The 57,251-nt window shown below is 59.6% G+C and carries 50 protein-coding genes, 1 tRNA gene and 1 pseudogene; 31 read left to right on the forward strand and 21 right to left on the reverse strand.

Annotated elements, in window-relative coordinates; translation table 11 throughout:
• Positions 1-21 precede the first annotated feature (21 nt).
• The 7 genes and pseudogenes from ACQRCJ_RS04330 (at position 22) to ACQRCJ_RS04360 (ending at position 6,604) form a co-directional block, all read left to right on the forward strand.
• Positions 22-1,605 (forward strand): FAD-dependent oxidoreductase, encoded by a 1,584-nt coding sequence (locus ACQRCJ_RS04330; RefSeq protein WP_427799396.1) that lies wholly within the window; start codon positions 22-24, stop codon positions 1,603-1,605.
• Positions 1,606-1,659: 54 nt separating this feature from the next.
• Complete coding sequence (locus ACQRCJ_RS04335; RefSeq protein ID WP_168936336.1) at positions 1,660-2,622, forward strand: tripartite tricarboxylate transporter substrate binding protein; 963 nt, start codon at positions 1,660-1,662, stop codon at positions 2,620-2,622.
• A 51-nt stretch (positions 2,623-2,673) separates the two neighbouring features.
• Positions 2,674-3,123, forward strand: coding sequence for a tripartite tricarboxylate transporter TctB family protein (locus ACQRCJ_RS04340; RefSeq protein ID WP_168936335.1), 450 nt, complete (start codon positions 2,674-2,676; stop codon positions 3,121-3,123).
• A gap of 24 nt (positions 3,124-3,147) precedes the next feature.
• Positions 3,148-3,525, forward strand: a complete 378-nt coding sequence (locus ACQRCJ_RS04345; protein ID WP_427799397.1) for a tripartite tricarboxylate transporter permease — start codon at positions 3,148-3,150, stop codon at positions 3,523-3,525.
• A pseudogene (locus tag ACQRCJ_RS04350) lies at positions 3,414-4,639 on the forward strand (tripartite tricarboxylate transporter permease). The gene ACQRCJ_RS04345 and the pseudogene ACQRCJ_RS04350 overlap by 112 nt, the downstream one beginning before the upstream one ends.
• 208 nt (positions 4,640-4,847) lie before the next feature.
• Positions 4,848-6,266 (forward strand): dihydrolipoyl dehydrogenase, encoded by a 1,419-nt coding sequence (gene lpdA / locus ACQRCJ_RS04355; protein ID WP_320861628.1) that lies wholly within the window; start codon positions 4,848-4,850, stop codon positions 6,264-6,266.
• 8 nt (positions 6,267-6,274) lie between these two features.
• Positions 6,275-6,604, forward strand: a complete 330-nt coding sequence (locus ACQRCJ_RS04360) for a DMT family transporter (protein ID WP_204625804.1) — start codon at positions 6,275-6,277, stop codon at positions 6,602-6,604.
• Positions 6,605-6,723: 119 nt separating this feature from the next.
• Here ACQRCJ_RS04360 and ACQRCJ_RS04365 read toward each other — a convergent pair whose 3' ends face one another.
• From ACQRCJ_RS04365 to ychF, 5 genes are all read right to left on the reverse strand, one after another.
• Positions 6,724-7,200, reverse strand: coding sequence for a flavodoxin (locus tag ACQRCJ_RS04365; RefSeq protein WP_427799398.1), 477 nt, complete (start codon positions 7,198-7,200; stop codon positions 6,724-6,726).
• A 134-nt stretch (positions 7,201-7,334) separates the two neighbouring features.
• Entirely contained in the window at positions 7,335-7,832 is a 498-nt protein-coding gene (locus tag ACQRCJ_RS04370; protein WP_240937739.1) for a (R)-mandelonitrile lyase, read from the reverse strand.
• Between the two features lie 14 nt (positions 7,833-7,846).
• Positions 7,847-8,803 carry a DUF362 domain-containing protein gene (locus ACQRCJ_RS04375; protein WP_168936330.1) on the reverse strand — a complete coding sequence of 319 codons (957 nt, stop codon included), beginning with the start codon at positions 8,801-8,803 and terminating at the stop codon, positions 7,847-7,849.
• 29 nt (positions 8,804-8,832) lie between these two features.
• Positions 8,833-9,552 carry a carboxymuconolactone decarboxylase family protein gene (locus tag ACQRCJ_RS04380; protein WP_304014831.1) on the reverse strand — a complete coding sequence of 240 codons (720 nt, stop codon included), beginning with the start codon at positions 9,550-9,552 and terminating at the stop codon, positions 8,833-8,835.
• 241 nt (positions 9,553-9,793) lie between these two features.
• Positions 9,794-10,894: a redox-regulated ATPase YchF gene (gene ychF, locus ACQRCJ_RS04385; protein ID WP_006005438.1), complete on the reverse strand. Its 1,101-nt coding sequence runs from the start codon at positions 10,892-10,894 to the stop codon at positions 9,794-9,796.
• 325 nt (positions 10,895-11,219) lie between these two features.
• On the opposite strand from ychF, the gene ispG reads away from it, so the two are divergent.
• From ispG to dxs, 7 genes are read left to right on the forward strand one after another with little or no spacing between them, the layout of a single operon-like run.
• Positions 11,220-12,296, forward strand: coding sequence for a flavodoxin-dependent (E)-4-hydroxy-3-methylbut-2-enyl-diphosphate synthase (gene ispG, locus ACQRCJ_RS04390; protein WP_297139360.1), 1,077 nt, complete (start codon positions 11,220-11,222; stop codon positions 12,294-12,296).
• On the forward strand, positions 12,296-14,026 hold the full coding sequence (locus ACQRCJ_RS04395; RefSeq protein WP_168935709.1) for a proline--tRNA ligase: 1,731 nt from the start codon (positions 12,296-12,298) through the stop codon (positions 14,024-14,026). The genes ispG and ACQRCJ_RS04395 overlap by 1 nt, the downstream gene beginning before the upstream one ends.
• 24 nt (positions 14,027-14,050) lie before the next feature.
• Positions 14,051-15,544, forward strand: a complete 1,494-nt coding sequence (xseA, locus tag ACQRCJ_RS04400) for an exodeoxyribonuclease VII large subunit (protein WP_168935708.1) — start codon at positions 14,051-14,053, stop codon at positions 15,542-15,544.
• Positions 15,537-16,430, forward strand: coding sequence for a M23 family metallopeptidase (locus ACQRCJ_RS04405; protein WP_427799399.1), 894 nt, complete (start codon positions 15,537-15,539; stop codon positions 16,428-16,430). Before xseA ends, ACQRCJ_RS04405 begins: the two co-directional genes overlap by 8 nt.
• 6 nt (positions 16,431-16,436) lie before the next feature.
• A complete protein-coding gene (gene xseB / locus ACQRCJ_RS04410) occupies positions 16,437-16,706 on the forward strand; it encodes an exodeoxyribonuclease VII small subunit (protein WP_297139368.1) in 270 nt (89 codons plus the stop codon).
• Positions 16,706-17,599 carry a polyprenyl synthetase family protein gene (locus tag ACQRCJ_RS04415; RefSeq protein WP_427799412.1) on the forward strand — a complete coding sequence of 298 codons (894 nt, stop codon included), beginning with the start codon at positions 16,706-16,708 and terminating at the stop codon, positions 17,597-17,599. Before xseB ends, ACQRCJ_RS04415 begins: the two co-directional genes overlap by 1 nt.
• A gap of 3 nt (positions 17,600-17,602) precedes the next feature.
• On the forward strand, positions 17,603-19,507 hold the full coding sequence (dxs, locus tag ACQRCJ_RS04420) for a 1-deoxy-D-xylulose-5-phosphate synthase (RefSeq protein WP_303931691.1): 1,905 nt from the start codon (positions 17,603-17,605) through the stop codon (positions 19,505-19,507).
• 248 nt (positions 19,508-19,755) lie between these two features.
• Here the strand turns inward: dxs and tilS are convergent, their stop codons facing one another.
• The 6 genes from tilS to ACQRCJ_RS04450 form a co-directional block, all read right to left on the reverse strand.
• Positions 19,756-20,811 carry a tRNA lysidine(34) synthetase TilS gene (gene tilS / locus ACQRCJ_RS04425; protein ID WP_321031007.1) on the reverse strand — a complete coding sequence of 352 codons (1,056 nt, stop codon included), beginning with the start codon at positions 20,809-20,811 and terminating at the stop codon, positions 19,756-19,758.
• 17 nt (positions 20,812-20,828) lie between these two features.
• Entirely contained in the window at positions 20,829-21,164 is a 336-nt protein-coding gene (locus tag ACQRCJ_RS04430) for a hypothetical protein (protein ID WP_168935703.1), read from the reverse strand.
• The gene (gene hemA / locus ACQRCJ_RS04435; RefSeq protein ID WP_168935702.1) at positions 21,164-22,468 is read right to left on the reverse strand and encodes a glutamyl-tRNA reductase; all 1,305 of its coding nucleotides are present in this window, start codon (positions 22,466-22,468) and stop codon (positions 21,164-21,166) included. The genes ACQRCJ_RS04430 and hemA overlap by 1 nt, the downstream gene beginning before the upstream one ends.
• Positions 22,469-22,483: 15 nt before the next feature.
• On the reverse strand, positions 22,484-23,311 hold the full coding sequence (locus ACQRCJ_RS04440) for a cytochrome C assembly family protein (protein WP_006005466.1): 828 nt from the start codon (positions 23,309-23,311) through the stop codon (positions 22,484-22,486).
• A complete protein-coding gene (locus ACQRCJ_RS04445; protein WP_297158912.1) occupies positions 23,298-23,993 on the reverse strand; it encodes a precorrin-2 dehydrogenase/sirohydrochlorin ferrochelatase family protein in 696 nt (231 codons plus the stop codon). Before ACQRCJ_RS04445 ends, ACQRCJ_RS04440 begins: the two co-directional genes overlap by 14 nt.
• Before the next feature lie 82 nt (positions 23,994-24,075).
• On the reverse strand, positions 24,076-25,035 hold the full coding sequence (locus ACQRCJ_RS04450) for a hypothetical protein (RefSeq protein ID WP_168935699.1): 960 nt from the start codon (positions 25,033-25,035) through the stop codon (positions 24,076-24,078).
• Between the two features lie 659 nt (positions 25,036-25,694).
• Here ACQRCJ_RS04450 and ybgF point away from each other — a divergent pair.
• From ybgF to ACQRCJ_RS04470, 4 genes are all read left to right on the forward strand, one after another.
• A complete protein-coding gene (ybgF, locus tag ACQRCJ_RS04455) occupies positions 25,695-26,219 on the forward strand; it encodes a tol-pal system protein YbgF (protein ID WP_303955898.1) in 525 nt (174 codons plus the stop codon).
• The gene (gene dprA, locus ACQRCJ_RS04460; RefSeq protein WP_168935697.1) at positions 26,216-27,520 is read left to right on the forward strand and encodes a DNA-processing protein DprA; all 1,305 of its coding nucleotides are present in this window, start codon (positions 26,216-26,218) and stop codon (positions 27,518-27,520) included. Before ybgF ends, dprA begins: the two co-directional genes overlap by 4 nt.
• Positions 27,521-28,504 (forward strand): tyrosine recombinase XerC, encoded by a 984-nt coding sequence (locus tag ACQRCJ_RS04465; RefSeq protein WP_303996103.1) that lies wholly within the window; start codon positions 27,521-27,523, stop codon positions 28,502-28,504.
• A gap of 193 nt (positions 28,505-28,697) precedes the next feature.
• Positions 28,698-29,615, forward strand: coding sequence for a manganese-dependent inorganic pyrophosphatase (locus ACQRCJ_RS04470; RefSeq protein ID WP_040369259.1), 918 nt, complete (start codon positions 28,698-28,700; stop codon positions 29,613-29,615).
• 641 nt (positions 29,616-30,256) lie between these two features.
• On the opposite strand, the gene ACQRCJ_RS04475 is transcribed toward ACQRCJ_RS04470, so the two are convergent.
• The 5 genes from ACQRCJ_RS04475 to ACQRCJ_RS04495 form a co-directional block, all read right to left on the reverse strand.
• On the reverse strand, positions 30,257-30,760 hold the full coding sequence (locus tag ACQRCJ_RS04475) for a flavodoxin family protein (protein WP_168935695.1): 504 nt from the start codon (positions 30,758-30,760) through the stop codon (positions 30,257-30,259).
• Between the two features lie 48 nt (positions 30,761-30,808).
• Positions 30,809-32,110 carry a TRAP transporter large permease gene (locus ACQRCJ_RS04480; RefSeq protein ID WP_427799400.1) on the reverse strand — a complete coding sequence of 434 codons (1,302 nt, stop codon included), beginning with the start codon at positions 32,108-32,110 and terminating at the stop codon, positions 30,809-30,811.
• A gap of 9 nt (positions 32,111-32,119) precedes the next feature.
• Positions 32,120-32,590: a TRAP transporter small permease gene (locus ACQRCJ_RS04485; protein WP_168935694.1), complete on the reverse strand. Its 471-nt coding sequence runs from the start codon at positions 32,588-32,590 to the stop codon at positions 32,120-32,122.
• A gap of 93 nt (positions 32,591-32,683) precedes the next feature.
• Positions 32,684-33,760 carry a TRAP transporter substrate-binding protein DctP gene (dctP, locus tag ACQRCJ_RS04490; protein ID WP_168935693.1) on the reverse strand — a complete coding sequence of 359 codons (1,077 nt, stop codon included), beginning with the start codon at positions 33,758-33,760 and terminating at the stop codon, positions 32,684-32,686.
• A 66-nt stretch (positions 33,761-33,826) separates the two neighbouring features.
• Complete coding sequence (locus ACQRCJ_RS04495; protein ID WP_168935692.1) at positions 33,827-34,777, reverse strand: AEC family transporter; 951 nt, start codon at positions 34,775-34,777, stop codon at positions 33,827-33,829.
• 259 nt (positions 34,778-35,036) lie between these two features.
• Between ACQRCJ_RS04495 and ACQRCJ_RS04500 the strand changes: the two genes are divergently transcribed.
• Entirely contained in the window at positions 35,037-35,336 is a 300-nt protein-coding gene (locus ACQRCJ_RS04500; RefSeq protein ID WP_168935691.1) for a hypothetical protein, read from the forward strand.
• A gap of 354 nt (positions 35,337-35,690) precedes the next feature.
• On the opposite strand, the gene ACQRCJ_RS04505 is transcribed toward ACQRCJ_RS04500, so the two are convergent.
• The 5 genes from ACQRCJ_RS04505 to ACQRCJ_RS04525 all read right to left on the reverse strand — a co-directional run bounded on the left by ACQRCJ_RS04505 (position 35,691) and on the right by ACQRCJ_RS04525 (position 40,438).
• Positions 35,691-36,545, reverse strand: coding sequence for a formate/nitrite transporter family protein (locus ACQRCJ_RS04505; RefSeq protein ID WP_168935690.1), 855 nt, complete (start codon positions 36,543-36,545; stop codon positions 35,691-35,693).
• 122 nt (positions 36,546-36,667) lie between these two features.
• A complete protein-coding gene (locus tag ACQRCJ_RS04510; RefSeq protein ID WP_168935689.1) occupies positions 36,668-37,807 on the reverse strand; it encodes a UDP-N-acetylglucosamine 2-epimerase in 1,140 nt (379 codons plus the stop codon).
• Positions 37,808-37,823: 16 nt separating this feature from the next.
• Positions 37,824-38,690 carry a metal ABC transporter permease gene (locus ACQRCJ_RS04515; RefSeq protein ID WP_427799401.1) on the reverse strand — a complete coding sequence of 289 codons (867 nt, stop codon included), beginning with the start codon at positions 38,688-38,690 and terminating at the stop codon, positions 37,824-37,826.
• The gene (locus tag ACQRCJ_RS04520) at positions 38,683-39,522 is read right to left on the reverse strand and encodes a metal ABC transporter ATP-binding protein (RefSeq protein WP_168935687.1); all 840 of its coding nucleotides are present in this window, start codon (positions 39,520-39,522) and stop codon (positions 38,683-38,685) included. The genes ACQRCJ_RS04515 and ACQRCJ_RS04520 overlap by 8 nt, the downstream gene beginning before the upstream one ends.
• Complete coding sequence (locus ACQRCJ_RS04525; protein WP_427799402.1) at positions 39,506-40,438, reverse strand: metal ABC transporter substrate-binding protein; 933 nt, start codon at positions 40,436-40,438, stop codon at positions 39,506-39,508. The genes ACQRCJ_RS04520 and ACQRCJ_RS04525 overlap by 17 nt, the downstream gene beginning before the upstream one ends.
• Before the next feature lie 149 nt (positions 40,439-40,587).
• On the opposite strand from ACQRCJ_RS04525, the gene mobA reads away from it, so the two are divergent.
• From mobA to ACQRCJ_RS04585, 12 genes are all read left to right on the forward strand, one after another.
• Positions 40,588-41,211: a molybdenum cofactor guanylyltransferase gene (gene mobA / locus ACQRCJ_RS04530; protein ID WP_427799403.1), complete on the forward strand. Its 624-nt coding sequence runs from the start codon at positions 40,588-40,590 to the stop codon at positions 41,209-41,211.
• Between the two features lie 284 nt (positions 41,212-41,495).
• A complete protein-coding gene (locus ACQRCJ_RS04535) occupies positions 41,496-43,949 on the forward strand; it encodes a PEP/pyruvate-binding domain-containing protein (RefSeq protein WP_304014787.1) in 2,454 nt (817 codons plus the stop codon).
• Positions 43,950-45,650, forward strand: coding sequence for a sensor histidine kinase (locus tag ACQRCJ_RS04540; RefSeq protein WP_168935684.1), 1,701 nt, complete (start codon positions 43,950-43,952; stop codon positions 45,648-45,650).
• Positions 45,651-45,659: 9 nt separating this feature from the next.
• Positions 45,660-46,040 carry a response regulator gene (locus ACQRCJ_RS04545; protein WP_006005507.1) on the forward strand — a complete coding sequence of 127 codons (381 nt, stop codon included), beginning with the start codon at positions 45,660-45,662 and terminating at the stop codon, positions 46,038-46,040.
• Position 46,041: 1 nt separating this feature from the next.
• The gene (locus ACQRCJ_RS04550) at positions 46,042-48,687 is read left to right on the forward strand and encodes a PEP/pyruvate-binding domain-containing protein (protein ID WP_427799404.1); all 2,646 of its coding nucleotides are present in this window, start codon (positions 46,042-46,044) and stop codon (positions 48,685-48,687) included.
• A gap of 77 nt (positions 48,688-48,764) precedes the next feature.
• Positions 48,765-48,840 (forward strand) — tRNA-Val (locus ACQRCJ_RS04555).
• A 289-nt stretch (positions 48,841-49,129) separates the two neighbouring features.
• Complete coding sequence (locus tag ACQRCJ_RS04560; RefSeq protein ID WP_301964499.1) at positions 49,130-49,351, forward strand: helix-turn-helix domain-containing protein; 222 nt, start codon at positions 49,130-49,132, stop codon at positions 49,349-49,351.
• Positions 49,352-49,599: 248 nt separating this feature from the next.
• Positions 49,600-51,744 (forward strand): AAA family ATPase, encoded by a 2,145-nt coding sequence (locus tag ACQRCJ_RS04565; RefSeq protein WP_427799405.1) that lies wholly within the window; start codon positions 49,600-49,602, stop codon positions 51,742-51,744.
• A 910-nt stretch (positions 51,745-52,654) separates the two neighbouring features.
• Positions 52,655-53,671: a hypothetical protein gene (locus ACQRCJ_RS04570; RefSeq protein WP_427799406.1), complete on the forward strand. Its 1,017-nt coding sequence runs from the start codon at positions 52,655-52,657 to the stop codon at positions 53,669-53,671.
• Between the two features lie 478 nt (positions 53,672-54,149).
• Positions 54,150-55,322 (forward strand): XRE family transcriptional regulator, encoded by a 1,173-nt coding sequence (locus ACQRCJ_RS04575; protein ID WP_427799407.1) that lies wholly within the window; start codon positions 54,150-54,152, stop codon positions 55,320-55,322.
• 688 nt (positions 55,323-56,010) lie between these two features.
• Positions 56,011-56,610, forward strand: a complete 600-nt coding sequence (locus tag ACQRCJ_RS04580; RefSeq protein ID WP_427799408.1) for a YagK/YfjJ domain-containing protein — start codon at positions 56,011-56,013, stop codon at positions 56,608-56,610.
• 10 nt (positions 56,611-56,620) lie between these two features.
• Positions 56,621-57,130, forward strand: a complete 510-nt coding sequence (locus tag ACQRCJ_RS04585) for a hypothetical protein (RefSeq protein WP_427799409.1) — start codon at positions 56,621-56,623, stop codon at positions 57,128-57,130.
• Positions 57,131-57,251: the final 121 nt, after the last annotated feature.

Below are 57,251 nucleotides of genomic sequence, written 5' to 3' on the forward strand. Positions count from 1 at the left end.
CTCTAAAGATGTAGGTGTGTCATGAGCGCTGAAAACATCCTTGAAGCCTTGACGGACAATATCGTCGTCGACAAAAGCAAGTGCATTTTTTGTGGCCACTGCGCTGAAAAATGCGTGCTGGACAATATCCGCATCAACCGGGCTCCCTGTTCCGGGGCCTGTTCTCTGAGGCTCAATGTCCAGGGGTACGTGCAGCTCATCGCCAGGGGCCAGGAAGACCGGGCCCGCCAGCTGATCGCTGATGTGCTGCCTTTTGCCCCCGTCATCTGCAGGATCTGCGACCATCCCTGCGAGCATGCCTGCAACCGCCGGGACGTGGACGGGCAGGCGGTCAGCATCAACGGGCTCAAGCGCTATCTTTTTGCCGGTATGCCGGATGGGGAACTGTGTCCGGCTGCCGCGACAGGCAAAAAGGTGGCCATCGTCGGTGCCGGGCCTGCCGGCATGCTGGCCGCATATGACCTGCGCCGGGCCGGGCATGACGTCGCCGTCTATGATGCCGCCCCGAAGGCCGGCGGTCTGCTGCGCAGCGTCCTGCCGCTCTGGAAGCTCCCTGACAGCGTGCTGGACGGCCAGATCGCCATGCTTGAAAAAGGCGGTGTGACCTTCCATCTGGGGCAGCGCATCGACAAGGCGGGCCTGGAGGCCCTGCAGGCTGCGCATGATGCGGTCATCCTGGCCCTGGGTGCCGGGGAGGGGCGCGCTTCGGGCATCAGCGGCGAACAACTGCCGGGGACCTTGCAGGCTCTGGATTTCCTGACCCGCGTCCGGTCCGGGCAGGGCAGGGAACTTTCCGGCAACGTCGTGATCGTGGGCGGCGGCTATGTCGCGCTGGATTGCGCCCAGGCGGCGGTCCGCTGCGGTGCGGAAAAGGTCCTGGTCGTCTATCGCCGTACGGTGGACGACTTCAAGGCCGACCGCGAAGACCTGGAAAAGGCCAGGGCCCTGGGCGTGCGCTTTGCCTTTACCTGGGCCCCGGAACGCATCACTGACGCAGGCGGGCTGACACTGTACTGCCGTCACGATATGGCAAAATTGCCCGGCCAGTGCGTGGACTATCCCGATTTCGATCCTGATGAGGAACGGGCCTTCCCGGCGGATACCATCATCTGGGCCATCGGCCAGCAGCCGGACAGACAGCTCGCATCCCTTGCGGAAGGCGTCAGCGTCGATCCCGTCACCCTGCAGGCAGGCGAAAAGCCCCTCTTCGTTGCCGGGGACATGGTGGGCGGGGCTTCTTCCGCCATTCGGGCCATGGCATCGGGGCGGCAGGCGGCCACATCTGTCCTGCGCCTGCTGGAAGGCAGCGACCTCTACTATGAACGCAGCTATCCCGGTCCCTTCATTGATGATTATGTTCTGGACATCGCGGAGCCCTGCCGTCATGAACGGCAGCAGGGCAGTGGTCATGTGTGCACGGGCAAGGGCGATTTTGCGGAGACGACGGACGTCTTCACCGCGGAACAGGCCCGTACCGAGGCCTCGCGCTGCCTTTCCTGCGGCGGCCCGACCGGCCATTACCGCAACTGCTGGTTCTGTCTGCCGTGCGAGGTGGAGTGCCCTGAACAGGCATTGTATGTGAATATTCCCTATCTGCTTCGTTAAGCCCCTAAAGAGCGGGGACATTGTGTTCCGGCCTGCATTATACAGGAGACAGGTATGAAAAAGATTCTTGGTCTGATTCTGGCAGTTGGACTTATGCTGGGTGCCTTGCCCGCGCGGGCGGAGTACCCTGACAAGGCCATTACCTGTATCGTTCCGTTTGCTCCGGGCGGAGCCGCCGACATCACTGTGCGGATGGTGGCGGACTATTTGTCCAAAGAGATCGGCCAGCCTCTGGTCATCGTCAACAAAGGCGGGGGGAGCGGCATCCCGGGCCTGAATTTTGGCCTCAAGGCACGTCCCGACGGGTATACGGTACTGGGAGGTTCCATAGGCAATGCGTTCGTCGCTACGTATTTTCTGGGCGCGCCCGCCTATGACATGGACAAGATCGCCTTCGTGGGGGCGTACATGCCCCACGACCGCCTGCTGCTCACACGGCCCGACAAGCCCTACAAGACTTGGCAGGAGCTGGTGGAATACGCCCGGACCCATCCCGGTGAAGTAGCCATCGGGCACGGTGCCAGCCAGGAAGGCCTGGAAGTGGTCAAGGCTGCCGGCATCAAGGAAGGCGTCTCGTTCAACCAGGTGATGTACAAGAGCGGCGGCCCGGCCACGGCGGATCTGCTGGGCGATCACATCGACGTGTGTGACCTCGGTACGGGCACGGCCGGCTTCCAGGCCGCCCGCAAGGGGGACCTGATCATCATCGCCAACCTGGGCACGGCTGAAGTCCCCTTCTTCCCCGATGTGCCCAAGCTGCGTGATATGGGCGCCCCCTTTGCCACGTCGCTGATGTACGGCTTTGCTTTCCCCAACGGGACGCCGGAAGCCATCCGGCTCAAGTGGGAACAGGCCTTGGCCAAGGTCATGCAGAACAAGGAGCTCCTGGACAAGATGCACGCCGCAGGCTTTACCCCTGCTTTCCTCAACGGCAAGGAATACCGGGAATTTTCCCGTAACTCCACCATCGCCGTGCAGGAGATGCTGAAGTACAACAAGCAGGGGAGCAAGAAGTAGAGCAGCCAACCGTCCCGGAGGCCCCGCCTCCGGGACAAGATGGAGGAAGCGATGTCTGTCGACCGCCTTATCGGGGGCCTGTTCCTGTTTGCCTGCCTCCTGCTGTGGTTCTGGATTATCCCGCAGCAGGTCGTTGGAGAAGAACAGGCGTTTTATCCCAGATTGACAGTGATCCTTGTGGCCATCCCTGCGGCCCTGATGTTCCTGCGGAACAAGGGGCGGCGGATCACCCTGGCCTTTTTCCGGGAAGGTTCCGACATCTCGAAGGACCTTGCCGTCAAGATCCTGGTACTTGTCCTGAGTTATATCGTTTTTTTGCTTTGTGTTGAAAAGATCGGTTTCTTTGTTTCGAGTGCGGTCTTTTGTCCTTTGTACATGCTGTTCTTTGCAGAAAGGAACTTCTGGAGGATATCTCTGACGACATGCGGGCTGCTTGGCGGGATCTACATCATCGTGGTCCAGCTGCTCAAGTATCCCCTGCCGGCCGGCCTTCTTTTTTAGCTGATCGTTTTCCCGGAGCGGAATATGCTTGAGAATCTCATGGGTGCCCTGGATCTTGTCCTTTGCTGGGAGAATTTTTTCTGGGCATTTGTCGGTGTTTTTTGCGGGGCCATCATGGGGGCCATCCCCGGTCTGACGGATACCATGGCCATCGTGCTCCTGCTCCCGTTCACGTATTACCTGGGGCCCATCCCCGGCATCGCCATGCTCATGGGCCTTTCCAAGGGCGGCAACTTTGGCGGTTCCCTTCCCGCCATTTTGTTCAACATCCCGGGGACGCCCCAGGCCATGTGCACCACCTTCGACGGTCATCCGCTGGCCATGCAGGGCAAGAGCGGCAAGGCCATGCAGACGGCGCTGTTTTCTTCGGTCACGGCCGATGCCCTGTCGGACCTGGGCTGATCTTCCTTGCTGCTCCGGTAGCTGCTGTCGCCCTGCATATCGGTCCGCCGGAATACAGCATGGTGGTGCTGTTCTCTCTTGTCGTCATCTCCGTGGCTGCCACGGTCGACCCCTTGCAGGGGCTGCTGTCCACCGCCCTGGGGCTGCTGCTGGCCACTGTCGGCACTGACCCGGAATACGGTACCCTGCGTTTCACCTTCGGCATCATCGAACTTTCTGACGGCATCAGCCTCATGCCCATGGTCATCGGCCTGCTGGCCTTTTCCGAAGTGCTGCTGCAGGCGGAAAATTACTTCCGGCAGCGGCTCAACGGGAAGGGGGCGATGCAGCAGGTGCCCGTCAGCTCCGATCCTGACGACAACCGCATGACGGGCAAGGAATTCAAGATGTGCCTGCCCACGATCGGACGTTCGACCGTGATCGGCTCCATCGTCGGCATCGTGCCCGGTATCGGGACCACTGTCGGGGCGTATCTGAGCTATCTGTGGGCCCGGCGCAAGTCGAAGACGCCCGAAAAGTTCGGCAAGGGGGCCCTGGAAGGCATCGCGGCCTCGGAAGCGGGGAACAATGCCGTCAACGGGCCCAACCTCGTGCCCCTCGTGACTCTCGGCATCCCCGGCAACCTGGCTGCGGCCCTGATCCTGGGGGGCTTCATGATCAAGGGGCTCGTTCCCGCCCGCTGCTCTATGCCCTGTTCGCGGTGCTGTTCATCTCCAATATCTTCACCCTGTTCGTGGGGTCGTTCTTCATCCGCTATGCGCGCAGGCTGACCAACATCCCGCGTTCCGCCCTGTATGCCTGCATCCTGGTTTTCAGCATCCTGGGGTCCTATGTGTATAACGGCAACGTCTTTGACGTTTGGGTCATGTTCTGTTTCGGCATATTCGGCTATGTCCTGATCAAGATGTCCCTGAACCTGCCGACGCTCATCGTGGCCTTTTTCCTTGGCGAACTGCTTGAGGAGAAGGTCCGCCAGACCCTGCTGATATCCAATGGAGACTGGACGGTGTTCTTCACACGTCCTCTGGCCTTGCTGTTCATCGTTTTGACAGTCGTCGTCACCTATCTGTACATCGCCAAGATCAAAAAGGCGGCAAGCAGGGTCGTTGAGTAAGAAAGAGCGGCCGGCGGTCCTCGTGACACTGCCGGCCGTTTTTTTGTCTGCAGAAATCGGAGGGCCGTCGCCGCAATGGAAGGCCATGTTTTGGGGGACCGGGGCTTGACCGGGCTCGGTGAAATGCGCCACAATCACTGCTGCAATTTCTTGCAAAGTTACAGTATATCAATTTGTTGAGTATGCATCAGCGCAACAGGAGGGCTGCATGAAACGTCTGACCGTCATCGGTGGTGGCCCCGGCGGCTATACGGCGGCTTTTGCCGCTGCCCGCGCGGGCATGGAAGTCACGCTGGTGGAGGCTGCCCATCTGGGCGGGACCTGCCTCAATTCCGGCTGCATCCCCACCAAGACCCTCAAGGCTTCGGCCGAAGCTCTGGAGACAGCCCTGCGCCTGGCCGAGTTCGGCATCACCTGCGAAGGGACGCCCCGTGTGGATCCGGCCGCCGTGCTGACCCGTAAGGAAAAGGTCGTCGGCATCCTGCGCGGTGGTCTGGAAAAAGCCTGCGCCCGTCTCAAAGTACGTCTGTGCACCGGTCACGGCAGGGTGCTGGATGCCCGTCATGTGGAAGTGACCATGGCCGACGGCAGCGTGGAGGTGGTGGAGAACGACGCCCTCATCCTGGCGACCGGCTCCCGGGTGGCGGAGCTGCCCGGTCTGGCTTTTGACCACACCCACATCCTGAGCAGCGATGATGCCCTGCAGCTGGACCGTGTGCCGCAGCGCCTGATCATCGTGGGCGGTGGTGTCATCGGCTGCGAGATGGCGTTCATCTACCGTGCCTTCGGCGCGCAGGTGACCGTGGTGGAAGGACAGGACCGTCTGCTGCCCATGCCGTCCATGGATGCCGATGTCAGCACGTTGCTGCAGCGCGAGATGAAGAAGCGTCGCATCGCCTGCGAGCTGGGTCGTACCCTCAAGGACGTGCGGGTGGAGGATGGCGTTGTCCGTGCCACGCTGACGGCCTCTCCCTTCGTGGACAAGCCCACGCCCGCCCAGCAGAAGGAAGTGCCTGTGGAAGCCGACATGGTGCTGGTGACCGTGGGCCGTTGCCCGGCCACGGAAGGCCTGGGGCTGGCCGAAGCCGGTATCGGGACCGACCGCCGCGGCTGGGTCGTGGTGGATGATGCCCTGAAGACCTCCCTGCCCGAAGTGTACGCCATCGGTGATTTGCTGGGCCCCTCCCGTGTGATGCTGGCCCATGTGGCGGCCATGGAAGGCCTGTGCGTGGTGGAGAGCCTGTGCGGCAAGCCGCGCGCCATGCGCTATGATGCCGTGCCCTCCGGCGTGTTCACCTCGCCCGAAGTGGGCAGCGTGGGTCTGAGCGAACAGCAGGCCCGTGAGCAGGGGCTGGACGTGCGTTGCGTCACCTTCCAGATGCGCGAGCTGGGCAAGGCCCAGGCCATGGGCGAACTGCCGGGCTTCTTCAAGCTGGTGGCCGCTGCGGATGGCGGCCGTCTGCTGGGGGCGCACATCGTGGGCGCCCATGCCTCCGATCTGGTGGCGGAAGCCGCTCTGGGCGTGGCCAACGGCCTGACCCTGGAACAGGTGGCCCATACCATCCATGCCCATCCCACGCTGGCCGAAGGCCTGTACGAGGCCGCGCTGCTGGCGCAGGAGGCATAGGAGGCCCCATGCACTGGTTGTTGCTCCTGCTGGCCATCGGCTCGGAGATCGTGGCCACCTCGGCATTGAAGGAAACGCAGGGATTCACCCGTTTGTTGCCGTCGCTGCTCTGTATCGGCGGCTATGCCCTGGCGTTCTACCTGCTCTCGGTGGTGGTTAAATATGTACCCGTGGGCATAGCCTATGCCTTGTGGTCAGGCATAGGTGTAGTCATCGTTTCCCTGGTGGGCTGGTTCTTCTTCCACCAAAAACTGGACCTGCCGGCCATGATCGGGCTGGGCCTCATTGTTGCCGGAGTGGCGGTCATGCATCTTTTTTCCAAAAGCATGGAATTGTGACGAAGAGGGCGGCAGGAGACATCCTGCCGCAGGGATACCGGCCCTCGTCAAGCTGGCCGGCATCCGTCAGCTGTTCCGGGCACATGTGAAGGAGGAGCTGCTCCGCAAAAGACTTCCTCTTAGGCAGGCAGCAGGCCTGCCTTCCGCAGCCAGGATTCTACCTGCTGGCGGGCACCATCCACCCGGCTGCCGCGTATGGCCAGCCCCTCGCCTGTCTTCGCGGAAGGGCAGAGGCGGCGCAGGTCGGCAGGAGCGCTGCCGAGGCCGGAGCCTTCGTGCGTGATGAAGGGGATGAGCGTTTTTCCGTCCAGGGCAGCCGTGGACAGGAAGGTGCGCACCGGTCCGGCAAAGGTGCCCCACCAGCTGGGCGATCCCACGAGGATGACGTCATAGCGGCTGACCATATCCAGCGGATTTTTCAGCGGCGGCAGGAAGCCCTGCTGCATTTCCTTTTTTGCCTGGCTGACGACCGTGTCATAGTCGCGGGGATAGGGCGTGACGGGCTCCAGATCCAGCAGGTCACAGCCGGTCAGGGCCTGGATGTGCCGGGCGATGGTGCGAGTATTGCCCGTATGGGAATAAAAGACGACGAGCATGCGTTGTGCCTCCTGCGTTTGAGGGGCAGCGTGGCCCGTGCCCGGAAGGAACAGGCCGCCTGCGAGGGATGCGAGGGCCATCAGGATCTGACGGCGTCCGTTGTTGTACTTTTCCATGCTGTTCTCCTTTATGCTCAGCGGCCGGCGTACTGGCTGTCGGTAACAGGCTCCAGCCATTCCACGACCTTGCCGGGCTCTGTTTCTTCACAGATGGAGATATGCGTCATGGCACTGCCGGGAGCGGCGCCGTGCCAGTGCTTGACCTTGGCGGGGCAGATGACCACGTCCCCGGCCCTGATCTCCTGGATGGGCTTGCCCCATTCCTGGGTCAGGCCGACCCCGGCGGTGACGATGAGCACCTGTCCCACAGGATGGATATGCCAGTGGGAGCGGGAGCCGGGTTCAAAAGTGACGCTGCCGCCGCTGGAGCGCATGGCGTTGTTGGCGGCGTACAGGGGATCGATGCGCACGGTCCCGGTGAAAAAGCGGGGAGAGCCCTTGATGGGCGTCTGCTGCCCGCAGCGAATGATCTCCTGGCCGGGCTCCCGGGCGGAGACGCTGGAGGGGGCGGTGGTGCAGACAGCGGCAAGCAGGCCGCCGCAAAGGGCGAGCAAGGAAACGAAACGTCGCATGACATGACCTCCTGTCAGGACAGGGAAACAAGATCGTAGCGGGCATGGCCCATGCCCAGGGTCTCCATATATTCCAGCTGGCGCAGGCCGCTGCGGCTTTCGATGCGTTCCACAAGATCGTGGCGCTGCTGTTCGGGCAGGGCGTAGACCATGTCCACCGAAGCCTGATCCACGGCCAGAAGGTCGGTGGATGCCAAGATGCCGATATCCGGGGCGGTCGGTTCGGCGGCGCTGGCCCCCGCGCAGTCACAGTCCACGGACATGCGGCGCAGGACATTGATGTACGCCATATGCCCCTTGAAATGGGTGGTGATGGCCTTGCCGCCCTCCACCATACGCTCCATGAACAGCGGCCCTCCCGCCCACAGGTTGGTACCGTCGCTGTGCAGCTGCGCCTTGCCTGTCTTGCCGGAGGCGCAGCCAATGGCGATATTCTTGAGCGAACCGCCAAAACCGCCCATCACGTGGCCCTTGAAGTGGGTCAGCACCAGCATGGAATCATAGTTGAGCAGGTTCTTGCCCACGGCCACTTCCCTAAGGTGCCGCCCGCCGGGGATGGGCAGGGAGACTTCGCCGTCGGCATCCATGATGTCCACCGGGCAGAAGGTCCAGCCGTTGGTCCGCAGGGTCTCGCGGTGGCCTTCCGTGGTCTGGCGGGGGCTGGGGTAGAGGACGTTACACTCCACGATGCTGCTCTTCGGGATGCGGGCTTGCAGGGCCCGCACCATGTCGCGCGGCAGGATGTTGGGGCCGTGGGGCTCACCGGTATGGAGCTTGATGGCGATGCGCCCCTGCAACGGGGCACAGACCTTTTCGTAGATGCGCAGCAGGCTCTCCGTGGTGATCTCGGGCGTGAAGTACACGGTGGCCTTATCCTCTGCGGGTCGGGCTTGCAGCGGCAGGCTGTGGACAGCCAGGGAGCCCAGGGCAAGGCTGCCCGCCTTGATGAACTGTCTCCGGTTCACGGACATGGCATTTCCTCCGTAGTTGGGTAGGGGCATCAGCGCGAGGCGAGCACCTTTCGGGCCACGGTGCGGGCCGCATCCGCCTCCTGCCTGCCGACACGGGCAGCCAGCAGGTCAAGGAAGCCCTCCAGCTCTTCCGGGCTCAGGCCGCAGTTCATGGCCCCTCCCATGTGGAATTGCAGCTGGCCTCCCAGCCCGGGCAGGCTGGCCAGAGCGGCGATGGTGCACAGTTCGCGCGCTTTGCGGTCGAGCACGTCACGGGCGAAGATGTCCGCAAAAAGATGTTCCTTCAAAAAAGTATCGATGACCGGGGCAAAAGCCAGGACGCCGGACGGGGGCTGGATTTCTTTTTGTCCGGCTAGGTCGGCCCGGACACGGGCGCCGTACGCATCCCGGTCCAGGGTGGAGGGCAGGGGAGAGGCGGCTTTTCCTTCCGCATCCGTGATGCCACGGGCACGGCGCTGCTCCAGGACTTCCATGAAGACCTGCAGCCCGTTCAGACTGCGGGGAAAGCCGACGTAGGCATACAGATGGGTCAGGACTTCCTTGATTTCATTGATGGTCAATCCGGCGTCCAGCGCCTGGCCCAGGGTAGGGCGCAGGCGTTCCAGATCACCATTGGCGGTGTAGGCGGCCACGAGCACCATGCTCTGCTGCCGCCCGTCCAGGCCTTTGGCAGGGCTGTTTCCCGCCTGAAGCAGCGGGAACAGGAACATCAGGATGACCAGAAGGGGAAGAAGGGATCTGCGTCGCATGGCAAGCTCCTTGAGGAAGATCATGGAACGAACCTAGCGCGGCCGCAGTGAGGGGGAAATATCAAATCGACGCTAAAAATTGTCCAATCGTCGCAAGGATGATTGAAAGGCAAAGAAGGAGTCAGGGAGGCATCCGGGTTGCGGCAGGAGCCTGCTGTGCTTTTGTCCGTGCTGCCGGGAGGCATAAAAAAAGGGACGGCTGTCGCCGTCCCTCGTGAAGATCGCAGACCTGTTGCCGCTACTAGACGTTGAACAGGAAGTGCATGACGTCGCCGTCCTGCACCACGTATTCCTTGCCTTCCACGCGCAGCACGCCGTCGGAGCGGCAGGCGGCTTCACTTTCGTGGCTCATGTAGTCGGCGTAGGAGATGACTTCGGCGCGGATGAAGCCGCGTTCGAAGTCGGTGTGGATGACACCGGCAGCCTGGGGAGCCTTCCAGCCCTTGTGGATGGTCCAGGCGCGCACTTCGTCGGGGCCGGCGGTGAAGTAGCTGCACAGGCCCAGCGTATCGTAGCCGGTACGGATGATGCGCACCAGGCCGCTTTCCGAGATGCCGTAGGAGGAGAGCATCTCGGCCTGTTCCTCGGCGGAAAGGCCCTGCAGCTCTTCTTCCAGCTTGGCGCAGATGCAGGCGAAACCGGAATGGCGTTCTTCGGCCAGCTGCTGCACGCGGGCCACAAAGTCGTTGCCGTCGGCCACGGCGGCTTCGTCCACGTTGGCGCAGTAGATGACGGGCTTGGCGGTCAGCAGGCCCAGTTCACGCCAGGACTGGAGGAAGGTCTCGTTGTCGGGCAGTTCGAAGGAGCGGGCGCCGTTACCGGCATTGAGGTGCTCCAGCAGGCCCTGCATGATCTCTGCGGCGGCCTTGGCGTCCTTGCTGCCCTTGGCCATCTTCTGCAGCTTTTCCAGGCGGCGTTCCACGCTCTGCAGGTCGGCCAGCAAAAGTTCGGTCTCGATGGTATCGATGTCGCGCAGGGGATCCACGCTGCCGTCCACATGGGTGATGTTCTCATCCTCGAAGCAGCGCACCACTTCCACGATGGCGGCGCATTCGCGGATGTTGCCCAGGAACTGGTTGCCCAGGCCTTCGCCCTTGCTGGCGCCGCGCACCAGACCGGCGATGTCGATGAAGTCCACGCTGGCGTGGATAGTCTTCTTGGGCGAGACCTTGGCCGAAAGCGCGTCCACGCGCTCGTCGGGCACGGCCACGGTGGCCTTGTTGGGTTCAATGGTACAGAAAGGATAGTTGGCGGCCTGCGCGTTCTGAGCCTTGGTCAGGGCGTTGAACAGGGTGGATTTCCCCACGTTGGGCAGACCCACAATGCCGATGCTGAGGGACATGGCCTCTCCTTGCGGGCTTGGAAGTTCAGGGCCATGCGCCGGTGGCGCAGGCGGGAAAAAGGCGCAGGAGCGCCCGGAACATGTCGTTGGAATGGGGAGTTTATAGGCAAAAGCCGTACGGCTGGCAAGTGCGGCGGCAGCGGAAGGCCGCATGGGCCGCGCTGGAGATGGACAGCCTGCCCCGGCGTGCGGCATGATTCGGTGTCCTGGATGCGGGGAGTGGCGCCGCCATGTTTCCGGCCCCTACAGGACTTGGCTTGCCTGCTGAAATAGCATAAGACACTGGCGGCACTTTTGTTGCAAACCAATTTTTTCGAGGTCTGCCATGCAGGAAAAACGTATCAGCCGGGGCATCAGGCTGGGTAAGCTGGCCATCGGCGGCGGCGCGCCGGTGATGGTGCAGAGCATGACCAATACCGATACCCGTGACGTGGAAGCCACGCTGGCCCAGATCGACCGCCTTGTGCGCCGCGGTTGCGAAGCGGTGCGCGTGGCCGTGCCCGACATGACGGCGGCCAAGGCCTTGCGGGCCCTGCGTGACGGTTCGCCCGTGCCCCTCATCGCGGACATCCATTTCGACTACCGTCTGGCGCTGGCTGCCCTGGAAGCCGGACTGGAGGGCCTGCGCATCAATCCCGGCAACATCGGGCCCCGCGAGCATGTGGATCGCGTGGTGGATGCCGCCAAGGCCAACGGCGGCGTCATCCGGGTGGGCGTCAATTCCGGTTCCGTGGAAAAGCATCTGCTGCAGAAGTACGGCGGCCCCTGCGTTGAGGCCATGGTGGAGAGCGCGCTCAGCCATGTGCGCATGCTGGAGGACCGGGGCTTCTACGATACCAAGATCTCCCTCAAGTCCTCTTCGGTGCTCGATACCATTGCGGCCTACCGCCTGCTGGCAAAGTCCTGCGACTATCCGCTGCACATCGGCGTCACCGAGGCGGGCGGGCTCATGCGCGGCACGGTCAAGTCCGCTGTGGGTCTGGGCATTTTGCTGCACGAGGGCATCGGCGACACCCTGCGCGTCTCGCTCACGGCCGATCCTGCCGAGGAAGTGACCGTGGCCTGGGAGATCCTGCGGGCCCTGGGGCTGCGCCGTCGCGGGCCGGAGATCATCTCCTGTCCCACCTGCGGGCGCACGGAGATAGACCTCTTCGGTCTGGCGCGTGCCGTAGAGGATGCGCTGGCCGAATCCACGGCGGACATCAAGGTCGCGGTCATGGGCTGTGTGGTCAACGGCCCCGGTGAGGCCCGCGAGGCCGATCTGGGCGTGGCCGGCGGCCGCGACAAAGGCATCATTTTCCGCAAGGGGGAAGTCATCCGTTCCGTCAAGGGACAGGACGCCCTGCTCGCGGCTTTTATGGAAGAACTTCAACGACTGCTTAAAGAAAAGGAAACTCACTGATGCGTTTCAGCTCCACCTACATCCCCACGCTCAAGGAATCCCCTTCCGAAGCGGAAGTGGTCAGCCACAAGCTGCTGCTGCGCGCCGGCATGGTCCGCAAGCTCACCTCCGGCGTGTACATCTATCTGCCTCTGGGCCTGAAGGCCCTGGAAAACGTGCAGCGCGTGGTGCGCGAGGAAATGGACGCCGCCGGTTTCTCCGAGCTGCTCATGCCCATGGTCATCCCCGGCGACCTCTGGAAAGAGACCGGCCGCTGGGAGTACTACGGCAAGGAGCTGCTGCGCTTCAAGGACCGCAACGACCGCGATTACTGCCTTGGCCCCACGCATGAGGAAGTCATCACCGACCTGGTGCGCGGCGAAGTGCGCTCCTACCGCCAGCTGCCCGTGCGTCTGTACCAGATCCAGACCAAGTTCCGCGACGAGATCCGTCCCCGCTTCGGCCTGATGCGCGGCCGTGAATTCGTCATGAAGGACGCCTATTCCTTCGATTCCAGCGATGCCGGTGCCGACGAAAGCTACAAGCTGATGTACGACGCCTACTGCCGCATCTTCAAGCGTCTGGGCCTGCGCTTCCGCGCCGTGGAAGCCGACACCGGCTCCATCGGCGGCAATTTCTCGCACGAGTTCATGGTGCTGGCCGATACCGGCGAAGACACCATCGCCGCCTGCACCGAATGCAGCTATGCCGCCAACGTGGAACGCGCCGAAGTGGTCTGGAACGGCACCCCCTGCACCGAGACCTGCGCCTCCTACGAAAAGGTCGCCACGCCTGCGGCCCACACCGTGGAAGAAGTGAGCGCCATGCTCAAGGTGGCTCCTTCGCAGGTGGTCAAGACCATGCTCTTCGTGGTGGACGGCAAGACCGTGGCCGTGCTGGTGCGCGGCGACCGCGAAGTCAACGACATCAAGCTCAAGAACCTGCTCAACGCCACCACCGTGGAACTGGCTCCGGCCGCCGTGGTGGAAAAGGTCACGGCCGCGCCTCTGGGCTTTGCCGGTCCCGTGGGCCTGGATGTGCCCATCTACGCCGACCTCGAGCTGCAGGGTGCCACCGATTACGTGGTGGGCGCCAACGCCGCTGACGCGCATCTGGTGCACGTGGACCTGCGCCGCGACGTGAAGGTCACGGCCTACGCCGACCTGCGCTGCATCACCCTGAGCGACCCCTGCCCGCGCTGCGGCGGCGCCATCGAGCTGCCCAAGGGCATCGAAGTGGGCCACATCTTCAAGCTGGGCACCAAGTACAGCGACGCCATGCATGCCGTGTATCTGGACGAGAACGGCAAGGAAAACGTCATGATCATGGGCTGCTACGGCATCGGCATCTCCCGCGTGGTGGCCTCCGCCATCGAGCAGAACCACGACGAGCACGGCATCATCTTCCCGCCCACCGTGGCTCCTGTGGAATGCATCCTGCTCAACCTCGACCCCGGCAAGGAAGAAGTTCGCGCCAAGGCCGAAGAGATCTACGCCATGCTGTGCAAGGCCGGTGTGACCGTGCTCCTGGACGATCGTGAAGAGCGCCCCGGCGTCAAGTTCAAGGATGCCGACCTCATCGGTGCGCCCATGCAGCTGGTGCTGGGCGGCAAGGGCCTGTCCCGCGGCGTGCTGGAATGCAAGGACCGCCGTACGGGCGAAAAGGGCGAACTGCCCGTGGATGCCCTGGAGACCGCGCTGCCCCAGTGGATGGAAGGCGTGCGCAAGGCCTGGGCCGAGCGCCGCGCCTAGGACGGCTGACAGCGGAGCCCCTGCATGCCCGCTGCGTGTGAACAAGAGCGCATCCTGTCCGTCACTGAACTGACGGACAGGATGCGTCGTACTCTGGAGGGGGCCTTCCCCTTCGTCTGGGTCCGGGGCGAGATAGGCGAACTGTCTTTCCCCGGATCCGGGCATATCTATTTTACCCTCAAGGATGCCGGTGCCCAGCTGCAATGCGTCTGGTTCCGGGACCGCCAGATACGCGGCCGGAACTTCGACCCCCTGACCGGCGAGATCTTCGCCGAGCCCCGGCCGGATCCCGTACGTCTGCTGCGGCAGGGCTCCGAATTGTTCTGTGCCGGGCAGATCAGTGTCTACGGGCCGCGCGGCCGATACCAGCTGATCGTGGAACTGGTGCAGGCCGGGGGGCAGGGCCTGCTGGCCCAGGCCTTCGAGGAGCGCAAACAGGCGCTGGCTGCCCGCGGTTTTTTTGCCGCGGAGCGCAAACGTCCGCTGCCTGCCAGTCCCAGCCGCGTGGCGCTGGTGACGTCACCTGCCGGGGCTGCCATCCATGACTTCATGGAACTGGCCTCCGTGCGGGGCCTGGGGGCCGAAGTGCGCCTGTTCCCGGTGAGGGTGCAGGGGGAGGGCGCTGCCGGGCAGATCTGCCGGGCCCTGGACGAGATCAACCGCCAGGGCTGGGCACAGGTCGCGGTGATCATCCGGGGCGGCGGTTCGCTGGAAGACCTTTGGTGCTTCAACGAGGAAGAAGTGGCGACCGCCATTTTTTCCTCAAAAATCCCGGTGCTTGCCGGTATCGGCCATGAAGTGGACGTGACCCTGGCCGACATGACGGCCGACGTTCGTGCGGCTACCCCTTCCCACGCGGCCCAGCTGCTCTGGCCCTTGCGGCGCGAATACTGGCAGCGCCTGGACGAGCTTTCCCTGGCGCTGGAGCGCGCACGCCAGGGGTGGCTGCAACGGCAGGAAGACCGGCTCCAGCGTTGCGAGCGCGGCCTGCGCCTGTGTTCGCCCGCCCGCCGTCTTGAAGGGGCGGGGCAGCAATGGCAGCAGTGGCGGCAGCGTCTGCTCCAGGCCGGGGAACGCCTGGTGCGGGATCGTGAGCGCAGCCTGCAGCACAGCCAGGAGCGTTTGCGGGCCCTCACGGGGCCGGGACGGCTGGCACATCTGCAGCAGCGTCTTGCCCTGCTGGAACAAAAGCTTGGCAATGCCGTGCATCTGATGGTGCGCGGTCGTGAGCAGGCCGTGCGGGATTGCACGCGTGATCTGGCGCATCTGGGGCAGGAGCGTGTCTCGCATCGCGGGCACGGGCTGGAATGTCTGGAACTGCGTCTTGCGGCCTGCAATCCGCTGGCTCCGCTGGGGCGCGGCTATGCCGTGGTACGCACGGACGAAGGGCGCGTGCTGTCTTCGACCGGGCAGAGCAGCACCGGGCAGGACGTGCGCATCCTGTTACAGGACGGGGAGCTGGAAGCCAGGATCACCGCGGTGCATCCTCATGACGGACAGGGAGGGGAGCATGCCTGAACAGTCTTCTTTTTTCCAACGGCCGGTAAGCGGCATCCTGGGGGCAGTGGTCCTGTTCCTGCTGTGGCCTTTCCCGGCCATGGCGGCCATGCATCTGGACGTTCCCGCACGGGCGGCCCGCGGCGACGCCATCCGCGTGCAGGTCTCCGGTGACGGACCTGCACGTCCCGTGACCGTCTTTTGGCTGGAGCGTGAGCATGTCATGGCGGCACAGCCGTCAGGGAGCGGCTGGCAGGCGGAGTTCCTGCTGCCTGTCCCGCTGGACAGCAGCGCCAAAAGCCTTGCCCTGAAAACGCGGACGCAGGACGGACAGCAGGCGGAGGCCCGTGTGGCCCTGTTCGACAAAAAGCGTCCGGTACAGGCCCTGCGGGTGGACAAAAAATATGTGGATCCCCCGGCAGAGGTGCGGGAGCGCATCCGCAGGGACCGGGAGAAGGCCGGCAAGGCCCTGGACAACTACAGCCCGGAACGTTTGTGGACGGCCCCTTTTGCGCGGCCTGTGCCGGGGAGCGTTTCCAGCAAGTTCGGACTCAAGCGGGTCTTCAATGACCAGCCGCGCGGCGTGCATCGCGGGCTCGACCTGCGCGGTGCGGAAGGGACGCCCATCCTGGCCTGCGCCGACGGCCGGGTCGTGCTGGCCGACGATTTGTATTTTTCCGGCAATGCCGTATATATTGACCACGGGCAGGGAGTGTTCACTTCTTACCTGCACATGTCCCGTATCCCTGTCCGGCCGGGCGATGTGGTCCGGCGTGGCCAGGTCATCGGCAAAGTTGGGTCCACGGGACGGGTCACGGGGCCGCATCTGCACCTTTCCCTGATCGTCCTGGGACAGGCGGTGGACCCGGAACCTCTGCTGGAAGCACGTCCCGCTGCCCGGAGATGATGAAGCATGAAAGCCAGAACGAGCAAGAAGAACCTGACCTTTGAGGAGCGCATGGCGCGCCTGCAGGAAATCGTGGAAGCCCTGGAGAACGGGCAGCCCTCGCTGGAAGAGGGGATGGCCCTGTATCAGGAAGGCATGGAATGTTCCCTGCAATGCCGGCGCCAGCTGGAGCAGGCCCGGCAGCAGCTGACGGTCTGGCAGGAAGGACAGGCCCGGGCGTTCCGGCCGGAAGAAAATATGGAAGACCCCCTGCAACAGAGTGTGGAGCAACGATGATGATGCCTACAGAAGCCATGAAATCCCTGCTGAAAGAACGCGGGAAGCTGGTGGAAAGCTATCTGGCGACCTGTCTTGACGGGCAGGAGATGCCGCCCCGGTTGCGGAAATCCATGCTGTACAGCCTGCAGGCGGGCGGCAAGCGTCTGCGTCCTGTCCTGTGCCTGAGCTGTGCCGTCCTGTGCGGCCTGAAGCCGGAGGACGTGCTGCCCTTCGCCTCCGCCATCGAGATGGTCCATACCTATTCCCTGATCCACGACGATCTGCCCGCCATGGATGACGACGATTTGCGCCGCGGCAAGCCCTCCAACCACAAGGCATTCGACGAGGCCACGGCCATCCTGGCCGGGGATGCCCTGTTGACGGATGCCTTTGCCCATATGTGCCGGGTGGAGCTGCCCGCCGGTCAGGTGCTGCGGGCCGTGGCGGAATTTGCCCGTGCCGCCGGTTCGTCCGGCATGGTGGGCGGACAGGAATGGGACATGCTCTACACCGGCCTGCCGCCCGTGAGCATGGCGGAGCTGCGCCGCATGCATGCCATGAAGACCGGGGCCCTGCTGCGGGCCTCCTGCGTGTGCGGTGCGCTGCTGGCCGGTGCTGCGGACGATGTGTGCGAGCGCATCGGCCGTTACGGTGCCGCGCTGGGGGTGGCTTTCCAGATCGCGGACGACATCCTGGACGTCGTTTCCGACACGGCCACCCTGGGCAAGCCCGCCGGCAGCGATGCCGAACAGGGCAAGAACACCTATCCTGCGCTGGTGGGGCTTGACGAGAGCCGCCGCCTGGCCCGCGAACAGGCGGATGCCGCCTGCGCCGCGCTGGCCGGTTTCAGCGGTCCCGAGGCCGAATTCCTGCGCGCCCTTGCCGAGTACACCATCACGAGAGCGGCCTGAGAAATGACGGAAAACACTGCACAGTCCCTGCTGGACAGCCTGACCTCACCGAAACAGGTGATGGATCTTTCTGACGAACAGCTCCCGCTGCTGGCTGCGGAGCTGCGCAAGCGCATCATCGATGTGGTGTCCAAGAACGGCGGGCATCTGGCTCCCTCGCTGGGGGTCGTGGAACTGACCCTGGCCCTGCTGCATACCTTCAACATGGAGCAGGACAAGATCGTCTGGGACGTAGGGCATCAGGCCTATGCCTACAAGCTGCTGACCGGACGCGCTTCCCAGTTCCATACCCTGCGTACCCTGGGGGGCCTCGCGGGCTTCCCGCGCCGCAGCGAGAGCCCCTATGACCGCTTTGGGGTGGGGCATTCCTCTACCTCCATCTCGGCTGCCCTTGGCATGGCCATGGCCCGCGATCTGGCCGGCGGCAAGGAACATGTGCTGGCCGTCATCGGTGACGGCTCCCTGACGGCAGGCGAGGCCTTTGAAGGCCTGAACCTGGCCGGGCATATGGGCCGGCGGCTCATCGTGGTGCTCAACGACAACGAGATCTCCATCTCGCCCAATGTGGGGGCCCTGTCCCTGTTCCTGAGCCGTACGCTGTCCCGGCGCTGGGTGCGGCAGACGCGCAAGGATGTGCTCCAGCTTTTGCGCTCCATCCCCCGCATCGGCCAGAAGCTGGCCCTGTATGCCATGCGCGGCGAATGGAGCTTCAAGTCCTTTTTCACGCCCGGCATGCTGTTCGAGGCCTTCCGCTTCACCTATATCGGGCCCGTGGACGGGCACGACCTGCCCGCCCTGTGCCGTCATTTGCAGATGGCGGCAGCCGTGGAAGACGGACCGGTGCTGCTGCATGTGCGCACCTGCAAGGGCAAGGGCTATGCCCCGGCGGAGAAAGACCCCACGCATTTCCATGGTGTGGGCCACTTCGAGCCGGAAACGGGCCTGCTCATCCCCAGCAGCAACAAAACGCCTTCCTTTACCGGTATCTTCGGCAAGACCCTGGTCGAGCTGGCGGAAAAAGACGACCGTCTGCTGGCCATCACGGCAGCCATGCCCGAAGGCACCGGGACGAACCTTTTTGAAGAGCGCTTCCCGGAACGCTTCGTGGACGTGGGTATCTGCGAACAGCACGCCGTCACCTTTGCCGCCGGTCTGGCGGCCAGCGGTTTCCATCCCGTGGTGGCCATCTATTCCACCTTTTTGCAGCGGGCCTATGACCAGATCGTCCATGACGTCTGTCTGCAGAAACTGCCCGTGATCTTCTGTGTGGACAGGGCCGGTCTGGTGGGCGAGGACGGGGCCACGCATCATGGTGTCTTCGATATCGCCTACTTGCGCCATATCCCCGAGATGACCCTGCTGGCGCCCCGTGACGAGAACATGCTGCGCCATTGCCTGCTGACGGCCACCACGGCCGGTGGGCCCTGCGCCGTACGCTATCCGCGCGGTGCCGGTATGGGGGTCCCGCTGGATGCCGAACTGCGCCTGCTGCCTTCTGCTCAGGGCGAGATCATGCAGGAAGGGGAACGGGTGGCCATCGTGGCTGTGGGCAACCGTGTGCGCCCGGCTCTGGAAGCCGCGGCAGCCATCGAAAAAGAGTTCGGCTTCCGGCCGCTGGTCTTCGATCCCATTTGGCTCAAGCCGCTGCCTGCGGCGCAGCTGGCCGAGATCGCCCGCACGTTCGACCGTATCGTTTTTGTGGAAGAAGGCTGCCTGGCAGGCGGTTTTGCCTCGGCCGTGCTGGAGCGCTGGGCCGATGACGGCCTGCTGCGCGGCCAGCGCATCCGCCGTCTGGGTATCGGCGATGCCTTCGTGGAACACGGTTCCCAGGCCCAGTTGCGCGAGCTGGTGGGCCTGCGGGCACCGGATATCATCCGGGCTGTGCGGGAACTGATCCTGAAGGACTGAGCCTTTTATGGCATCAACGAAAAAAAGAGGAGCGTACCTTGCCGGTACGCTCTTTTTTTATGCCTGCGGTGGAAAAGGAGGTCGGGCGTGAGGCTTGGAGATGGAGAAGCCCGGACATATGCCGTTTCGGCAGAAGGAAGGAACGGTGTACGCACTGCCGTTGAGGGAAGATGTGCCGGGCGGAAGACGGGTTCCTGTGCAGGAGGCAAGCAGGCCACGCTGTTGCCATCAGCGCGTGGCGCAATTCCTCAGCTTTTCCGAACAGCCTGCCGTTTTTCGACGTAAAAGCGGATGCAGCCCCCCTTGAGATGGGCCATGATACTGCCGGGCAGCTGAAAGGTGGTACCGCCCCGGCCTTCCTGCCAGGCCTGATCCAGGGCCAGTAGCGTGGCGGAACGGGCCTGGCCGCCGGAGAGCCGGGCCAGCCGGGCCACGGCCCGGTGGTAAAGACGCAGCCGCAGAGCCGCATGCGTCTCCCGCAACAGTGCGCGGGGCAGGGTGATGCTGCCGGGCGCCTCCTGCCAGGGCGTGCGGGCAAGATGGTGTTCCAGCTCCTGCTGCCAGTACTCCCCGTCGATACCTGCCAGCTCCCAGAGATTGAGGCAGCTGTCCTCAAGGCGGGGATTCTCCTGCCGCAGGAGAGGGAGGAGGGTATGCCGCAGACGGTTACGGGTATAGCGGGTGTCCGCATTGCTGGCGTCTTCCCGCCAGAGGATGCCGCAGCAGTGCAGCAGCTCTCTCAGGGCATGCTTGTCCGTGCGGAGCAGGGGACGCAGCAGATGCCGTTCCGCGTCCTCGGCCCGCATGCCGCCCAGTGCCGGCCAGCCGGTACCGCGCAGAAAGCGGAGCATCTGGTCTTCGGTCACATCGCTCCGGTGATGTCCCAGCAGGATGGCTGAAGCGCCGCAAGCCTGACGGGCTTGCTCCAGCAGGGCATAGCGCGCCCGCCGGGCCGCTTCTTCCGTACCCAGCCCCACCTGTCGTGCCAGCCGGGGCACATCCGCCGTCAGGATGCGGCAGGGGATGCGCCAGCCCCGGCAGAGCCCGGCCACGAAGGCGGCATCTTCGGCGGATTCCGGCCGCAGCTGATGGTCCACTGTCGCCACATGCAGCTGCCAGTCATGCTGGGGGGCCAGCAGAGCCATGATGCATAAAAGGGCTGTCGAATCCGCGCCGCCGGAAACGGCCAGCAACCAAGTATCGCCATCAGCCATCTTCAGGCTGTGACGACAAAAGCGCTCCACATCCAGGCACAGGCGGGCCAGCCGGGAAGGGAGCGCTTGCAGTTCGGGGACGGGGATCATGCCGCAGGGCATTCCGTTTAGTTGGGGATCTTGAGTTCTTTCAGGGTATCCGTGATGTAGTCCATCATGTGCCGCTGCAGTTCGGGCGACGCATAGGCCACACATTCGCAGCGGATGCGGCCCCGGGCGCGCACCAGCAGCTCCAGACGCAGGCTGGTCTCTTCGCATTCCAGCGCCATGACATAGGGGCCGCACTGGCTTTCGTGTTCCTTCTGCACGGCGCTGAGCATATGAGCAGGGATGGGCAGCCAGTAGATGCCGTCCAGACCGGCGCCCAGATCCATGGCATCCAGATGTTCGCACAGACGCTTGGTCTCTTCGGCACGCAGGTCATCGATGAGGAAATAGCGCATTATTCGTGCTCTCCGTTGTTCCGGGCACTACAGGTACAGCCCTGGTCAAGGTTGAAGATGCGGCGCATGAGGCTGATGCGCGGCGCACTGCCTTCCTGCGACATGGTGCCGCGCTTGAGGAACATGATGGGATCGTGGTTCAGTTTGCGGACCAGAGCCAGCGCCATGACCTCGATGGCCTCGCGCGTGGCGTCGTCCACATGGCCCAGACGCTTCAGGGTACGGGCCACTTCTTCATGGGCGGCGTTCTCGCCGTGCTGGATGAGGTCCACGATGGTGGGCTGCACGTCCAGACTGCACAGCCACTGCCGGAAGATGTCCACTTCCTCGTCCACGATCTCGGCGGCTTTCTGGGCCTCGTCGCGACGGGTGGCCAGGTTTTCTTCCACCACTTCCTTGAGGTCGTCGATATCGTAAAGGTAGACGTTGTCCAGGCCGTTGACGTCGGGGTCGATGTCGCGGGGGACGGCGATGTCGATGAAGAACATGGGCCGGTTCTTGCGCGCCTTGAGCACGCCGCGGATGTCACGGGCACGGATGACGGGATCCGGCGAACCGGTGGACGTGATGATGATGTCCACCTCCGTCAGATGGGAGGCCAGGGATTCAAAAGGCAGGGCCCGGCCATTGAACTGACGTGCCAGTTCCTCACCGCGCGAGAACGTACGGTTGGCCACCAGGATCTCGTCCACACCGGCCTGGAGCAGGTGGGTGGCGGCCAGTTCGGCCATCTCACCGGCGCCCACCAGCATGGCCTTGTGGTGCTGCATCTCGCCGAAGATGCGCTTGGCCAGTTCCACGGCGGCATAGCTGATGGACACGGCGCTGGAGGCCACGGCGGTCTCGGTGCGCACGCGTTTGGCCACGGAGAACGCCTTGTGCAGCAGGCGGTTGAGGATCACGCCGGTGGCGTGGCAGGCGGCCGCCTTGCGGTAGGCGCTCTTGAGCTGCCCCAGGATCTGGGGCTCGCCCAGGATCATGGAATCCAGGCTGGAAGCCACGGAGAACAGGTGCCGCACGGCATCCATGTTCTTGTAGATGTAGACATAGGGCCGGAGCTCTTCGGGGTCGGTACCGCGTGCGGTGGCCCAGCGTTCCAGGATACGGCCCGCCACATCGCCATGACCGGTGGCAAGCAGTTCCACACGGTTGCAGGTGGAAAGGATCATGGCTTCACCGATGACGTCGTCACACGGCAGGGCCCAGTTTTCCCGGCTGCAAAAATCCACAAGGGCGAAACGTTCGCGCACGTCCACACCGGCGGTGCGATGGTTCAGGCCAACAAGTACGATATCACAATCCATATCAACGTCGGTGGATTAAGGTTTGATGAAGGAATGATGCGTTTCCATCAGGGTATTGACGACCACGATGGAGAAAAGGCTCAGACCGAAGACCAGCACCATCAGGCGGGCAGGCTTGCGGCCGCGCCAGCCGGTGGCCAGACGGCCGTGGAACACATAGGCCATGAGCAGCCAGACGATGATGCTGACCACTTCCTTGGGGTCACCGGTAAAGGTGGCGCCGTAGACGGGCTTGGCCCAGAACAGGCCGGAGACCACACCCAGCGTGTACAGCGGGAACGAGGCCGCCACGCCGAAGGCGTTGATCTTGTCCAGCAGGGAGAGGGCCGGCATGTCCTGCCAGAACCCTTCCATGCGCTGCTTGCTTTTGATGCGCCGTTCCAGGAACAGGAACAGGGAGCTGGCGGCAAAGGCCAGGGTCATGAGGCCCATGCTGAGGAACAGCGCCCCCACGTGCAGGGCGTAGAAAGAGCCCTTGAGCTGGGGAGGCACCTGCACCACGGCGGAAAGGTACGGGGCGGAAACGGCGAACAGGATGAGGGCCAGCGGCGTGGCCAGCAGGAGCAGGGCTTCCTGCTTGTAGCGCAGACGGCTGACAAGGCCGCACAGCAGGACGAACCAGGCCAGCATCTGCAGATAGCCGCCAAGGCTCAGGCCCGTGGGCATGGTCTTGTGGAAGCCGAGCAGGAGGGAAAACGTCTGGCAGACGAATCCCAGCCCCGCCAGCCAGCAGCCCAGCCGCCGCCAGAAGGCATTGCGCAGCAGCATGCCGGCCAGACCGGCCACAGTGGCAGCGCCGTAACAACACAGGGTCAGTAGGGTGGAGGTCTCAGGCGATAACATCAAGCAACTCCGGGATGCGGTCGTGCAGCTTTGGCGGCAGCAGGGCCTGCAGACAGCGCAGGCACGCCTGCCGGTCGCCCTGTTGCAGATGATCCTGCAGGGGCGACTGGGCCAGAGCGCGGAACAGGGCCGTATTGTGCCCTGTCTCGTCGTGCAAGGCAAGGACCATGGGACGCAACCGTCCCATCAGACGGACCATTTTCTGGCGGGCCTCCAGCCAGGTCGTCAGCTCGCCCTTCCAGCGCCGGGAAAGGGCCGGGCTGGCGCCGCCGGTGGAAAGGGCCAGCGCCATGCTGCCGGAGCGGGCCACGGCGGGCACGATGAACGAGCCTTCCGCCGGGGCATCGATACAGTTGCACAGGATATGGCGTTCCCGGCAGAGGAGGGCGATATGCCTGTTGACATCGGCATTGCCCGTGGCGGCGAAGACAAGCTGACGACCGTCCAGATCTTCGTCACGGAAGGGCCGCTGCTCGAAACGGACGCAGGGCTGCTCCAGCAGCGGACGCAACTCTGCGGCAGGGGCTTCCATGTCCAGGGCCAGGATCGAGGCCGGTGCGCAATGCAGCAGACCCTGCAGTTTGCGACTGCCGACGCCCCCCAGACCGGCCACAAGGCAGTGCAGGCCGCTCAGGTCCAGAAAAAGGGGATAGAAATTTTTTTCAGGCGATTCGTGAGGCATGGGCAACGTTCCTGATAGCGGCCCGGACGCACGACAGCCAGCATGCCTCCCAGGAATGGCGGCACACTGGCTGTCGTATCGGCTAAAGCCGGATCAGTTCCATAAAGTAGGGCAGGGTGAAGCCCATGGACAGCAGCAGGCCGATCACAAGGGCAGGCTTCTGGCGCAGCGGAGTGGCGCTGCGCGCGACCAAGGTCCAGAGCAGGGCGGGCACAAGCCAGAGCAGCACGCGGAGGCTCTGGAAGATGGCATCCTGCTGCATGAACACACCGGTGGTCTGCCAGGTCTGCCAGATCTCCAGCCCGCTGGATGCCACCAGCAGCAGCCAGAGCAGGGCCCAGGCATTGCGGGCCCAGCGCGTGCACCAGGGGACCATGGTATTGTAATAGTCCCGGCCAAAGTCATCGGCCTTGCGGCGCAGGAGCAGCCACACGGCGCCAAAGCCGCCGGCAAGGGCAAAGATCAGGGGCAGGGTATAGCACAGGGCGCTCAGGTAAGCCTGACCGAACTGGGGCGTGAACAGCTGCGGGATGGTGATGCTGCTGGCCTCAGGCAGGGAAAGGGCATTGTACAGGCGGGTGACGGCCATGACGCCCACACAGGTCATCAGGCCCTGCAGGAAGGCGATGGCGCCCAGGACGATGTGCAGTACGGGATAATTGGCCAGGAATTTCCAGAGCATGAAGTAGCAGCAGGAAACGATGGCCGCAAAACCGAACATCATCCAGGTGGCTTCGCTGAGCAGGACGATGATGCTGTAGGAGTCGAAACCGTCCAGCGCCATGATGAGCCACAAACGCCCCCCCAGCAGCATGAGCCAGCCCAGCAGCATGCTCAGGCAGGCCAGCTGCCGCGCACATTTGTTGTAAGCGGAACGCTTGCGCCGCAGGGCTATGATCTCGCCGCAGATGGCGATGAAGGTAAGGCCGAAATAGGCATAGAGCAGGGCAAAGGGCACAATGATGCTCCCCATGTCCAGCCCTGTCTGCAGCAGCGGATTGTCAGCGATGAAGGCGCGCACGCTCTCTAAAAAGTTCCCCATTGTTCCTCCAAAGATTCACCGGATCCCGGTTCTCCGGCAGGGAGAGGCCGAGTTCGTGTTGGTTGTGCCTCAAAAATGGCTGTGCTGCAAGCAGCGCTTGCATTGCCGGAGCGCATCGGGCAGAAAAAAGACAGGAGTCTCCCATGAAAGCACATGCCCTTAGCCTGTCCTTTTTCCTTGCTGTCCTGCCTGCCCTGTCGCATCCCGTAGCTGTTCCGGCCGCGGAAGCACAGCAATCGCAGGAAAGCTGGCAGCTGCCGTGGTCCGGGAGCAGCAGGCCCGTGCATGCTTACCGTGGCCCTGTGCGTGAGGAGTTCTTGCAGTGTGGTCAGGGGCAGTGCCCCCTGCCTGTCCATGATGGCGCCGCCTCTGCTGACGGTAGTACGGCCGGAGGCCCGCCCCCGGCCGTGGAGCCTGGGCCCTCATCCCGTCAAAATGAGGCTGCAGTGCGGGATGATGCCGCAGAAGTGACGGGGCAGTCTGTTGCAAAAGGGCAGGAGGTGCATGCAGGTCACGAAAGCCCCTCCCGGGAAAAAACACCATCCGCGACCGCCGCGACCACCAGTCCCGCTGCTGCCGGGAAGGGCATGACGGCCCGGGCTAAGGATGCCCCCTCCGCACAGACGTCCTCCGCGGATACGTCCGAAAAACGGAAGCCTGTGACTTCTGCCGCCGCTTCCAGACCGGCAGCAGGTACGGCGTCCGGGGCCGCGCGTGCGGAAAAGCCTGCTGCAGTCAACGATGCAGGACCTGCGCCCGGCACAGACAGCCCGTCCGGTACGGCAACGGCGGACACGTCCGCTCCCGTCACCGATGAAAAGGCCGCTTATCAGGCAGGGCTGGATCTTATATTGTCGGGCCGTCTGGACGAAGGCATGGCCCGTATGCAGGCCTTGCTGGAACAGCATCCTTCCGGGACCTATGCGGCCAATGCCGAGTACTGGCTGGGCGAGGCCCTGTCCAGCCAGGGCCGGAACGAAGAGGCCCTGACGCATTTCCGAAATGTGGAGGCCCGGTATCCCAGGCACCATAAAAATGCCGATGCCCTGTTGCGTACCGGGATGATCCTGAAGCAGCAGGGAGATACGGCAGGCGCCGGCAAGGTTTTCCGGCAGGTGGTGCAGCGTTTCCCTTCGTCCGCAGCGGCTGATCTCATTCGCAAAAAAGGACTGGTGCGGCCATGACGGATCAGGCTCCCGCAGCTCCCTTGTCTGCCCGCTGGACCGATATGGATGACCGCGCACGGCGGGAATACTGGGCCGGTCTTGCCCTGCGCCATTGCCGCGGATTGGGGGCCCGTTCCTGCTACCGGCTGCTCCGCCATTTCGGTTCGGCCTTCGCCGCGCTGGAAGGCAGGGAAAGATGGGCCGATGCCGGGGTGGACAAAGGCAAGGCCGCCGAACTCTCCACAGGCTCATGGCGGGTCACGGCACGGGCGGAATGGGATGCCGTCCGTGATTTGGACGCTGTCGTCGTCCAGTGGCATGAAGCCGCTTATCCGGCCCTGCTGCGTACACTGCCCGACGCCCCTGTTTTGCTGTACTGTCTGGGGGATCTTTCTCTGCTGGCCAATCCGGCCGTGGCCGTCATCGGCTCGCGCAAGGCCACGCCCCGGGGGCAGGCCCTGGCCGGACATATGGCGGGAGCCTTTGCTTCCTGGGGTATCACGGTGGTCTCGGGCATGGCCTGGGGCATCGACAAGGCGGCGCATGAAGCCGCGCTGAGCAGGACAGGGAGCAGCATCGCCGTCTTGGGGACGGGCATAGATGTTCCGTATCCCCGGGCCAATACCCGTTTATATGACAGGATGGCGGCAAAGGGCCTGCTGGTCTCTGAATTTGCTCCCGGCACACCGGCCCTGCGGGAAAATTTCCCTGTCCGCAACCGCATCATCAGCGGTCTTTCTCTGGGCGTGGTCGTGGTGGAGGCCGCCAGCCGTTCCGGAACCCTCATCACCTCGCGCTTGGCGCTGGAGCAGGGGCGGGAAGTCTATGCCGTACCGGGAGCGGCCCTGTCCGGTCAGAGCCTCGGCTGCCAGGAGCTTGTCCGGCAGGGGGCCAAGCCGGTGTTCGCGCCGGAAGATGTGCTGGAAGACCTTGCCGGCCCATTGCGTGACTTTGGCGTGCAGGCCGACCATCTGACACGGGAAGCCGCAGAACGTCGCCGCCGGGCTGAAGCCGAGGGCACGGGGCTGTCCCGTACGCTTTTTGCCTGCATGCCGCCGGAGACGGACACGCCGCCAAAGGCCGACTCCGGCAACGGGGAAGAGAGGCCGACGCAAGGAGCCGGGGATACGGACACAGCTGCCGCGTCTCCGGCACAGGATACTATCATCCCGCTGCTGCGGGAGCAGGGCCCTTTGCATGTGGATGCCCTGGGGGCCGCCTTGGGACGCAGCCCCGCAGAGCTGGCGCCGGTGCTGCTGGGGCTGGAGATAATGGGACGCATCCGGCGCTTGCCGGGCGCACGCTACGAGGCCGTATAGATGGGACGACACGTAGAAAAGGATACGGTGGAAGAGGAGCTCGATCCCCGCACTACTCTGGAGATCGAAGCTTTCCTGGCCTGGCTGGACGTGCAGCGGGGCCTTTCGCCTACGACGCAGATCGCCTACGGGACGGACCTGCGCCAGCTGGCCCTTTTCCTCGCACAGCGCGGCGCCAGCCTTGCCCGTCCGGCCGAGGTGAGCAAAAAGCATATCCAGGCCTGGCTGGCCCGTCTGTACGCGCTGGGAGAGGCTAAAAGCTCCATGGCCCGCAAGCTCGCGGCGGCACGGACATTCTTCCGTTATCAGCAGCGCATGGGACGCACGGAGAACAATGTGGCGGCCCAGGTGCGCAATCCCAAACAGGAGCAGCGCCACCCCCGCGTCCTTAATGTGGATCAGGCCTTTGCCGTGCTGGATACTCCCGATGCCCTGGCCGTGTCCGGTTCTCCCCGCATCCCGCCTGCCACCGGCGATGCCCTGGCGGCCCGGGATCATGCTCTGGCGGAGCTGTTGTACGGATCAGGCCTGCGCATCTCCGAAGCCCTGGGGCTCGATGTGAAGGATTTGCGGCTGGAAGAGGGTGTTGCCCGAGTTTTCGGCAAGGGGGCCCGCGAGCGCATGTCACCGTTGTCGGATACGTCCGTGACGGCATTGCGGGCCTGGCTCGAGCAGCGGGGGACGCTGGCTCCCGAACATGAGAAAGCCCTGTTCGTGGGCGCGCGGGGCGGCCGCCTCGACCGCCGTGAAGCCATGCGCCGCATAGAAAGGCTGTGCCGTAACGCGGGCGTGGAGCCCGTCTCTCCCCACGCCTTGCGGCACTCGTTCGCGACCCACCTGCTGGATGCCGGTGCCGATCTGCGCAGTGTGCAGGAGTTGCTGGGGCACCAGCGTTTGACGACCACGCAGCGCTATACGCGGGTCAGTCTGGAGCGGCTGATGCACCTGTATGATGAGGCGCATCCGAGGGCACAGAAAAAATAAAAAAATCACAAGTTCGTCATAAAAATAAAATATAAATAAAAATTAAATAGTTAAATATTGTTTTGCAGGAAAACGAGTCAGGTTTTTTTTTATGGGGGGCTTGGCAAGCCCCAGGTCTTGTGCTAAAGGTAACAAGCGTAAGGCAACTTACACACGTAACTGTGCAACGAAATTCCCAAAGAGGAGATATACCATGGCTGCACTCGTTCTTGGTCACATGAACCCCGATACCGACAGCATCATTTCCGCCATCGCCGCTGCTGACCTGTACAGCAAGCGTGGCTTTGAAGTCACCCCCGCCGCCCAGGGTGCTCCTACCCCTGAGACCGAATTCGTGCTGAAGAAGTTCGGCCTGACCGCTCCTCAGGTTGTGGAAGATGTGGCCGGTAAGGACCTGTACCTGGTCGACTACTCCGACTTGGCCCAGGCCCCCAAGGGCATGGACTCCGCCACCGTGCTGGGTATCGTTGACCACCACAAGCTGGGCGATGTGACCACCTCCAGCCCGCTGGAAGCCTGGATCTGGCCCGTGGGCTGCACCGGCACCGTGCTGAAAAACATGTACGACTTCTACGGTGTGGAACTGCCCAAAGCCATCGCCGGTGGCCTGCTGTGCGCCATCCTGTCCGACACCGTGATGTTCAAGTCCCCCACCTGTACCGAAGCTGACAAGAAGGCCGTGGAAGCCCTGGCCAAGGTCGCCGGCGTGGAAGACGTCATGGCCCTCGGTATGGAAATGTTCACCGTGAAGAGCGCTGTTGACGGCGCCTCCATGTCCGACCTGGTCTTCCGTGACTACAAGGACTTCGACATGAACGGCAACAAGGTCGGTATCGGCCAGCTGGAAGTCGTCGACCTGTCCATCCTCGACAAGGTGAAAGACGGCCTGAAAGCCGAAATCGCCAAGGTCAAGGGCGAAGGCCGCCACAGCGTGTTCCTGCTGCTGACCGACATCATGAAGGAAGGCTCTGAAATGCTGATCGTCTCCGACGATCCCGCCGTGGTCGAAAAGGCCTTCGGCGTGAAGCCCGACGGCGACAGCGTGTGGCTGCCCGGCGTGATGAGCCGCAAAAAGCAGGTCGTGCCCAACTTTGAAAAGGCCTTCAAATAAGGTTTTTGCTCAAAGCTGATATGGGGCCGCTCCTTCGGGGGCGGCCCTTTTTGTTTGGTCAAAGCATAACGAGCTACCGTATTGGGCAGGCAAAAGCTCAGGAGAAGTTCAAGGGGCTTGAGCAGGTAAAGACTGTTTGCCCTGCAGCCGGTCCTCCCCCGTTTGAAAAATATATCCTCTTGCAGCTGCTGGATGGACTCCCTGCAACTATTGTCACTGCTCCACAGAGGGGAAAAGGTCCTCCTGGCTCAAATATGGATCAGTCCTTCAGGCAACAGCACAAGCATGGCACGGCAGCGGCAGCTCTGAAGCGAAGCCGGTTCCCATAGCCCGGTGCTCATGGACGATGTCTCAGGCAGTGGGAAAAAGAGGCACAAGTACCATGAGGGCGTCGGGAAGGTCGGCTATCTTTCGTCTCGATGGGGACAGTAGGGGAAGAGGGCAGGCATAGCGGCAGGGAAAGGGGTACAAAGGTATTTCCCTGTATGCTCTGGACGGCGTCATTGCCTGCCGGGAAGCGAAAAAGCGGCCTGCCCTCCCAAAAGAGCAGACCGCTTTTTCATATGCGGCGCAAAGAGCGGGATAACGGACGCAGCTCCGGGCTTTTCCGGCGTCTGTGTCGTTTCGCTCCGGCCGCAGAGTTATTTATTGGGGAACAGTTCCCGGGCCTTTTCCGCGAAACGGCGGCCGAAGATCTCGAAATCGGCCTTGCATTCCTCATAATGGTTGCCCACGGCATCCAGAGCCACAGGACCCAGATGGATGTAGGGCTTGCCGTGGGCAGCGCCGCCGGAATAGACCAGCATGCCCTTGACCAGCATATGAGGCAGCAGGGTCATGATGGCCACATCGGCACCGCCCTGGGCATAGTGGGCGGTGGCGAAGACCCCGCCCAGCTTGCCGGCCAGCTTGATACCGCGGGAACCTTCATCGAACCACTGATTCATCTGCCAGCAGGTATTGGCCAGGTACGTGGGCGTCCCGAAAATGACGCCGGCGCACTGGTCGATGTAGTCGGCATCCATGGCTTCTTCCACGGAAAAGAAGCGGGTCTCGCCGCCAGCAGCAGCCAGACCGCGGGCGATGACTTCGGCCATCTCACGGGTATGGCCGGTCTTGCTGTAATAGATGATGGCAAATTTCATGTTCTGGATCTCCTTCAGGCAGCAGCCATAAACAGGTTGCCTGCCGGTTTACATCTGTCCCAGCATGCGCGGCACGAAGGTCGAAAGATCAGGGAAGATGATGATGACCACCAGGGCCAGCAGGGAGGCAAAAATCAGCGGCAGGGCCGCCTTGCTGATGCGTTCCATGCTGATGCCGCTGATATTGGCGCCTACATACAGGTTCACGGCCACGGGCGGCGTCACCTGCCCCACAGCCAGGTTGACTGTCATCATGATGCCGAACCAGACGGGGTCCCAGTTGAAGTGGGCCATGATGGGCAGCATGAAGGGCAGGAAAACGTAATAGATGGAAATGGCGTCCAGCAGCATGCCCGCCAGCAGCAGGATGATGTTGATCATCAGCAGGACGACCCACTGGTTGTCCGAAACAGCCAGAAGCACGGCGGAGCCTTTTTCCACCAGGCCCACAGTGGAGGCCACCCAGGAGAAGAGGCCCGCACAGGTCACCACCAGCATGACCACGGCCGTGGCCCGGATGCTGGCCGCGAAGATCTCGACCAGGATGCTGATGCTGTTGATGGTGCGGTAGATGAACACCCCCACGAACAGGCCGTAAAAAACGGCCACGGCCGCGGCTTCCGTGGGTGTGAACACGCCGCCGTAGATGCCGCCCAGGATGACCACAGGCGTCATGACCCCCCAGAAGGCTTCTTTCAGGGCGGTACCCACGCTCTTGCCGCTGGGCTGGCCCCTGTATCCCCGCTTGCGGGAGATGATGAGCACGGCCGCCATGATGAACAGGGCCACCACGATGCCCGGCACGAAACTGGCGGCAAAGAGCGCGGGCACGGAAACATCGGCCACGCTGCCGTACACGATGAAGGCGATGCTGGGCGGGATGACGATGGCAAGGCCGGAGGTGACGGAAACGGTGGCCGCGGCAAAGGCCTTGTCATACCCGGCCCTGGCCATGCCGGGGATAAGGATAAGGCCCAGGGCCGCCACGGTGGCAGGGCCCGAACCGCTGACAGCGCCCCAGAATGTGGCCACTGCAACAGTGGCCACCGCCAGGCCGCCGGTCATGGAGCCCACAAGAGCTTCCATCAGGGCCACGATGCGTGCGGCGATGCCGGAACGTTCCATGATATAGCCGGCAAGGATGAAGAAGGGGATGGCCAGCAGGGGGAATTTGGCTATGCCTGCAAAAAAGTTGTAGGAAAGCATGCTGAAGCCCAGGTCCCATTGCCAGACGACGACCAGGGCAGAAAAGCCCAGGGCCAGCGCGATGGGCACACGCAGGATCAGCGGGATGGCGAACAGGACCAGCAGCCAGAAAGCCGGATCGTGCAGCAAGGATGTGGTTTCCACACGGGCCTCCTAATAGCTGCCGCTGCGCAGGTCAGCGCAGGCACGTTGCAACATGCGAAAAATGGTCAGTACGGAAAAAAGCGGGGTGGCGATGGTATACCACCAGACAGGGACGGCCAGCGCTTCGGAAATGACTTCCAGCTCGTATTCGTCCCGTACTTCCAGCCAGCCCGTCCAGGCCAAGGCCCCGAAAAAGCCGAGGCAGAGCGCCATGGAGAGCAGATAGCAGCAAAAGCGTAGCGACTTGGGCAGGGCATCGTACAGGATGCTCATGCCCAGATGGCTGCCGTCACGGAAAGAGCGGGCCGAACCGAGCAGGACGATCCAGACGAAGAAGTTGATGGTCAGCTCCTCCGTCCAGGCAAAAGAAAACGGTGTGCAGTAGCGCACGACCACATTGACAAAGGCGATGGTCACCATCACCGCCAGCAGCAGCGCGCCCAGCATCTCTTCCAGGCGCGTATCCAGAAAACGCAGCATCGAATCCATCCGGTGGTTGAAAGGGGAGGGCCGGGCCCTCCCCGCAAAACGAAAAAACAAAATCAGCAAAGCCTGCCGTACGGGGATCGCTCCCTAACGGACAGAGGCCATATCCTCCTCGGCGGCCTTGACAAGGTCGGCACCGATCTTGGCGGTCCAGTCCTTGCGGACGCCTTCCGTGGCCTTGGCCAGGGCGGCGATCTGTTCGTTGCTCAGGCGGGATACCGTCATGCCGTTGGCTTCCATGACCGCGTAACAATCCGTGGTCTCGGGCAGCTTATTGATGCTCTTGAGGTAGGCCAGGGCGGAACCGTCGTCCATGCCCAGACGGGAAAGGGCCTTGCCGTACTTTTCCGTTTCGGCGGCGCATTCCAACAGCAGCTTCTGGTCTTCAGGGCTGAAGGACTTCCAGACGCGGGGGTTAACGCCCAGCATCAGGGGGTCGATGATGTAGTGCCAGTCGCAGTGGAACTTGTGGTAATCCCAGATCTTGAGCGGGATGTTGATGCCGTTGGTGGGGTTTTCCTGACCGTCCACCACGCCCTGCTGGAAGCCGGTGGTGGCTTCGCTCCAGTTCATGTTGACGGGGTTGGCACCCAGGGCACGGAAGGTTTCGATGAAGATGGGGCTGCCCACCACACGGATCTTTAGACCGCGCAGGTCTTCAGGCTTGGTGATGGGGCCCTTGGAGGTGGTCAGCTCACGGAAGCCGTTCTCGGTCCAGCCGATGATCTTGACGCCCTTCTTTTCCACAGCCTGGGTCATCATCTTGCCGGATTTGCCGGCCAGGATGGCATCCATGGCCTTGTAGCGGTTAGGCTGCACGGCCAGGAAGAAGGGCAGGGCGGGCAGGTTCAGTTCCTTGATCTGGGGAGACCAGTTGATGGTCGAGGCCAGGGCAAAGTCGATGGCGCCGTTGCGCAGCAGCAAAAATTCCGAAGTCTGCTTGCCGGCCAGCAGCTGGCTGGAGTGATAGACCTTGATGTTGATGCGGCCTTGGCTGCGCTCGCGCACCAGGTCGGCAAAGAACGTACCGGTCATGCCCCAGCCGGAGGTGGCGCCGGGCACGACGCTCAGTTTGTACTCGCTTTTGTACGGAGCTGCCGTTGCCGGCAGGGCCAGCAGACAGGCGCACACGGCCATGACTGCCCAGCGGTAGAAACCTTTCATGAAACATCCTCCTCAGGATAGAACGTCCTGCCGTGGCCACAGGTCCCCACGACACGCGGCAGCATCTCACAACAGCGGCAGAACGAAATACAGCACAGGCAAAATGACGACCAAGGCCAGGGTGGAAAAGATCCACAGCGCATTGGCCATGTCCACGTCGAGCCCGAACAGGGCCGGAGGCACCAGGGCCGTCATGGCAACGGGCATGCAGGAAAGGACCGTCACGACCCGGAGCGGCAGCCCCCCGTCGATGCTGCCGAGCCCTGCCAAGGCGGCCAGCGGCACCAGCAGCAGGGGAACGCCGATGAATTTGACGATCGCCAGGGCCGCGGCCTCACGCGCGTAGCAGGATACGCGGGAAAGACGCAGCCCGAGCCCGATGGCAAAAAGAAAAAGCACCGTGGCAAGAAGCATGGCGGCCGCAGCCACGGAGCCCAGCGGCGCGGGACGGGGAACGCCCAGCATGTTGAGGGCAAGTCCCAGCCCGAGAGCTGTCAGGATGAGCAGCAGCACAGGATCAGGCCGGAAGGAGCGCAGACGGAACGCACCTTCGCCGCCCCCGAGACGGCGTGCCACAGGAAAGGAGATCCCGAAGTAGAACATTTCTTCGCAGATCCGGAACAATGCCACGATGGCGATGGCCTTTTCTCCAAAGAACATAACGGAGACCAGGGCCCCCACCGCGCCCAGATTGGAGAATGTCCCGCAGCAGTAAAAACTGCCGGTACGCGGCGAATCCAGATGCAGGGCCCGGGCGACACGCAGGGAAAGGAGGCCGCCCCAGATCCAGGAGGCGATGCCCAGAAAGGGAAGGGCCAGCAAACGGGAATCCGGTGAGGGCAGACCCCACAGGGAAAGCATGGCCGAACAGGGAATGAGGCAGAAGACGGCGAAGGTTTGCAGGCGCTTCCGGATGCTTTCCAGCCGGGGACGAGGAATGCACAGCAGATGCTGCGCGGCATGACCCGCGGCAAGACTGAGGAAGATGAGGCAAAGGGAAAGGAGCAACCTGTCCATAAAAACGCGATCCGGATTCTGGCATCGGCGACATGAAGGCCATACATGTCATTTCTGATTCCGATGCCCCTGTCATGCTAGGCGCAGGTCTTTATCTTGTCAAAGCCTATCTGACTGCTTGGAAGATTGTCATGGAGCAGAAGGGCGGGGTAGGCTGTTCGTGCGGGCTGCGCATATGGCCATCCCGGAAGATGCGTGGCCCTTTCCGGACAAGGCCGGCTCCGTCCGGGCGAAGTCCTTTCTCTTCAAGGAGATATCGATGCAGAAAAAACTGCTTGTTTTTCTTGTCCTGCTGCTGATCCTTCCTGTGGCCTGTATGGCCAGAGATTTCGACGGCTTCCGTGCCGATGTGCCCCCGGGATGGGAGGTCATGGAGGAAAAGGGCGCCATGGTGGGGTTCGTATCGCCCGACAGGGAAGCCATTGTGACCGTGACCGTGGCCTCAGCCCAGGATGTCGATCCGGCAGCCTTCGCTGCCGAGATGGCCCAAGGCCTGGGGGGAGCGATATCATGGAAGAAGATGGTGTCTACAGCTTCGCATTCGGGGATAATGGTGTGACTGTCGTCCATGTTGCCGGTACGGATCTGCGTGTGATCTCCATCATCGGAGGACATCCTGCCCTGGAAGGGCTGATAGACAGTATCGAGTGGCGCTAATCTCCGGAAGGGGGAGCAGCCTTGCAGTATCGCATCCGCTGCAAGGCAGTACGGTCTGGCCGGTCGAAAAGATTGCAGGTACGAGGTCGCTCGTGGCGCGTGGCGGTCTTTTGAAGACTCTCTGCCAGGACAGAAAAAGGCGGACATCCGTTCGTGAAGGGATGTCCGCCTTTTATATTGTCTTCAGCGGGAAAGGGAGCGAGAGGCGTGGACATCCTGTCCGGCAGTGCCCGGGGCCTCTCGTCGGGCCTATTTTTTAGTGGCCCTGTCTGGCCGTCAGCGCCCCCCGGTGCGTCCACCAGTGGATCATGCCGACGAACAGAGCACCGCCGGCGATATTGCCCAGGGTGACGGGGATGAGGTTGTGGATGGCAAAGTTGCCCCAGGTCAGACTGGCCAGCGCCTCGGCGGACAGGCCCGAAGCCTTGGCAAAAAGTTCGTTGCCTGCGGCCATGATGCCCGCCGGGATGTAATACATGTTGGCGACACTGTGCTCGAAGCCGGAGGTGATGAACAGCCAGATGGGGAAGAAGATGCCCAGCATCTTGCCGGTCTGGCTGCGGGCGCTCCAGCAGAACCAGACCGCCAGACAGACCAGCCAGTTGCACATCAGGCCCAGGTAGAAGGCGGGCAGAAAGTCCAGGGCGACCTTGCTGGCGGCGATGCGCAGGGTCACACCGCCAAGCATCCCGGCGCCGCTGGCGAGCTGGCCGGACGTGACGATCATGTGGGCAAGGAAGAGGCTGCCCAAAAAATTGCCGATGTAGACGAACAGCCAGTTGCGCAGCATGGCTGCCAGGGTGATGCGTTTTTCCGCAAGGGCCATGCACATGAGCGTATTGCCGGTGAAGAGTTCCGCCCCCGTCAGCATGACCAGCATCAGGCCCACGGGAAAGATGGTGCCTGCCAGACATTTGCCCAGACCGTAGGTCTCCGGCCGGGCGAGCAGGTTGAAGGCGGCCATGTTGGAACCTTCCGCAGCAAAGGCGATGAAGGCCCCGGCCCAGAAGGCGAGCACGATCTGACGCACCCAGCCGGCTTTGGCCTTTTTCTCTCCCATGGCTATCCCAAAGGCCACGGTTTCCGGTTGACTCAGCATAAGCGCATCCATGGTTCCTCCCGGGGATTGTGCTCTTCTGTACAGGGCAAAAAAAAGATTGCCCGGTGAAAACACCAAGCAATCCTTGTTTCGCGTTTTTCCCTGATTGTCAACAGGTTGCGGAGGATAGAGCGTCAATCATCCTGTGGACCGGAGGCGCTGTCCCCCTGAGGGATGCCGTCCGCGATGTCGGCAAGGATGGCCATGACGGCAGCCGCCACCCGACGGGAAGCCTGACCGCTGGTCCCGGGCAGACCCGGATGTGGACAGGGCTGGAGTACGGTTCCTCCGGCGGCGGCCAGGTCTGCGGCAGAGGTGCAGGCGATATGCCAGCCGTTCTGCACGGCGGCCGACCCGGACGGTACCGGAGGAAGCAGCAGGGCACGCTTGCCGGCATACAGGGCCTCCCGCTGCAGGGCAGGCGAGTCCGTCACGACGAAGGTGCTGGCGCATACAAGGGACAGGAAGGCGATGTGCGTCAGAGGCGGCAGGATGCGTATGCCGTCCGGGATCTGCTGCTCCCGCTCCTGGAAACAGGCAAGGGCGGACGGATGCTGCACCAGCAGGACGGGACGCTCCTGCCGGGCGTGCAGGGCCTGCAATCCTTCCAGCAGGGAGCGGATGCCGTCAGGGCTGCGGAGGGCCGCCGGCCGGGAAAGATAGCAAAGGATGAATTCCCCGAAGGTCGCTCCATGACGCTCTGCCTCCTCAAAGGGCTGCAGGCGGGGGCGGTCCTGCTCGAACAGGTCATAGAGGGTATCGCCTGTGACGCAGGTCCCCCGTTCCATCTGCCGGGCATGCAGATCTTGTTCATCGGCAGGATCGAGACAGCAGAGCAGACTGGACAGGCGGTCCGTGAGCTCGGCATGCCGCCCTTCCGGGCTGCTCATGCCTTCCGGGCATTGCCCGGCGCCCACATGGATGACCGGGATACCGTGTTCCGTTGCGGCCAGAGCCGCGGCCAGCGTCGTGACGGAATGGCCGTAGACAAGCACCGCGGCCGGGGCTTCCCGATGCAGCAGCAGACTGGCGCTGCTCATGATGTGGGCCAGCAGGCTCGCATCGGAAAGGGAGGCCGGGGCCGGGCCCAGCCGGTGGCAGGGCGTGACGCCATAGTCGTCGAGCAGGGGAGCCCAGAGGGCGTGATCCCCTCTTTCAGAAGAAAGGACGAGGCGGGGCTCCCAGGCACGGAAACTCCGTACCGTACGTTCTACGGGGATATGCTGCAGCAGCTGGGAGCGGCTGCCGACAAAGACCAGGACGCGCATGCTCATGATCAGGCCTCCCGCATCACGAAAGCCGGTGGGGACGGCGCAAGCGGGCCCACACGCTGCTGAGGGCGAACCAGACGCAGGCCACAAGGATCATGGTGGCGCCGCTGGCCGTGGACATCCATTCCTGTGCCGAGAGCAGCAGACCGGCTACCCCGGACGTGACGGCCACGACCTGGGCCCACCAGAACATGCCGCCCGCCGTCTGGGCAAAGTTGCGGCCTGCCGCCGCCGGGACGATGAGCATGGCCGTGACCAGCAGCACGCCCACGGTCCAGACGCAAAACATGATGACCAGGGCCAGCAGACCGGAAAAGGCGTATTGCCACAGGCAGACATTGATGCCGTGGACACGCGCCATGACAGGATTGAGAGCGATATAGAGCAGACGGTTGTAACCGATGATCTGAAAGATCAGCAGGGCGACGAACAGAACGGCCAGACAAACGATCTCGCCCTGGCTCACGGTCAGCACGTCACCGTAAAGGAATTGCTGCATGGTGCGGGCCATGCCCGGCTGGCGGCTGACAACGGCCAGACCGAAAGCCACGACGGCCGAAAAGACGATGCCGATGACCGTGTCCGAGGAAAGGGCGCTGCCCCGGCGGACGGCCATGACGGCCAGACCCACCAGCACGCCGAACGCAGGCATGGACCAGTGCGGGTCAATCGAGAGCAGCAGGCCCAGAGCCACACCGGCAAAGGCCGAATGCCCGATGGCATCGGAAAAGAAGGCCATGCGGAAGGAGATGACCTCCACTCCCAGGGCGGCTGTCATGGGGGTGAGCAGCAGGACGGCCAGCAGGGCCTGCTGCATGAAGCTCAGCTTGAGGCAGTCCAGCGGCAGCAGGGAAAGCATATGGCAGATGGAGGAGATATCAGGCATGGCGCTGCCCCTTGTCTTCCCTGCCCGCAGGGGCCATGCGCAGGGCGTGGCACAGGGCGCCGCACTTGTTGCAGGCGGCTTCAGGGTGTTCGCACTGGTTGGGGTAAAGATGGATGGGCACGCCGAACAGCTTCATCAGGGTAGGGGCCAGCAGGGTCTGCTGGGGCGGCCCCTGGGCAATGACCTTTTTGTTCAGCCCGATAACGTGATCGGCGTAATGGGCCGCCAGAGGCAGGTTGTGGGTCACCATGAGCTGGGTAAAGCCCTGTTGCTGCCGGGCATTGTCGAGGACCTCCCAGAAAAGGCGTTCCCCCTGAAAGTCCACTCCCGCCGCCGGTTCGTCCAGCAGCAGGATCTCGGGCTCACGGGCCAGGGCTGCGGCCAGCAAGACGCGGCGCAGCTCCCCGCCGGAAAGGTCGCTCATGCGACGGCGGATGAGGTGTTCCGCATGCACGGGCGCCAGAGCCGCACGGGCGCGCCGGGAAGCACTGCCCTTGATGCCGAGCCAGAGGGGACGGCGCTGGTGCCCCAGGGAAAGGAATTCGGCCACGGTCAGGGGCAGGGCGCTGTCCATCTGTAGGTTTTGCGGCACATAGGCCAGGCGGGGTCTCCGGCCGCTTTTCCCCTGCATGCGGATCTCGCCGGTATAGGCGATCTCGTTGATGATGCAGTGCAGCAGGGTGCTTTTTCCCGCGCCATTGGGGCCGACCAAGACCGTGCTGCTCCCCTGGGGGACGGCAGCCGATATGTCCTGCAGGATGTGGAGATCCCCGCGGCGGACATCCACATGGGCGATGTCGATGGCCGCAGGCTGATTAGTGAGAGAAGGCATTTTCGAGGATCTGGCAGTTGTTGCGCATCTGCTGTTCAAAATGGTTCACAGGAGTATTTTCCGGCCCCGAGGCCATGGAATCCAGCTGGATGACGGGGATGCCCGTCTCGGCGGCCAAGGTCTCCAGAGGACGGGGCGAGAACTGGGGCTCGCCTATGAGCAGGGCGGGCCGCTCTTTCTTGATGTGCTCGATGCATTCCAGCAACCGGGCGGCAGAGGGGGCCTGCTCTTCGTTCTCCTGCAAAACGTCTATGACCTTCAGGCCTGCGGAACGCATCATGTACGCCAGGGAATCGTGTTGCAGCAGCACGCAGGCACCGGGATGGGCGGCCCCCAGGGCGGCAAGCCGGTTTTCCAGATCCAGCAGGCCCTTTTGCAGGGCAGCGGCATTGCGCCGGACGGTTTCCGCCTGTTCCGGGCAGGCACGGATCAGGGCCTCGGCCATGGTCCCGGCCATCTGGGCCGCAGCAGCAGGAGAAGTGAAGACATGCGGGTTGTCATCGTGATGATGATCGTGCCCTTCTTCCTCATGGTCGGAGCGGCCGGCAAGCAGGGCGATGCCCTGGCTGCAGTCGGCTTTGCGGGCTTCGGCCTGGGCCAGGGCCGGGGCGAAAGCTGCCTCCAGGCCAAGGCCGTTCATCAGGATCACGTCCGCAGTCGCCACCTTGGTCAGGTCGGCCGGGGTCGGCGCGTAATCATGCGGGCAGCCGGTGGCGGCAGGGATCAACAGGTCGAGCCGGACATTTTCCAGACCGGCCACCAGAGGACGGGCCAGCTGCCAGACGGGGTACGTTGTTGCCAGGACATGGACGGGTCGTGAGGCCGCCTGCAGGGACAGGGGCAGCAGCGACAGGAGGGCCAGGATCAGGAGGCTTGCAGCCGTTCGAGAGCTGCATCGGGGAGCGATTGCGAGCATAGGATGAATCCGAAAATGATTTTCAAAAAACTTAGTAAAGAACTCGGCTGTCTGTCAACCACAGACTTGCCAGCCTCTCCGGCGGGCATTATGCTGGCAGGAAGACGTCTTGGCAAGGCCTTTTGTGGCCGCCAGTGGCAGGAGGGAGCGTGGTACGGATCGCCGGTGTCGTTTTGGCGGGGGGGCGTTCCCGGCGTATGGGCCGGGACAAGAGCCTGTTGCGGCTGGGAGGGGATACTGCCCCGACCCTGCTTGAACGGAGCGTCGCCCTGCTGCGGCCGCTGTGTGAACAGGTCTGGGTCTCGTGCCGTGCCGGGCAGACGTATGCCCGGCAGAATTGTGTGCCGGATCTTCTGCCGGCTTCCGGCCCCATCTGCGGCGTCCATGCGGCTCTGGTCCGTGTCCGCGCGGAAGGTATCCCTGCGGTGCTGGCACTTTCGTGCGACCTGCCGCTCATGCATACGGGCATGTTGCGACGTCTGGTCGCAGCGTTTGCCGCCTCTCCCCGCCAGTCCCTGATGACGGCCTTCATGGCGCCCAATGGCTGGACGGAATCCCTGGCCGCCATCTACCGGGTGGAGGCCGCCCCTTTTCTGGAAGCTGCTGTGGCCCGAGGGCATCTCAAGATGCGGGAAGCCGTGCCCCTCGAACTGCAATGCTTCGAAAAGTACGGGGCGGAAGACGCCCGTGCTTTTTTCAATGTCAACACACCGCAGGATCTGCAGCAGGCAGCAACCGCCCTGGGGGGGGACCATAGCGCAGGAGACGGGTGAGAAATTTGCCGAAATCCCTGACCGGGCTTGAATCTGCGGCCTGCTTGGGATATTATGCACAATATCCTGCAAATCGTTTTCCCGGCCTTCTGTAAAACGGCTGATCCTGCCGTCCCTTGTTTTTTCGGACGAGGAAGAGAATGTTTTTAAGCAAATTTTTCAAACGGTTTACCAGCGATAAAAAAGGCAGCTCCGCCTCGGACTGCAGCCCGGAACATACGTTTGCCGTCCGGCATCATCGCTTCAAACTGTTTTTGACGGCCTGGAACAAATTCCAGGAGAACATGACCTCACTGGAATATACCCTGTGCTGTGACCATCCCTTTGGCCTGCACAGGGTCCGGGCCCTGTGCACCAGCGTGGCCACGCAGGTGTACCAGTGCATCCAGCATCTCGAACGCCTCAATCCTTCCCAGTGCAAGGCCCTGTACGAACGCTTCGACCATTTGCAGACAGCGGTTGCCAGTGAGGTCTACCCGCATGTGCAATTACTGGAGGGACCGTACATCATCCCGCTGGAAGAGGCGGGCCGTGCAGCGGAGGCCCATCTGGCCGACAAATCCACGGCCCGTCTTGGCGAGCTGCGCCGTCAGAGCCCCGATGTGGTCCCTGACGGTTTCGTGGTGACGGCCGCAGGCTGCATGAGCCTGTTTGCCGGTACGGGGATGCTGGAAGAGATGAACCGGCGCATCCAGGCCGCAGGGGGGTACCTCCCCGAGACCTTGCAGGATCTTTCGGAAAGCCTGAGCGAACTGACGGAAAGCACGCCGTTACCGGACAGGCTGGTGGAAGAATTTTGTGCCGTGCTGGCGGAGCTGCGCAAAAAATGTCCGGGCGAGATGCGCCTGCTGTTCAAAGGGCGCTTGTGGCCCTGCATGGATGACGGCGAGGACACGCCGGGCACGGATCCCGGGCTGCTGGTCTGGGGCCCCACTGTCTCCTTGCATGCCTCCGATATGGATATCCTGGCTTCCCTGCATACGACGCTGGCCCGCAAGCAGCAGGCCCAGGCCCTGGTTTACCGGCGTGCCCGCGGCCTGATGGAAGCCAATGCCCGCATCTGCATCACCTGCCTTGCCGTGGAGGAGGACAGCTTTGGCGGCATGGCCCATACGGCCAACCCCATCGACCTGAAGGGCGGTAACGTCCATATCTATTTCTGTAACGGGCTGCCGCAGGACATGGAATACTCGCTGGTGCCCGTCAATGTGATGCATGTTTCCCGGACCCCGCCGTACAAAGTCAGCGCCCGATGTATGCATGACGCCGAGGACGGCAGTTCCTTTTCCGATCAGGCCGCCGCTGATGTGGCGGCCTTGGCCATGGAGCTGGAAAATATGTCCGGCTGTCCCCAGTCCATGGTCTGGCTGCGCACGCCGTCCGGCCGGACGCAGGTGCTCATGGCGCGCCCCATGGTCATCAAGGCCCGGACCCAGGAAGAGCGTGAAGACGAGGCCGAGTCCCGCGCGGATGACAATCTGCCCGCGCCCCTGCTGACCGGCGGCGTCACCACCAGCCGCGGCAGGGCCTGCGGCCCGGTGGTCATCGCCCGTTCCTGGTCTGATGTCCTGGATTTTCCTGACGGCGGCATCCTGGTGGTGCAGCGCGATCTGTACCAGTGGGCTTCGCTGGTGGACCGTGCCGGGGCCATCATCGCCGAGGACGGCCTGCTGGGCTCGCGCCTGTTCTCCCTGGCCCGCGAGTTCGGCATCCCGGCCATGTTCGGCCTGGCCGGAGCCATGGAAAAGCTGACCCCGGGCGACAAGGTGACGGTCTGCACGGAGATGGGCTGTGTCTTCACCGGCCAGCTGGACGAGCTGCTGGCCCAGGCCCGTCCGCCCCGCGACTATCTGCCCGGCAGCCCCGTGTACCGGGTGCTGCAGCATGCGGCGGAACATATCCTTCCCCTGACCATCGACGTGGACAGCGTGGATTTCAAGGCGGCCAACTGCCAGACCTATCATGATATCGCCCGCTACTGTCATGAAAAGGCCGTCAGCGCCATGTTCACCCTGGGGTCCGACAAGCAGTACGCGGCCCAGCGCATCAAGCAGCTGCGGGACAAGGTCCTCAAACAGTTCTGGGTCGTGAACCTCAATGACGGCTTCGGCAAGGTCCAGCCCGGCCCGGTCATCGATGTGGAGGACATCACCTCCATCCCCATGCAGGCTATCTGGCACGGCATGAACGCCTATCCCTGGCAGGGGCCCCCGCCGGTGGACGGCAAGGGCTTCCTTTCCGTGCTGTTCGAGGCCACGGCCAATCCCAATCTGGATCCGGCGGCACAGACGGCCTACTTTACGGAAAAGAACTATTTCATGGTTTCGCGCGACTATTGCAGCCTGCATTCGCGCTTCGGCTTCCATTTCGTCTCCGTCGAAGCCCGGCTGGGGGACCGTACGCCGGAAAATTACGTGGCCTTCCAGCTGCGCGGCGGGGCGGCCAATATCGAGCGCCGCATCCTGCGGGTGCGCTTCGTGGCCGATCTGCTGTGGGAATTCGGCCTGACGCCGGTGGTCCGCAATGACGCCGTGACAGCGCGCCTTGAAGGCATGGATATGGAAGAAGGCCAGTGCCTGCTGGCTGTGGCAGGCTATCTGACCATCCATACCCGCCAGCTGGACATGATCATGCAGGACAGCGCCAAGGTGGCGGCGACCCGCAAGACCATGCTGAACCATTGCCGTATCTTGCTGACTGGTGGAGACCTTTCCCAGATTTCAGCCAAGGAGGAGTAGATGCCTTCCACACGGGAATACAGACGCATCTTCCGCCGTCTGTTCGTCACGCATCTGGGGCTTGCCCTTTTGCCGCTGGTGGCACTGGGGATCTTCAGCATAGACCGCATCAATTCCATCTATGATGAAAAGATCTCTGCCGGTATCGAAGCCGTTTGCAGCAGTAAACACCGGGCGCTGGATACCTTTTTGCATGAGCGCGTTTCCCAGATAAAAACGCTGGCCTTTACGCATGACCTTGCCGAATTGCGGGATCCCGACCGGCTGAGCCGTATCTTCACGGTCATGCAGCAGAGCGGGCGCTCCTTCGTGGACCTTGGCATCATCGGCATGGACGGCCGCCACATCTCCTATGTGGGGCCGTTCGACCTGCGTGATGCCAACTACGTCAATGCGCCTTGGTTCACCGAGGTACTGCGCAAGGGCGTTTTCGTCAGCGACGTGTTCATGGGCTTCCGTAATGTGCCGCATTTCATCATCGCCGTCCTGCGTCATGAAGGGGGCGAGAGCTTCATCATGCGTGCCACCATCGACATGGAAGCCATCAACAGCCTGCTGCAGCGCGTGTACTCCGGGGAGCGCAGTGACGCCTTCCTGATCAACGAGCAGGGCGTGCTGCAGACCGATTCCCGCGATTACGGCCGCATCCTGGAACACTTTGATGTCACCTTGCCCAACGTGCTGCGTCAGGGCATCGCCCTTGTGCCCCTGCCGTCCCAGCCGGGAGACAGCGTCAGCAAGGAGCCTTTGGCGGCCATGATGCATCTGGATTCCATGCCCTGGCTGCTGGTGGTGGTGGACGATGTGCGGGAAAGCCTGGCTCCGCTGCACCGCCTGCGCATCTATATCCTGCTTTTCGTGGGACTGGGTGCCGTGCTGGTCACGGTGGGTGCCTTCCTGGGGACGCGCTACATCGTCTCTTGTCTGACGGCCGCCGACCGCAAGCAGGCCCATATCGACGCCCGCATGCTGCAATCCAGCAAGATGGCGGCTCTCGGCAAGATGGCCGCAGGCGTGGCCCATGAGGTCAACAATCCTCTCATGCTGATCCAGGAGAACGCCGGCTGGATCCGTGACCTGCTGCAGGACGAGAACCCCAAGAACATGGTCAATTACGACGAGATCATGGAGAGCACGGACAAGATTGAAAAGCACGTGCAGCGTGCCAAGGGGATCACGCAGCGCATGCTGGGCTTTGGCCGGCGCATGAATCCCGGCCGCTCGGAGATCATGGTCAACGTTCTGGTGGATCAGGCGACGGAGTTTCTCAAGACCGAGGCCCGCGGCCGCAATATCACCATTGAAAAGGACTTTTCCGCCGATGTGCCGGTCATCCTTTCCGATTCGGCCCAGCTGGAGCAAGTGTTCATCAACATCATCGACAATGCCATCGACGCCATAGGCAAGAATGGCTCCATCGCCGTGCGCACCGAACCCTGGGAGGATGGCGCACGCATCTACTTCAAGGATACGGGGCCGGGCATGGACGAAGAGACCATGCAGCGTATCTTCGATCCTTTCTTCACCACAAAGGCAGTGGGCGAGGGTACAGGGCTTGGCCTGGCCATCTGCTTTACGATTCTGGAAAAGCTTGGTGGCCGTATAGAGGTCAGCAGCGTTGTTGGGCAGGGGACGACATTCTGTATCAGCCTGCCCGCGGAACCGCCGAGCCAACCCCTTGAAACCAGCGAAGACGCTTAGGAGAATGCCATGCACGCACTCTTTGTTGATGATGAAGTGGAATTCCTGCAGCTGATGGAAAAACGTCTGTCCCGCCGCGGCATGACCATCGTGACGGCTCCTGACGGGCAGAGCGCGCTGGATATCGTCACGGAGGCTATGAAGCAGCCCGAGACCATGTTCCAGGTGGTGGTCATGGACGTGCGCATGCCCGGCATGGATGGGCTGGAAACGCTGCGCCACATGAAGAAGATCGCCCCCAAACTGCCTGTGCTGCTGCTGACGGGCCATGCCTCCCTCGGTGTGGCCGTGCAGGGCATGGATCTGGGGGCTTACGACTATATGCTGAAGCCCGTGGCCATCAACGAGCTGATCATCAAGATGGAGGAGGCGGTTCGCGCCGCTGCGTGATATGTCCATATTTACACGATTGCGACACTTGCTGGGCGGGCAGAAAGAGCTGAGCCCCGAGGATCTGGCACGCGAGGAAGAGCTGAAAAAGCAGCTCCGCGAACGTTGTGCCCGGTTCCGTCGCCTGCTGTCCTCCAACAAGAACGCGCTCGAGATCATGAGCGAAGTGGAAGAGGCCCTGGCCGGTTCGCGACCCTTCGGCATGAGCTATGTTCGCGGTGCCGGTACGCGGGCGGCAACGGCCGTGTACCAGATGGTACGCGAGCTCAACGCGCTTTCCGACAACCAGTACGAAAGTTTGCAGACCGCTTTCAATGATGTCAGCGGCCGCATCACCGACGTGCTGGAGCGGAAGAGCCTGGTCACGGACGGCCCCCTGCTGCTGCCCCTGACGGACATCCGTCTGGGGGACATGCCGCAGGTCGGCGGCAAGATGGCCAATCTTGGCGAAGTCTCCGCCAATGTGGGGCTGGCCGTGCCGGACGGTTTTGCCGTGACGGTCAACGCCTATCATGCCTTCATGGAATACAACGGGCTGCGTGACGAGATCTCCCGCCGCATCCAGAGCGCGGACATGGACAGCATGGACGATCTGTTCAGCCTGTCGGCCGCATTGCAGCAGTGCATCCTCAACGCGCCCTTGCCGCCGCAGCTGGAGCAGGCCATCGAAGAGGCCGTGGCGGGCATGGTGGAACGTTGCGGCAGCGAGCTGCGCCTTGCCCTGCGCAGCAGCGCCGTGGGCGAAGATGCTCTGGGCGTGACCTTTGCTGGTCAGTACAGGTCGGAATTGAATGTCCTGCCCGAAGAAGCCTGCGAAGTCTGGAAGGAGATCGTGGCCAGCAAGTACGCGGTCACGGCCATGAGCTACCGTTTCCAGCGCGGCATCCCGGATGAGGCCGCGCCCATGAGTGTGGGCGTGCTCAGCATGGTGCAGGCGCTGGCCGGCGGTGTGGCCTACAGCCGCGACCCCGTGGCCAGCCGGCAGGGAAGGGGACAGGTGACGCTCAATGCCGTTCCCGGGCTGCCCCAGGCTGTGGTGGACGGGGCCGTTACGCCGGACGTGTTCGCCTTCAGTCGCCAGAATCCGCCGGAACTGCTTGAAAAGCATATCGCCTACAAGGCGTTCCGCCTGGATTGCGCTCCCGAGGCGGCACAGGGCGTCAGCCGTTCCGATCTGGAAGGCGAGGCTGCTGTCCGTCCCAGCCTGACGGATGCCCAGGCCCGTGAGCTGGCGCAGGTTGCCCTGGCGCTGGAAGAATTCTACAACGAGCCGCAGGACGTGGAATGGGCGCTGGAACCCTATGAGGGCAATACGCGTATCGTGGTCCTGCAAAGCCGTCCGCTATTCGAGAGCGCGCCCGACCAGGTGGAGGAAGCCCCGGCGGCAGTGGCCGGAGAAGAAGACCCCGGCGATCTGCCCGTCCTGGCACAGGGCGGTATGGCCGTCAGCTCCGGGGTGGCTGTGGGACCTGTTTTCGTGGCCCGCAAAGACGCGGACATGCTTTCTTTCCCGCGAGGCGGCATCCTGGTCATCGAACGGGCGCAGCCCCGCTGGGCCACGCTGCTTTCACGGGCTGCGGGCCTGATCAGCGAAACGGGCGGCATGGCCGGGCATCTGGCCTCTGTGGCACGGGAATACAAGCTCCCGGCCCTGTTCAGTCTGAAGGATGCCAGCCATCTGCTGGAAAATGCCGGTGAGGTCACGCTGCTGGCCGACCGGGGCACGGTACTGGCCGGGAGCCATCCCGAATTGATCCCGGCAGGGGCGACGCCCCCCAACCTTATGGCCGGGAGCCCCGTCTATCAGCGCCTCAAGGAACTGGCGGCCCTGATGACGCCCCTGCATCTGCTGGACCCGGATTCGCCGGATTTCTCGCCGGCCAATTGCACCAGCCTGCACGACATCACCCGCTTCTGTCATGAAAAGGCCGTGGGCCTGATGTTCGACAGCGAGGCGGCCCTCAACCGCAACATGGGCAAACAGCTCAAGGTGGGCGTCAAGCTGCAATACTGGGTCATCGACATGGATGACGGCTTCAAGCGCAGCGTCAACGGCCCGCTGGTGGAGCTGGGGGACATCGCCTGCAAACCCATGCTGGCCCTGTGGAACGGCATGGTGGCCGTGCCCTGGGCCGGGCCGCCGGCGACCAGCGCCTCTGGCTTCATGAGCGTCGTGTTCGAGAGCACCATGAATCGGGAGCTGGAAAGTACGGCGCCTACGGCCATGGCTGACAAAAACTTCTTCATCATCGCCTCGCGCTATATGATCCTGCAGGCCCGGTACGGGTACCATTTCTGCACGGTGGAATGTCTTGCGGGCGAGGATGAGCACGAGAACTTCGTCAGCTTCCAGTTCAAGGGCGGGGCAGCGGACGTCAGCCGCCGCATCCTGCGCGCCAGGATGCTGGCCGACCTGCTGGAGAGCCACGGTTTCCGCGTGGACATCAAGAATGACTCCATGTTTGCCGTGGCGGAAGCGTACAATGCCGAGGAGACCCTGCGCCGGACGCGTCTGATCGGCTATCTGCTGATCCACAGCCGTCAGGTGGACATGATCATGAAGGATACCGTGCGGGCAGCGGCCCTCAAGGAAAAACTGGCCGGAGATATGGCAGCGCTGATGGCAAAGCCCTTGCAGTTCAGCTGATCGGCGGCTGCGGTTGACACGCGTACGGCGTTATATTAGAAGACGGCATGCCTTTTCCGCTCTGGAAAAGGCAGCTTGGGCAGTTAGCTCAGCTGGTTGAGCACCGCCCTTACAAGGCGGGGGCCACAGGTTCAAGTCCTGTACTGCCCACCAAGGAAATCAAGGGGTTACGGATAAATCCGTAACCCCTTTTTCTTTTGTCCCAACACCATTCCCAACACGCACGCGAAAAAATAGCACCAAGTGATGAAAAATCTTCGTGCGTAATCATGCTGCTTGTCTGCGGATTACCTTCTACGTTTCTCGCTATCTCCCTAGAGCACCTGGTCTGCCTCATTTCCACCAGACTCCCTTTTTCATCAAAAGGGAGTCTGGTCATTTTGGGTACATTCAGTACAAGTAGTCATCAGGAAAAAGGTTCTTAGCCTGAAGGAGTCCTAAGGTGAGAGATGAAGTGGATACCGAACAAATTGCGCAAAAGTGGCTGACCGAGAAGCAGGTAAGTGTTTTGACGGCAATGAGCCTTTCGACACTCCGTGCCCACCGTTTTAAGAGGTGTGGTTTACCCTACACGAAATTTGGGAAATCTGTTCGCTATGCCCTAGCTGATGTCGAGGCATTCATGAAGGAGCACAAAATTTTTCCTGCAACTGGAAATCCATAGTTGTAGATCCCCCTGAGTCGTGAACGGTGAACCAGCCCAGCGAAGGAGAAACCACCATGATAGACCTGTACCCCCCTTAACCCACCACTCGAGTCTCTGGATAGCTATCCTACAAATATCGTAAGAATTTTTCCCCTTTCACCCTTTAGCACGGATTGAGTCCTGACTGCTGCTCTTTAAAAATTGATAGGGATTTCAAGGAACTGTTTTAGTAAGAAATAAATTCTAGTTACCTATAGGAGAATACAATGCTGCGTGATAAGGATTACGAGTTTCTGAAGTTTGCATTTTTAAAGGAATTTATTCTAGATTCCGCAAGACATATTGAGTCTACTTGCGATAAGTATCGTACTGTTTTTGATGATATAACCTATTGGCGTAAAAATACTTTTGCCTATGTGTATTACACGAATAATTATGATAAGGAAAAAAATTTCTACAATAACTGTATGGCTTATTATGAATGTGAATTGTATCAAGCATTACTTGAAGCACTTAAGTCAATGGGGATTAGCAGTTCCTCAATATTCGATGTTCATAAAATAAAAGGAACTGATGTAATCAGTGACATCTTAACTAGAAATTATGATGCACATCGATACAAACGTTATAGCCTTAAAAAGATAGGCTGTTTTGAATATAAAAATAAACTAATGCAGTATTCTGATGAGATCGAAGATACTATATTTGGAAAAATAAAAATATACTATATTAAGTATGAATATAAAAGTGAAAATAGTATAAAGCGCTTGTGGATTCCAGCAATGCATGCATTAGAAAGGCAAGTTATAGGTCTACTTCCTCTACCAGCAACCTGCCTCAATAAAGAGAAGATTGAAAAAAATGATACTCAGACAATCATATTTTTTGCTTCTAGTGAAGTTGCGTTAGAATGGTGCCTCATTGATAAAAAATATAAGTTACTCGATGACGGTGGATATATAGTCTCTGGTATATTCGATGACAGGCACTATGAGGATGTAGATCTGAAAAATATTCTGTGCGGGAAGAAAGTTGTTTTGGTTGCTTCTCATGAAGATGAGCGTCTTGATGGGTTAAAAAATATCATCAAGGTACTTGAGGACGCAACTTACTTGTTGTATATTTACCCTTGGCTCATTACAGAATTGCCCTATTCGAGAGAGGATTTCCACAGTAACAGCATCATGTACGCAAGAGCTGAAAAGAACGACTACTTCTCAAATCTGGAAGATCCGGTCCTGCTGCTGAAGAAAATCGAGAGAGAGGCTCTCTCCGTAGATGAGTACAAGAAATGGAGAAAGGCTATCACCACACCTGAGGTAGCTCCCGGAGAGGCTTCTGGGGAACTCTGCTTGGCCTCTATGAGCGAAATAATGGCTACGAGACAGATGATGCCTAAACAGCCACTGTCTTGGGAGAGGCTGTTTTCTCAGTCGTCGTATGTTATGCTGTGGGGGCCAACCAATTCCTACAAATCTCACGTTACGGCCAAGATCGCCTGTGGGCTTGCTGGAGGACATGAGGTGTTTGGTCTCAGCACAATGGGGAAACACAGGGTAGCCTACTATGATGGAGAAAACGATGAAGAGGCACTGTGCGAAATCATTGCCAGGGTCGGAGAAAACTCCTCTCTCGAAAATCTCCTGTTCCAGAAAGCCCATATGAACCTCCTCAAGAACAAGGAGAAAATCTTTGAGGACTTACGCAGGCAGAACGTTGATATCGTCATTATCGACAACGTCAGCTCGCTAATTCCTGAGGCGACACATGGAGGAACAGGATTTTACACTGACTTTGCCGAAGAGCTGAAGAAACTGGGGATTGCGATGCTGCTCGTCCACCATGCCAACAAAACAGGGCAAGCTCGTGGAGACAACACGCTGGAAAATCTGTGCAAGACGATTTTCTACGTCAAGACTGTCGGTGAAGGCGACCTGGAGAATGTTGACGACTGTTTCTCGAATCCAGTAAGGCAGGCTCTTCAAAAAGGAAATGCTGTGGTCCAGTTGTCCGTGAAAAAATGGAAGCAGGGGGCATGGCATCCTACTCTGATGCTGGAACACGATGAGAACGCACAGCGCTTTGAGCTGCTTGCAGGCACATGGGAAAAAAGAGCTCCTGAGCACTCCGAGCAGCCGATAAACCCTGATACGGAAAGCACTCCCAATTCCCGTGAGCAGGTAGCCGAAACTCAGCAGGAGATGGGCAAGGACGCCTCTCTTTCCCCTGATGCCAACAAGGTGCTGAAGGCAGTTGAAGAAGGGAGATCCGTGAGCAGGCAGGAGATCGAGGATGTCACAGGACTGAGCAAGGGCAAAACGATTCAGTGCCTTAGTAAGCTGGTTTCAGAGAAAAGACTGGCAAAGTGCGGTCAAGGCAAGGGGACCTACTATACCCCGATTACCCGCTAACCCCACTGGGAAACAGCGCAGTTGAGCTATAAAACCCCCTTGGGAGGTTCGAGCCCCCAAGGGGGTTTTCTGGTTTCTTCCGTACCAATTTCGCCTGAATGAGGCCGAACTGTGGCGAAAATTTGGAGATGCTGTCTCCGTTTACGCTTCGTTTGCGTGCCCAATGCGTCGTAAATCAAGCGAATAATTTTCTACTTTCTAAAAAAGATGATATATTTCAATATGATAATCTAGTATGCCTGGGGAGAAATAATTTTCTGTAAAGGACACTTCTGAAACTCCTCTTCGCCTGGTGCTCCTGTATTCCATCTGCTGCTGAGATAGGCTGGTCTTTTACCCTTCCGATGCCTTGGGAGGATAGCGACTTTTCCTGGCCATGTGCTTTCCTGGATTCTCTCTACTCCCTCAACCAACACTAACCAGACTCCTCCGGAGGAGCACGAGAGAAACATTGCTGAAATTGGATTCGTAAGACTATGACATTGGGGAGGAACAGCACGCTTTTTGATTTAAGGAAAACGTGGTATGTCCGAGGCATAGAGAGTGTAGGATTTTGTGGTATCCCCTAATTGGGGGGATGATTCACGGAGCTTCCTCATCCAGGTGGAGGAGAGGAAGAAAGGCGTTTTGCGTGCAGATGTGCACAGCTCGACACATGGAAAAAATTTCAGGTAGGCAAGCGAGTAGTCTGAAACGGCGCAGACATGGCTGATTATATCTTGAAGCTCTTTGAGAAGGGGTGATTTAGCTTTCCGCTAGGGATACGAAGATCCCTCAAACTTTGTACAGGGAAGAAGGGGAAAAGCGTAATCCCCTCCGAGGGAAGGTAGAGTTTTGGGGGATTTAAGAAATATCTCTCACTATTGCTGGTGTAGAGCCTAGTATATTTTATCTGATAATGGAGGATATAGTGAACTACTTGTATGGATTGCTTTATGTCATAGCTGTATATATATTTAATTATATTCTAATAAATAGTGACTTTTTCTCTATAAATATTTTTATAATGAGTTTGTATATAAGTCTTGTTTCGATATCTATATTTATGATGTATCGGCACTATTCAGAGGTGCGCGCAATCTGTTATTCATCTTTAACGAAGGTAATATTTTTTAGCACGATAAAAATTATTGCTTTAGCCTGTGTATCAAGTGTTACTGCTATTTTTTACTGTGTAAATATTTCTTTGTATTCATGCAATGTTGTTGATGATTGGCGTGTTGCGGCTTGTCTTCCAATTATTTTGTTTGTATCTACAATGGTATGTCACAAATTTTATAAAGAGTGGGGAAAACGGTCAAAAGCTATTCAAAAATCAATAATTTCCATTGCCTGTATAAGTGCCTTGATTGTCTCATGTATATCTGTTTCAAGTTTTTATAAGATAAATGAGTCCTTTAGTGAGAAAGAAAAATCGCTTATTTATGAAAATATAAGAGATTTAGGTTTTTCTTCTATTCTTTCAAATGTAATACCTTTTTATGGAATATATTCCGGTATAAAAGTTTATAAACGGTATTCTGATCTTGAAGATGGTAAAAGAAAGTACAATCCGTACTATACAACATTCGGAGATGTTAGCACTGCTGCGTGTACGCTACCTAAAAAATCGTCTTTTATTATATTCATCAAAAGAATTGTTATCTTTTTCGATGTATTTTTTAATTGGCTGGCTAATCAGCTTGGGGGATTTGGATTGTGTATCATGTTTATCCAGGAGTTTTTAAGTGAGTTTTCTTTGGCATCTATATACTGTATACAGTTGATGTTATGGTGCGTTCCGTTTGGCTCTGTCCATAAAAAATACTGCGAAGTCTATGGTAAGGATCCAGTATCTATTAAAAAATTTTATGTGAGTAATATAAAGGTTTTTGTGCTTATATATTTTTTTGTATTTTCTGTATTGAATATTACACTATTCTCTTGATGATTCAGGCGAGATCCTCCGTTTTTTTACGATGGATGCTGCTGAATATATGAAACAGCTCAAGGCCGCGTGGACTTTTTTTTAATTTTCGTGAACACCACTTTGTGAGGGGGAGGGATTCATATTTTATATTCATCTATTTGAAAATACATAATATATTTATTCAAATCTTGTGTCCTGCTAGAAATTTTTCGAGGTGAACATTCGGGAAAGAAAATGGCTATGCCTGGAAATGGATTCTACAAAACCATTGCATTGAGGGAGGAATAGCACGCTTTTTGATTTAAGGAAAACGTGGTATGTCCGAGGCATAGAGAGTGTAGGATTTTGTGGTATCCCCTAATTTTTAGGATGATTCACGGAGCTTCCTCATCCAGGTGACGGAGAGGAAGAAAGGTGTTTTGTGCGCATCTACACACAGCTCGACACATGGAAAAAATTTCAGGTAGGCAAGCGAGTAGCCCGAAACGGAGCAGGCATGGCTGATTATATCTTGAAGCTCTTCGACAGGGAGCTGATTCGTTTTTCCGCGAAGGATACCGGTGATATTCCTGAGATTTCCATAACGCACATAGATCAGGATGCTCTGTCATTCATGCCGCTTGGAATGGAAGTGTCGGATAGGGGCCTTGCCCGTTGGCTGAAGCACAGAAAGATTCCCAGGAACAGAGCGTACATCCATTCGTTTCTGGCAAAGACCGGTCTATCTGCGAATAGCACAATGGGCATCATAGATGTCAGCAAGGGGCTTTCTCTCAACGACAGCTACTGGGTTGTACGGGAAGGGGATTCCAAAACCTTTGACCAGTGCAATCTTTACGACAATAAATTCAGCGAGTTGTTAGCCAATATTGCTTTTACCGGCTATGGCAGCTCTGTTCGTACATCTGTAGTATCAAGTCCTGAATTCACAACGAACGGTATGCTTCCCAAGTGCTGGCGCAGGCAATCTGGTAAAATATACCTTTATAAAGGTGGTACTGTAGGGGCATCAAATACAGGAAATGAGCCCTATTCAGAATACTATGCATGGCAGATTGCCCAGATACTCGGTGTGAATGCAATCGAGTATAATATCGCCAAATGGAAATCGAGACTTTGCTCAAAGTGTGAAATTTTCACCAGTAAGGATATTTCATTTGTTCCTGTGGGCAATATTGTGAAGCAAGGAGGAATGCAGGCAGTCATCGATTACTATGGAACGCTTGATTCTAAGTATAGGGACATGCTGGAGGATATGTTCGTCTTTGATGCTGTCATTGCCAATACTGATCGCCACTTTGGAAACTTTGGTTTCCTTGTGGATGCTGCAACAAATACTCTCAAATCTCCTGCACCGCTATTTGATCACGGGAATTCATTGTTTAATTTTGTCTCTCCTATAGAAATAGAGAGTAAGGATGTTTTTATTAATTTTGCTGATGTCCAAGCACCAGTGTGTTACAGCAACTTTTTCTCTGTAGCTAAGTCTTGTATGAAGTCAAGACATCGTGAAGGATTACGGCATCTCCTAAACTTTAAGCTGAAGAAACATCCTCGTTATAACCTTTCTTCAAAGCGTTTGAAGTATATTGAAATTGCCGTACAGAAGAGGGCATCACTGCTACTTGAAGGGGAGACTCATAGCGAAAGTGAACTGATCTTCTGGTAGACGAATAGAGAATGAGAAAACCTTTGAGGCTTGTATTAGGAGAATGTCCTTCAGAAGTAGGCATGCAAGTAGCGTTACAAGAATTCCATAGAAGTTCTTTATGATCCGAAGAGACGGTTCAAACTATGGAAATCTTCTCTCGATCAGGGAAAAAATGGTGTAGAGTGATTTTTTAGCGGAAAAATCGGATAAAAAATGCTGTCTTCTCTCCTCAAACTGCTAGTCAGCTATGGTGCATAGGTAAGCTTTAAAGGATCTCTGTTTATATAAGAGCGTTACTTTTGTAATATAGTTTCTGTCAAATAAGAATAAAAAAGAGCATAGTATTAAGCTATGCTCTTTTTTTATGTATAAAATAATTCGGACATACATAATATGAAGTTTTACTCTTCACGGTCTCTGCTCTTAAGGTTTGTAACACTCAACCATATAGGGGGTATGTAATACTAATATAATATATTAAAATAGTAACTTTATATGTGGAATAGTTAGTAATTGTTTAAACATTAAAACAACAACTAAATATGCTGATTGAATGTTGAGTATGGAAAAGTAATTGATTTAACAAAAAAAGATATGGAATGTGAAAGTATATTTATCCAATACACTGCAAACATGTCATCAGCATATTTGCAGAGTATTGGCTCATCATTGTTTTATGTTCTTTGTCTAAATATGAGGTGAAAACATGAAAAACAAAAACGTACAGTATCTGGATAATATCAAAAATAGTGTCAATGAGTTGTTAGACTTCTATACAGACAATCATCGTAAAACATTATCCATCAGGTTTGATGTTAGATATCCTCAAAATTATACCGGAGATACCTCATCAAAAAATATATCTGATTGCATGGCACATATGGTCAAAAAGTATAAACGTCGTAAATGTGATCCGTATTATATTTGGGTTCGTGAACAAAACAAAAGTGATCATCCTCACTACCATTGTTTGTTCTTGTTAGACGGTACTAGAGTTAAGACTTATAACCATGTCTTTAAAAGTGTTGAGACAATTTGGAATTCTACTCTGGATATAGATAGAGATTCAAAAGGATTGATAGACTACTGCACGAAGAAATCCAATAGGGATTATAACGGTAAAATGATTACTAGGACATCTGATGTTGAAAAGTTTGATTCAAGATTAGATGAGGTGAAACAGCAGGCTTTATATTTAGCAAAAGCATATACCAAAGGTCCTCTCTATGATGGACAGAGAAACTTTGGCATGTCACGTTTACCTAAAAATAAAAACATAGATTCTCATAATTCTGATAATAATTAAGGAGATTATCATGGATACTCAAAACAAAAAATCTTATAGTTTTTCAGTTCAGCAGTCACCAAATTCTGAAAACGAACATACTGCTATCGTATCTGTATCTCTCTGTGATGGTACGATGACAGTATCCAACTTTGGTAGTGCAAATCAGGCTACAGTGAATTCTTACAACACAGTCGATATTATCAATGCTGCTAGAAATGATGCTCAGGCAAAGATTCAAGACCAGATGAATTTCATGTCGTCTCAAACAGCATATCATCCATCAGTATCTACGGCTCAGAAAGATTCTACATATCCAGTTAATAGCAATTCTAGTACAACAGCGTTGCCACCTTCTCAGAATAAACATGGAGGTGGAAGCAAACTGGCTAGTGAGAAACAGAAAGATTTTATAAAGCAGTTGGCTGATAGAAAGCGTATACATATAGATCAGTTGTGTATGGATATGTTTAGCCACGGTAGTAGTAATATGACAGGTGCTGAGGCAAATGAGATGATCAAGCATTTAAAAAGATCATAAAAGCTTGATAGTATAAAAAGGGGAAGGAGATGATCTTTTCATGGGTTATCTCCTTCCCTGTAAAATTTATCAAAAATGATAGAGCGTGTTTTTATTGAGTTTTATCATCACAGTATTACGG

Origin of the sequence: Desulfovibrio sp. SGI.102, from assembly GCF_050314315.1 — a bacterium.
Lineage (GTDB): Bacteria > Desulfobacterota > Desulfovibrionia > Desulfovibrionales > Desulfovibrionaceae > Desulfovibrio.

Excerpts from the sequence above, each read along its gene's own strand:
- ACQRCJ_RS04330 (WP_427799396.1), top strand. The coding sequence starts at position 22 with ATGAGCGCTGAAAACATCCTTGAAGCCTTGACGGACAATATCGTCGTC.
- ACQRCJ_RS04335 (WP_168936336.1), top strand. The coding sequence starts at position 1,660 with ATGAAAAAGATTCTTGGTCTGATTCTGGCAGTTGGACTTATGCTGGGT.
- ACQRCJ_RS04340 (WP_168936335.1), top strand. The coding sequence starts at position 2,674 with ATGTCTGTCGACCGCCTTATCGGGGGCCTGTTCCTGTTTGCCTGCCTC.
- ACQRCJ_RS04345 (WP_427799397.1), top strand. The coding sequence starts at position 3,148 with ATGCTTGAGAATCTCATGGGTGCCCTGGATCTTGTCCTTTGCTGGGAG.
- lpdA (WP_320861628.1), top strand. The coding sequence starts at position 4,848 with ATGAAACGTCTGACCGTCATCGGTGGTGGCCCCGGCGGCTATACGGCG.
- ACQRCJ_RS04360 (WP_204625804.1), top strand. The coding sequence starts at position 6,275 with ATGCACTGGTTGTTGCTCCTGCTGGCCATCGGCTCGGAGATCGTGGCC.
- ACQRCJ_RS04365 (WP_427799398.1), bottom strand. The coding sequence starts at position 7,200 with ATGCTCGTCGTCTTTTATTCCCATACGGGCAATACTCGCACCATCGCC.
- ACQRCJ_RS04370 (WP_240937739.1), bottom strand. The coding sequence starts at position 7,832 with ATGCGACGTTTCGTTTCCTTGCTCGCCCTTTGCGGCGGCCTGCTTGCC.
- ACQRCJ_RS04375 (WP_168936330.1), bottom strand. The coding sequence starts at position 8,803 with ATGTCCGTGAACCGGAGACAGTTCATCAAGGCGGGCAGCCTTGCCCTG.
- ACQRCJ_RS04380 (WP_304014831.1), bottom strand. The coding sequence starts at position 9,552 with ATGCGACGCAGATCCCTTCTTCCCCTTCTGGTCATCCTGATGTTCCTG.
- ychF (WP_006005438.1), bottom strand. The coding sequence starts at position 10,894 with ATGTCCCTCAGCATCGGCATTGTGGGTCTGCCCAACGTGGGGAAATCC.
- ispG (WP_297139360.1), top strand. The coding sequence starts at position 11,220 with ATGCAGGAAAAACGTATCAGCCGGGGCATCAGGCTGGGTAAGCTGGCC.
- ACQRCJ_RS04395 (WP_168935709.1), top strand. The coding sequence starts at position 12,296 with ATGCGTTTCAGCTCCACCTACATCCCCACGCTCAAGGAATCCCCTTCC.
- xseA (WP_168935708.1), top strand. The coding sequence starts at position 14,051 with ATGCCCGCTGCGTGTGAACAAGAGCGCATCCTGTCCGTCACTGAACTG.
- ACQRCJ_RS04405 (WP_427799399.1), top strand. The coding sequence starts at position 15,537 with ATGCCTGAACAGTCTTCTTTTTTCCAACGGCCGGTAAGCGGCATCCTG.
- xseB (WP_297139368.1), top strand. The coding sequence starts at position 16,437 with ATGAAAGCCAGAACGAGCAAGAAGAACCTGACCTTTGAGGAGCGCATG.
- ACQRCJ_RS04415 (WP_427799412.1), top strand. The coding sequence starts at position 16,706 with ATGATGCCTACAGAAGCCATGAAATCCCTGCTGAAAGAACGCGGGAAG.
- dxs (WP_303931691.1), top strand. The coding sequence starts at position 17,603 with ATGACGGAAAACACTGCACAGTCCCTGCTGGACAGCCTGACCTCACCG.
- tilS (WP_321031007.1), bottom strand. The coding sequence starts at position 20,811 with ATGATCCCCGTCCCCGAACTGCAAGCGCTCCCTTCCCGGCTGGCCCGC.
- ACQRCJ_RS04430 (WP_168935703.1), bottom strand. The coding sequence starts at position 21,164 with ATGCGCTATTTCCTCATCGATGACCTGCGTGCCGAAGAGACCAAGCGT.
- hemA (WP_168935702.1), bottom strand. The coding sequence starts at position 22,468 with ATGGATTGTGATATCGTACTTGTTGGCCTGAACCATCGCACCGCCGGT.
- ACQRCJ_RS04440 (WP_006005466.1), bottom strand. The coding sequence starts at position 23,311 with ATGTTATCGCCTGAGACCTCCACCCTACTGACCCTGTGTTGTTACGGC.
- ACQRCJ_RS04445 (WP_297158912.1), bottom strand. The coding sequence starts at position 23,993 with ATGCCTCACGAATCGCCTGAAAAAAATTTCTATCCCCTTTTTCTGGAC.
- ACQRCJ_RS04450 (WP_168935699.1), bottom strand. The coding sequence starts at position 25,035 with ATGGGGAACTTTTTAGAGAGCGTGCGCGCCTTCATCGCTGACAATCCG.
- dprA (WP_168935697.1), top strand. The coding sequence starts at position 26,216 with ATGACGGATCAGGCTCCCGCAGCTCCCTTGTCTGCCCGCTGGACCGAT.
- ACQRCJ_RS04465 (WP_303996103.1), top strand. The coding sequence starts at position 27,521 with ATGGGACGACACGTAGAAAAGGATACGGTGGAAGAGGAGCTCGATCCC.
- ACQRCJ_RS04470 (WP_040369259.1), top strand. The coding sequence starts at position 28,698 with ATGGCTGCACTCGTTCTTGGTCACATGAACCCCGATACCGACAGCATC.
- ACQRCJ_RS04475 (WP_168935695.1), bottom strand. The coding sequence starts at position 30,760 with ATGAAATTTGCCATCATCTATTACAGCAAGACCGGCCATACCCGTGAG.
- ACQRCJ_RS04485 (WP_168935694.1), bottom strand. The coding sequence starts at position 32,590 with ATGCTGCGTTTTCTGGATACGCGCCTGGAAGAGATGCTGGGCGCGCTG.
- dctP (WP_168935693.1), bottom strand. The coding sequence starts at position 33,760 with ATGAAAGGTTTCTACCGCTGGGCAGTCATGGCCGTGTGCGCCTGTCTG.
- ACQRCJ_RS04495 (WP_168935692.1), bottom strand. The coding sequence starts at position 34,777 with ATGGACAGGTTGCTCCTTTCCCTTTGCCTCATCTTCCTCAGTCTTGCC.
- ACQRCJ_RS04500 (WP_168935691.1), top strand. The coding sequence starts at position 35,037 with ATGCAGAAAAAACTGCTTGTTTTTCTTGTCCTGCTGCTGATCCTTCCT.
- ACQRCJ_RS04505 (WP_168935690.1), bottom strand. The coding sequence starts at position 36,545 with ATGGATGCGCTTATGCTGAGTCAACCGGAAACCGTGGCCTTTGGGATA.
- ACQRCJ_RS04510 (WP_168935689.1), bottom strand. The coding sequence starts at position 37,807 with ATGAGCATGCGCGTCCTGGTCTTTGTCGGCAGCCGCTCCCAGCTGCTG.
- ACQRCJ_RS04515 (WP_427799401.1), bottom strand. The coding sequence starts at position 38,690 with ATGCCTGATATCTCCTCCATCTGCCATATGCTTTCCCTGCTGCCGCTG.
- ACQRCJ_RS04520 (WP_168935687.1), bottom strand. The coding sequence starts at position 39,522 with ATGCCTTCTCTCACTAATCAGCCTGCGGCCATCGACATCGCCCATGTG.
- ACQRCJ_RS04525 (WP_427799402.1), bottom strand. The coding sequence starts at position 40,438 with ATGCTCGCAATCGCTCCCCGATGCAGCTCTCGAACGGCTGCAAGCCTC.
- ACQRCJ_RS04535 (WP_304014787.1), top strand. The coding sequence starts at position 41,496 with ATGACCTCACTGGAATATACCCTGTGCTGTGACCATCCCTTTGGCCTG.
- ACQRCJ_RS04540 (WP_168935684.1), top strand. The coding sequence starts at position 43,950 with ATGCCTTCCACACGGGAATACAGACGCATCTTCCGCCGTCTGTTCGTC.
- ACQRCJ_RS04545 (WP_006005507.1), top strand. The coding sequence starts at position 45,660 with ATGCACGCACTCTTTGTTGATGATGAAGTGGAATTCCTGCAGCTGATG.
- ACQRCJ_RS04550 (WP_427799404.1), top strand. The coding sequence starts at position 46,042 with ATGTCCATATTTACACGATTGCGACACTTGCTGGGCGGGCAGAAAGAG.
- ACQRCJ_RS04565 (WP_427799405.1), top strand. The coding sequence starts at position 49,600 with ATGCTGCGTGATAAGGATTACGAGTTTCTGAAGTTTGCATTTTTAAAG.
- ACQRCJ_RS04575 (WP_427799407.1), top strand. The coding sequence starts at position 54,150 with ATGGCTGATTATATCTTGAAGCTCTTCGACAGGGAGCTGATTCGTTTT.
- ACQRCJ_RS04580 (WP_427799408.1), top strand. The coding sequence starts at position 56,011 with ATGAAAAACAAAAACGTACAGTATCTGGATAATATCAAAAATAGTGTC.
- ACQRCJ_RS04585 (WP_427799409.1), top strand. The coding sequence starts at position 56,621 with ATGGATACTCAAAACAAAAAATCTTATAGTTTTTCAGTTCAGCAGTCA.